The 57,671-nt window shown below is 49.7% G+C and carries 50 protein-coding genes (2 of these 50 only partly in view); 41 read left to right on the top strand and 9 right to left on the bottom strand.

The window, feature by feature from the left end:
- The 3 genes from HMPREF9469_RS11045 to HMPREF9469_RS11035 form a co-directional block, all read left to right on the top strand.
- A protein-coding gene (locus tag HMPREF9469_RS11045; protein WP_007861945.1) for an ATP-binding protein crosses the window boundary here: on the top strand, positions 1 to 781 show its 3' portion. The gene continues 497 nt to the left of window position 1, outside the view; 781 of the gene's 1,278 nt are visible here — the last part of the coding sequence; its start codon lies off the left edge, out of view; its stop codon occupies positions 779 to 781.
- Between the two features lie 95 nt (positions 782 to 876).
- Positions 877 to 2,442: a Ppx/GppA phosphatase family protein gene (locus HMPREF9469_RS11040; protein WP_007861944.1), complete on the top strand. Its 1,566-nt coding sequence runs from the start codon at positions 877 to 879 to the stop codon at positions 2,440 to 2,442.
- A 2-nt stretch (positions 2,443 to 2,444) separates the two neighbouring features.
- Positions 2,445 to 4,709: an RNA degradosome polyphosphate kinase gene (locus tag HMPREF9469_RS11035; RefSeq protein ID WP_007861942.1), complete on the top strand. Its 2,265-nt coding sequence runs from the start codon at positions 2,445 to 2,447 to the stop codon at positions 4,707 to 4,709.
- 152 nt (positions 4,710 to 4,861) lie between these two features.
- On the opposite strand, the gene HMPREF9469_RS11030 is transcribed toward HMPREF9469_RS11035, so the two are convergent.
- The 4 genes from HMPREF9469_RS11030 to HMPREF9469_RS11015 form a co-directional block, all read right to left on the bottom strand.
- Positions 4,862 to 5,827: an NAD(P)H-dependent flavin oxidoreductase gene (locus tag HMPREF9469_RS11030; protein ID WP_007861940.1), complete on the bottom strand. Its 966-nt coding sequence runs from the start codon at positions 5,825 to 5,827 to the stop codon at positions 4,862 to 4,864.
- A gap of 169 nt (positions 5,828 to 5,996) precedes the next feature.
- Positions 5,997 to 6,320 carry a NifU family protein gene (locus HMPREF9469_RS11025; RefSeq protein WP_007861938.1) on the bottom strand — a complete coding sequence of 108 codons (324 nt, stop codon included), beginning with the start codon at positions 6,318 to 6,320 and terminating at the stop codon, positions 5,997 to 5,999.
- A gap of 60 nt (positions 6,321 to 6,380) precedes the next feature.
- A complete protein-coding gene (locus tag HMPREF9469_RS11020) occupies positions 6,381 to 8,000 on the bottom strand; it encodes a 4-hydroxyphenylacetate 3-hydroxylase family protein (protein ID WP_007861937.1) in 1,620 nt (539 codons plus the stop codon).
- A gap of 35 nt (positions 8,001 to 8,035) precedes the next feature.
- The gene (locus HMPREF9469_RS11015; RefSeq protein ID WP_007861935.1) at positions 8,036 to 9,652 is read right to left on the bottom strand and encodes a 4-hydroxyphenylacetate 3-hydroxylase N-terminal domain-containing protein; all 1,617 of its coding nucleotides are present in this window, start codon (positions 9,650 to 9,652) and stop codon (positions 8,036 to 8,038) included.
- Between the two features lie 277 nt (positions 9,653 to 9,929).
- Between HMPREF9469_RS11015 and HMPREF9469_RS11010 the strand changes: the two genes are divergently transcribed.
- The 11 genes from HMPREF9469_RS11010 (at position 9,930) to HMPREF9469_RS10960 (ending at position 21,391) form a co-directional block, all read left to right on the top strand.
- Complete coding sequence (locus HMPREF9469_RS11010; protein WP_007861933.1) at positions 9,930 to 10,574, top strand: YczE/YyaS/YitT family protein; 645 nt, start codon at positions 9,930 to 9,932, stop codon at positions 10,572 to 10,574.
- Between the two features lie 245 nt (positions 10,575 to 10,819).
- Positions 10,820 to 12,109 (top strand): CoA transferase, encoded by a 1,290-nt coding sequence (locus tag HMPREF9469_RS11005; protein WP_007861931.1) that lies wholly within the window; start codon positions 10,820 to 10,822, stop codon positions 12,107 to 12,109.
- Between the two features lie 59 nt (positions 12,110 to 12,168).
- Positions 12,169 to 12,909 carry a DUF5058 family protein gene (locus HMPREF9469_RS11000; RefSeq protein WP_007861929.1) on the top strand — a complete coding sequence of 247 codons (741 nt, stop codon included), beginning with the start codon at positions 12,169 to 12,171 and terminating at the stop codon, positions 12,907 to 12,909.
- A 10-nt stretch (positions 12,910 to 12,919) separates the two neighbouring features.
- The gene (locus HMPREF9469_RS10995) at positions 12,920 to 13,630 is read left to right on the top strand and encodes a hypothetical protein (RefSeq protein WP_007861928.1); all 711 of its coding nucleotides are present in this window, start codon (positions 12,920 to 12,922) and stop codon (positions 13,628 to 13,630) included.
- Positions 13,631 to 13,645: 15 nt separating this feature from the next.
- A complete protein-coding gene (locus tag HMPREF9469_RS10990) occupies positions 13,646 to 14,482 on the top strand; it encodes an SDR family NAD(P)-dependent oxidoreductase (protein ID WP_007861926.1) in 837 nt (278 codons plus the stop codon).
- 213 nt (positions 14,483 to 14,695) lie between these two features.
- Complete coding sequence (locus tag HMPREF9469_RS10985) at positions 14,696 to 16,117, top strand: sigma-54 interaction domain-containing protein (protein WP_007861924.1); 1,422 nt, start codon at positions 14,696 to 14,698, stop codon at positions 16,115 to 16,117.
- Between the two features lie 222 nt (positions 16,118 to 16,339).
- Positions 16,340 to 16,885, top strand: coding sequence for a hypothetical protein (locus tag HMPREF9469_RS32615; protein ID WP_007861922.1), 546 nt, complete (start codon positions 16,340 to 16,342; stop codon positions 16,883 to 16,885).
- Positions 16,886 to 16,919: 34 nt separating this feature from the next.
- A complete protein-coding gene (locus HMPREF9469_RS10975; protein ID WP_007861920.1) occupies positions 16,920 to 18,053 on the top strand; it encodes an acyl-CoA dehydrogenase family protein in 1,134 nt (377 codons plus the stop codon).
- A 19-nt stretch (positions 18,054 to 18,072) separates the two neighbouring features.
- Positions 18,073 to 18,858 carry an electron transfer flavoprotein subunit beta gene (gene etfB / locus HMPREF9469_RS10970; protein WP_007861918.1) on the top strand — a complete coding sequence of 262 codons (786 nt, stop codon included), beginning with the start codon at positions 18,073 to 18,075 and terminating at the stop codon, positions 18,856 to 18,858.
- A gap of 21 nt (positions 18,859 to 18,879) precedes the next feature.
- Positions 18,880 to 19,890 (top strand): electron transfer flavoprotein subunit alpha/FixB family protein, encoded by a 1,011-nt coding sequence (locus HMPREF9469_RS10965; protein ID WP_007861916.1) that lies wholly within the window; start codon positions 18,880 to 18,882, stop codon positions 19,888 to 19,890.
- Positions 19,871 to 21,391, top strand: coding sequence for an amino acid adenylation domain-containing protein (locus tag HMPREF9469_RS10960; protein ID WP_007861914.1), 1,521 nt, complete (start codon positions 19,871 to 19,873; stop codon positions 21,389 to 21,391). The genes HMPREF9469_RS10965 and HMPREF9469_RS10960 overlap by 20 nt, the downstream gene beginning before the upstream one ends.
- A gap of 105 nt (positions 21,392 to 21,496) precedes the next feature.
- On the opposite strand, the gene HMPREF9469_RS10955 is transcribed toward HMPREF9469_RS10960, so the two are convergent.
- Entirely contained in the window at positions 21,497 to 22,291 is a 795-nt protein-coding gene (locus HMPREF9469_RS10955; RefSeq protein WP_007861912.1) for an MBL fold metallo-hydrolase, read from the bottom strand.
- Between the two features lie 345 nt (positions 22,292 to 22,636).
- Between HMPREF9469_RS10955 and HMPREF9469_RS10950 the strand changes: the two genes are divergently transcribed.
- From HMPREF9469_RS10950 to HMPREF9469_RS10910, 9 genes are all read left to right on the top strand, one after another.
- Positions 22,637 to 23,341, top strand: a complete 705-nt coding sequence (locus HMPREF9469_RS10950; protein WP_007861910.1) for a response regulator transcription factor — start codon at positions 22,637 to 22,639, stop codon at positions 23,339 to 23,341.
- Positions 23,331 to 24,467, top strand: coding sequence for a sensor histidine kinase (locus tag HMPREF9469_RS10945; protein WP_007861908.1), 1,137 nt, complete (start codon positions 23,331 to 23,333; stop codon positions 24,465 to 24,467). Before HMPREF9469_RS10950 ends, HMPREF9469_RS10945 begins: the two co-directional genes overlap by 11 nt.
- Positions 24,468 to 24,538: 71 nt before the next feature.
- Positions 24,539 to 27,115: a DUF4350 domain-containing protein gene (locus tag HMPREF9469_RS10940; RefSeq protein WP_040416009.1), complete on the top strand. Its 2,577-nt coding sequence runs from the start codon at positions 24,539 to 24,541 to the stop codon at positions 27,113 to 27,115.
- Positions 27,115 to 28,077: an ABC transporter ATP-binding protein gene (locus HMPREF9469_RS10935; protein ID WP_007861904.1), complete on the top strand. Its 963-nt coding sequence runs from the start codon at positions 27,115 to 27,117 to the stop codon at positions 28,075 to 28,077. The genes HMPREF9469_RS10940 and HMPREF9469_RS10935 overlap by 1 nt, the downstream gene beginning before the upstream one ends.
- Positions 28,055 to 28,993 (top strand): ABC transporter permease, encoded by a 939-nt coding sequence (locus tag HMPREF9469_RS10930; RefSeq protein ID WP_007861902.1) that lies wholly within the window; start codon positions 28,055 to 28,057, stop codon positions 28,991 to 28,993. The genes HMPREF9469_RS10935 and HMPREF9469_RS10930 overlap by 23 nt, the downstream gene beginning before the upstream one ends.
- Positions 28,980 to 30,266 (top strand): SPFH domain-containing protein, encoded by a 1,287-nt coding sequence (locus HMPREF9469_RS10925; RefSeq protein WP_007861900.1) that lies wholly within the window; start codon positions 28,980 to 28,982, stop codon positions 30,264 to 30,266. Before HMPREF9469_RS10930 ends, HMPREF9469_RS10925 begins: the two co-directional genes overlap by 14 nt.
- A gap of 44 nt (positions 30,267 to 30,310) precedes the next feature.
- Positions 30,311 to 31,393 (top strand): TFIIB-type zinc ribbon-containing protein, encoded by a 1,083-nt coding sequence (locus HMPREF9469_RS10920; RefSeq protein ID WP_007861899.1) that lies wholly within the window; start codon positions 30,311 to 30,313, stop codon positions 31,391 to 31,393.
- Positions 31,390 to 32,304 carry a TPM domain-containing protein gene (locus tag HMPREF9469_RS10915; protein ID WP_007861898.1) on the top strand — a complete coding sequence of 305 codons (915 nt, stop codon included), beginning with the start codon at positions 31,390 to 31,392 and terminating at the stop codon, positions 32,302 to 32,304. Before HMPREF9469_RS10920 ends, HMPREF9469_RS10915 begins: the two co-directional genes overlap by 4 nt.
- Before the next feature lie 255 nt (positions 32,305 to 32,559).
- Positions 32,560 to 32,829 carry a GIY-YIG nuclease family protein gene (locus HMPREF9469_RS10910; RefSeq protein ID WP_040416006.1) on the top strand — a complete coding sequence of 90 codons (270 nt, stop codon included), beginning with the start codon at positions 32,560 to 32,562 and terminating at the stop codon, positions 32,827 to 32,829.
- Positions 32,830 to 33,014: 185 nt separating this feature from the next.
- On the opposite strand, the gene trhA is transcribed toward HMPREF9469_RS10910, so the two are convergent.
- Positions 33,015 to 33,686 carry a PAQR family membrane homeostasis protein TrhA gene (trhA, locus tag HMPREF9469_RS10905; RefSeq protein ID WP_007861896.1) on the bottom strand — a complete coding sequence of 224 codons (672 nt, stop codon included), beginning with the start codon at positions 33,684 to 33,686 and terminating at the stop codon, positions 33,015 to 33,017.
- A 469-nt stretch (positions 33,687 to 34,155) separates the two neighbouring features.
- Between trhA and HMPREF9469_RS10900 the strand changes: the two genes are divergently transcribed.
- Genes HMPREF9469_RS10900 through HMPREF9469_RS10865 form a run of 8 tightly spaced genes read left to right on the top strand, consistent with a single transcriptional unit; the run spans position 34,156 to position 43,405 of the window.
- Positions 34,156 to 35,586 (top strand): ABC transporter substrate-binding protein, encoded by a 1,431-nt coding sequence (locus tag HMPREF9469_RS10900; protein ID WP_007861894.1) that lies wholly within the window; start codon positions 34,156 to 34,158, stop codon positions 35,584 to 35,586.
- 23 nt (positions 35,587 to 35,609) lie between these two features.
- Positions 35,610 to 36,563, top strand: coding sequence for a uroporphyrinogen decarboxylase family protein (locus tag HMPREF9469_RS10895; RefSeq protein ID WP_007861892.1), 954 nt, complete (start codon positions 35,610 to 35,612; stop codon positions 36,561 to 36,563).
- A gap of 30 nt (positions 36,564 to 36,593) precedes the next feature.
- Complete coding sequence (locus HMPREF9469_RS10890) at positions 36,594 to 37,598, top strand: aldo/keto reductase (protein WP_007861890.1); 1,005 nt, start codon at positions 36,594 to 36,596, stop codon at positions 37,596 to 37,598.
- A 23-nt stretch (positions 37,599 to 37,621) separates the two neighbouring features.
- Positions 37,622 to 38,491 carry a carbohydrate ABC transporter permease gene (locus HMPREF9469_RS10885; protein ID WP_007861889.1) on the top strand — a complete coding sequence of 290 codons (870 nt, stop codon included), beginning with the start codon at positions 37,622 to 37,624 and terminating at the stop codon, positions 38,489 to 38,491.
- The gene (locus HMPREF9469_RS10880; RefSeq protein WP_007861888.1) at positions 38,488 to 39,339 is read left to right on the top strand and encodes a carbohydrate ABC transporter permease; all 852 of its coding nucleotides are present in this window, start codon (positions 38,488 to 38,490) and stop codon (positions 39,337 to 39,339) included. Before HMPREF9469_RS10885 ends, HMPREF9469_RS10880 begins: the two co-directional genes overlap by 4 nt.
- Positions 39,340 to 39,368: 29 nt before the next feature.
- Entirely contained in the window at positions 39,369 to 40,835 is a 1,467-nt protein-coding gene (locus HMPREF9469_RS10875; protein ID WP_007861887.1) for a response regulator transcription factor, read from the top strand.
- A 2-nt stretch (positions 40,836 to 40,837) separates the two neighbouring features.
- On the top strand, positions 40,838 to 42,604 hold the full coding sequence (locus tag HMPREF9469_RS10870) for a sensor histidine kinase (protein ID WP_007861886.1): 1,767 nt from the start codon (positions 40,838 to 40,840) through the stop codon (positions 42,602 to 42,604).
- Positions 42,605 to 42,640: 36 nt separating this feature from the next.
- A complete protein-coding gene (locus HMPREF9469_RS10865) occupies positions 42,641 to 43,405 on the top strand; it encodes an RluA family pseudouridine synthase (protein WP_007861885.1) in 765 nt (254 codons plus the stop codon).
- A gap of 26 nt (positions 43,406 to 43,431) precedes the next feature.
- Here HMPREF9469_RS10865 and HMPREF9469_RS10860 read toward each other — a convergent pair whose 3' ends face one another.
- A complete protein-coding gene (locus HMPREF9469_RS10860; protein ID WP_007861884.1) occupies positions 43,432 to 44,196 on the bottom strand; it encodes a helix-turn-helix domain-containing protein in 765 nt (254 codons plus the stop codon).
- Complete coding sequence (locus tag HMPREF9469_RS10855) at positions 44,174 to 45,898, bottom strand: sensor histidine kinase (protein ID WP_007861883.1); 1,725 nt, start codon at positions 45,896 to 45,898, stop codon at positions 44,174 to 44,176. The genes HMPREF9469_RS10860 and HMPREF9469_RS10855 overlap by 23 nt, the downstream gene beginning before the upstream one ends.
- 237 nt (positions 45,899 to 46,135) lie before the next feature.
- Between HMPREF9469_RS10855 and HMPREF9469_RS10850 the strand changes: the two genes are divergently transcribed.
- From HMPREF9469_RS10850 to HMPREF9469_RS10820, 7 genes are all read left to right on the top strand, one after another.
- Positions 46,136 to 47,692: an ABC transporter substrate-binding protein gene (locus HMPREF9469_RS10850; RefSeq protein WP_007861882.1), complete on the top strand. Its 1,557-nt coding sequence runs from the start codon at positions 46,136 to 46,138 to the stop codon at positions 47,690 to 47,692.
- A 33-nt stretch (positions 47,693 to 47,725) separates the two neighbouring features.
- Positions 47,726 to 48,667: an ABC transporter permease gene (locus HMPREF9469_RS10845; protein WP_007861880.1), complete on the top strand. Its 942-nt coding sequence runs from the start codon at positions 47,726 to 47,728 to the stop codon at positions 48,665 to 48,667.
- Between the two features lie 18 nt (positions 48,668 to 48,685).
- Complete coding sequence (locus HMPREF9469_RS10840) at positions 48,686 to 49,573, top strand: carbohydrate ABC transporter permease (protein ID WP_007861877.1); 888 nt, start codon at positions 48,686 to 48,688, stop codon at positions 49,571 to 49,573.
- 19 nt (positions 49,574 to 49,592) lie between these two features.
- On the top strand, positions 49,593 to 50,429 hold the full coding sequence (locus tag HMPREF9469_RS10835) for a sugar phosphate isomerase/epimerase family protein (protein WP_007861875.1): 837 nt from the start codon (positions 49,593 to 49,595) through the stop codon (positions 50,427 to 50,429).
- 10 nt (positions 50,430 to 50,439) lie between these two features.
- The gene (locus tag HMPREF9469_RS10830) at positions 50,440 to 51,411 is read left to right on the top strand and encodes a sugar phosphate isomerase/epimerase family protein (RefSeq protein ID WP_007861873.1); all 972 of its coding nucleotides are present in this window, start codon (positions 50,440 to 50,442) and stop codon (positions 51,409 to 51,411) included.
- Positions 51,412 to 51,440: 29 nt separating this feature from the next.
- Complete coding sequence (locus tag HMPREF9469_RS10825; RefSeq protein WP_007861871.1) at positions 51,441 to 52,487, top strand: Gfo/Idh/MocA family protein; 1,047 nt, start codon at positions 51,441 to 51,443, stop codon at positions 52,485 to 52,487.
- Between the two features lie 74 nt (positions 52,488 to 52,561).
- Positions 52,562 to 53,641, top strand: coding sequence for a Gfo/Idh/MocA family protein (locus HMPREF9469_RS10820; protein WP_157140292.1), 1,080 nt, complete (start codon positions 52,562 to 52,564; stop codon positions 53,639 to 53,641).
- 201 nt (positions 53,642 to 53,842) lie between these two features.
- On the opposite strand, the gene HMPREF9469_RS10815 is transcribed toward HMPREF9469_RS10820, so the two are convergent.
- The gene (locus HMPREF9469_RS10815) at positions 53,843 to 55,399 is read right to left on the bottom strand and encodes an ABC-F family ATP-binding cassette domain-containing protein (protein ID WP_007861867.1); all 1,557 of its coding nucleotides are present in this window, start codon (positions 55,397 to 55,399) and stop codon (positions 53,843 to 53,845) included.
- Between the two features lie 141 nt (positions 55,400 to 55,540).
- On the opposite strand from HMPREF9469_RS10815, the gene HMPREF9469_RS10810 reads away from it, so the two are divergent.
- The 3 genes from HMPREF9469_RS10810 to HMPREF9469_RS10800 all read left to right on the top strand — a co-directional run.
- Entirely contained in the window at positions 55,541 to 56,152 is a 612-nt protein-coding gene (locus HMPREF9469_RS10810) for a hypothetical protein (protein WP_007861866.1), read from the top strand.
- Between the two features lie 67 nt (positions 56,153 to 56,219).
- Positions 56,220 to 57,329 (top strand): 16S rRNA (cytosine(1402)-N(4))-methyltransferase RsmH, encoded by a 1,110-nt coding sequence (gene rsmH, locus HMPREF9469_RS10805; RefSeq protein WP_007861864.1) that lies wholly within the window; start codon positions 56,220 to 56,222, stop codon positions 57,327 to 57,329.
- 112 nt (positions 57,330 to 57,441) lie between these two features.
- Positions 57,442 to 57,671, top strand: partial view of an arsenate reductase family protein gene (locus HMPREF9469_RS10800; protein WP_007861858.1) — the 5' portion only. 112 nt of this gene lie beyond the right edge of the window; the window shows 230 of its 342 coding nt (coding positions 1–230); it begins with the start codon at positions 57,442 to 57,444; its stop codon lies off the right edge, out of view.

The raw sequence follows: 57,671 nt of genomic DNA, 5'->3' as shown, positions 1-57,671 counted from the left end.
CGTGGGGAAATTCGGACTGAACAAGGCGTTCCGCATTGTGGAAAAGGATGAGGGGCAGACCGTACTGATCGACCCTATCATCAATGTGGAACATGTATATTTTAAAGACATTGTGGGGTACGAACTCCAGAAACAAAAGCTGATCGAGAACACGGAGGCATTTGTGGAGGGAAGGGAAGCCAACAATGTGCTCCTGTTCGGAGACGCAGGCACGGGCAAGTCTTCCAGCGTCAAGGCAGTGCTCAATGAATATTACTCCAGAGGACTGCGTATCATTGAGGTATACAAGCACCAGTTTAAGGCGTTGTCAGATGTGCTGGAGCAGATCAAGGACAGAAACTATAAGTTCATTATCTATATGGACGACCTCTCTTTTGAGGATTATGAGCTGGAATACAAGTATCTGAAGGCCATTCTGGAGGGAGGGCTTGGAAAGCGGCCAGACAATGTGCTGATATACGCTACCTCCAACCGGCGCCATCTGATCCGGGAAAAATTCAGCGATAAGAGGGAGCTGGATGATGAGCTGCACAACAATGACACGGTGCAGGAAAAGCTGTCCCTTGCATCCCGGTTTGGGGTAACTATTTACTTTGGTTCACCGGACAAGCGGCAGTTTGAGACAATTGTGAAAGCGCTGGCAGACCGCTGCCATCTGGATATGCCGGAGGATGAGCTGTACAGGGAAGCCAACAAGTGGGAACTGAGCCACGGCGGTCTGTCGGGACGCACGGCCTCTCAGTTCATAACCCATCTTTTGGGGCGGCAGCGTATGGATTAGTACTGACTTTACAGGGATTTTACATGGGATTTACTGAAATTACATGTAAAAGCAGGCGGACCCGTTTATAATAGCGGTCAAAAGGAGTGATAAAGGTGGCTATTCGGACATTTGCAGCAATTGATGTGGGCTCGTTTGAGCTGGAGATGGGTATTTACGAGATGTCGTACAAGACGGGAATCCGGCGTGTTGACCACATCCGGCACGTAATTGCTTTGGGAAAGGATACGTACAGCGAAGGCAAGATCAGCTATGGCCTGGTGGAGGAGATGTGCCAGGTCCTGGGAGAGTTTGTCCAGATCATGAAGACCTATCGGGTAAAGGATTACAGGGCTTATGCGACCAGCGCCATGAGGGAGGCCCGCAACAATCAGATCATACTGGAACAGATCAGGGTCAGGACAGGGCTGAATGTGCGCATCATCAGCAATTCAGAGCAGCGCTTCATCAGTTACAAGGCCATTGCCGCCATGGCAGGTGAATTTAATAAAGTGATCCAAAAGGGGACGGCCATTGTGGACGTTGGCTTTGGCAGCGCCCAGCTGTCCCTGTTTGACAAAGACGCCCTTGTCACCACCCAGAACCTGCCCCTGGGCACCCTGCGCGTCCGAAGCCTTCTGGCTAAGATCCCTGCCACTGTCAGCGAACACCGGGAGCAGATAGAGGAGATTGTGGACAATGAGCTCTTTACCTTCCGCAAAATGTACCTGAAGGACAGGGAGATCAATAATCTGATCGGAATCGGAGAGAATATCCTCTATATTATCAACCGTATGGACTTGAAGGCATATGGGGATAAGATTGATGCTGCCGCCATGAACCGGTTTTATGACAGGCTGTGCCAGCTGACCACGGATCAGATAGAGGAAAAGTTCGGTGTAAACAGTGAGTATGCCTCCCTTCTTCTTCCAAGTGTGGTAGTGTACAAACGCATTCTGGAACTGACCGGAGCCGAGATGTTCTGGGTGCCAGGTATCCGCCTGTGTGACGGGATTGCGGCGGAATATGCCCAGGACAACAAGCTGGTGAAGTTCAGCCATAATTTTGAAAATGATATCCTGGCAGCGTCCAGGAACATGGCCAAGCGCTACAAGTGCCACACCAGCCATAACCAGGTGCTGGAACAATATGCCCTTGGAATCTTTGACAGCATGAAAAAATACCATGGCCTTGGCAGCCGTGAGCGTCTGCTCCTTCAGATCGCGGTCCTGCTTCACGCATGCGGCAAATTCATCAGTATCAGAAATTCCAATGAGTGTTCCTATAATATTATCATGTCCACGGAGATCATCGGCCTCAGCCATCTGGAGCGGGAGATCATTGCCAATGTGGTCCGTTACAATATCAGGGACTTTGACTATGACAAGGTTCAGCTGGAGACACAGCTCCTTCAGGAAAATGTTCCGGGCTACAGCCGCAGCTCCATCACCATCCTGATCGCCAAGCTTACAGCCATCCTGCGGCTGGCCAATTCCATGGACAGAAGCCACAGGGCAAAGCTGGCGGACTGCCGCATGGCTGTAAGGGACAATGAACTGGTGATTACAACGGGATATACGGGGGATATGGCACTGGAGACATCCTCCTTTGACCAGAAAGCAGATTTCTTTGAAGAGATATTCGGCGTAAGACCTGTGTTAAAGCAGAAGAGGAGGATGTAATTATGGCAGAATCAGTTGGAAAACAGCAGAGTGGAAAGCAGTCTGCCGGAAAACAGCAGACCGGAAAGCCAAAGGCAGCCAAAACAAAAACAGCCGTACCTGAGACCGCTGCGGTGGATTTTGCGGCGGATTCCAATAATTATGTAAACCGTGAACTGAGCTGGCTGGAGTTTAACTACAGGGTGCTCAGCGAGGCCAGGGATAAGACACTGCCTTTGTTCGAGCGCCTTAAATTCCTGAGTATCACAGCCTCGAACCTGGACGAATTCTATATGGTCCGGGTGGCTTCCTTAAAGGACATGGTCCATGCAAAATACACAAAACCGGACATTGCGGGCCTGACTCCCCAGGAACAGCTGGACCAGATCAGCGAAAAGACACATCAGCTGGTGGATATGCAATATTCTACCTACAACCGTTCCCTGCTTCCCACTCTCAAGGCCAACGGCCTCCGGGTGATTACAGAGCATGAGGAACTCTCAGAGGATGAGGCTGCATTTGCAGACGAATACTTTAAAAAGAATGTGTACCCGGTACTGACTCCCATGGCGTTTGATTCGTCCAGGCCGTTTCCCCTGATCCGCAACAAGACCCTTAACATCGCGGCGCTTCTGAGAAAGAAAAAAGCGGAACAGACAGAAGAGGAACTGGAGTTTGCAATGGTCCAGGTGCCTTCCGTTATCCCACGGATCGTGGAACTTCCGCGAAAGGTGGATGGGGACGGAAAGGAGCAGCGGGTGGTCATTCTTCTGGAGGAGATTATTGAGCGGAACATGCCCGCCCTTTTCCTCAATTACGGCATTGTGGTATCCCATCCATTCCGTATTATGAGGAATGCGGATCTCACCATTGACGAGGAAGAGGCGGTGGACCTTTTGGAGGAGATCCAGAAACAGCTGAAAAAGCGCCAATGGGGCGAAGCGATCCGTCTGGAGATAGAGGACAATGTGGATAAAAGGCTTCTGAAGATCCTCAAAAAGGAACTGTCCATCAGCAATCAGGATATATTTGGAATCAACGGCCCCCTGGATCTCACCTTCCTTATGAAAATGTACGGGCTGGATGGTTTTGAGCATTTTAAAGCCCCCAGATATATTCCCCAGCCGGTTCCTGCGCTGATGAATGATGACGATATATTTACCAACATAAGAAAAGGAGATATCCTCCTTCACCATCCATATCAGAGTTTTGACCCGGTGGTGGGCTTTGTGCGAAGCGCTGCCAGGGATCCCGAGGTTCTGGCCATCAAGCAGACCCTGTACCGTGTCAGCGGCAATTCGCCCATTATTGCCGCCCTTGCAGAGGCGGCGGATAATGGAAAGCAGGTTTCGGTCCTGGTGGAGCTGAAGGCGCGTTTTGATGAGGAGAACAACATTAACTGGGCCAAGATGCTGGAGAAAGCAGGCTGTCATGTGATCTACGGGCTGGTGGGCCTTAAGACCCACAGCAAGATAACCCTGGTGGTCAGGATGGAAGATGAGGGGATCCGGCGCTACGTCCATCTGGGTACGGGGAATTACAATGACTCCACAGCCAAGCTGTATACTGACTGCGGTATCCTCACCTGCGACCCGCAGATCGGGGAGGATGCAACCGCTGTGTTTAACATGCTGTCAGGTTATTCTGAGCCATTGGCCTGGAATAAGCTTTCGGTGGCCCCCCTGTGGCTTCGGGCACGGTTCCTGCGAATGATACGCAGGGAGGCCGACCATGCCAGGGAGGGACGTCCGGCCCACATCATGGCAAAGATGAACTCCCTTTGCGACAAGGAGATCATAACCGCATTGTACGAGGCATCCTGCGCCGGCGTCAAGATCGAGATGATCATCAGGGGCATCTGCTGTCTGAAAGCAGGCGTACCGGGCTTAAGTGAGAATATATCGGTCCGCTCCATTGTGGGCAACTTCCTGGAACACAGCAGGATCTTCTATTTCCTTAACGATGGAAGCCCTGAGGTATACATGGGCAGCGCCGACTGGATGCCCAGGAACCTGGACCGCCGTGTGGAGATCATGTTCCCGGTGGAAAACGAGGAATTACGTGAAAATGTTATCCATATCCTGGAACTGGAGCTGGAGGACAATGTAAAAGCGCATATCCTGCAGCCTGACGGTACCTATGAAAAAGAGGACAAACGCGGCAAAGTGCTGGTCAACTCCCAGGAGCAGTTCTGCCGGGAGGCCATGGCAGCGGCAAAAGCGTCCATGGAGGAGGAAGATCCGGCCAGGGCCAGGGTGTTTAAGCCCATAGAGAGCAGCGGAGTCTGATAGAACCGAGAAGACGGTTTGCATTTGCAGGGACTGAGAATTTTAGGCTGCCGGGATTTTGCGTTAAGGTGAAACGTGCCATTGTTTGAGCAAAGGGAGTTTTGGCACGTTTCGTCTTTTTAGCAAAATCCCGCGGCCTTAGATTTTCCACCCTACATCCGCTCCGCCACGGACCCGAGCGCATGCCCCATTTCTTCCACCAGTTCCTTCATTACCTCACCCACTGGTTTTATATCCCGGATCAGGCAGCATCCCATCCCTATGGGGAATATTCCGTCCTCCAGCCTGCCGGTCTTGTACGCTTCTTTGCCTTTGGCGCCGGATATCACGGACATGAGTTCCTGCAGGGAAGCACCCTGATCCTCCATGTCAAGGCATGTGCGGGCGGCGTTGTTGTCTGCGGCGCGCATCATGTTGCGGATACTTTTTTGGATCAGGATGGTGCTGGTCTCCGTGGAATGGGTAATCCATTCTTTGTGGTTTTGGCTGATGGGCGCTTCAGTGGTAGCCAGGAAACGGGTTCCCATGACAACGGCTTCAGCCCCCAGGGCAAGGGCGGCTGCAATGCCCCGCCCGTCCACGATCCCGCCGCCCGCGATCACGGGAATATGCAGGCTCCGGGAGGCTTCGTTGGCCAGGACCATAGTTCCAATGCCGTCCATGCCGGGATGGCCGCCGCATTCATAGCCCACCGCGGTTACGGCATCCACTCCGCAGGATTGGGCGCTGACTCCGTAGCGGGCCGCGGGAACCTTATGGATATGGATGATGCCGGCACCATGGATGAGGGGGACCAGTTTGTCCGGCTTTGTGCCGGCTGTCTCGATTGCCGCTACCTGTTCCATGCCGCAGATGTGGATGAACTGCCGCACATGATCCCCGGCATCCAGGTCAGGCAGAATGCTTATGTTGACACAGAAGGGTTTGTCCGTGAGCTGCTTCATCTCCCGGATGGCCTTATGGAAGGAATCCGGGGTCTTGTAATTGGTGGCGTTGATGGTGCCCAGGCCTCCTGCGTTGGAGACGGCCGCGGCAAGGACGGGATATGCGATATTTTGCATTCCGCCCTGGATGATGGGGTGTTTAATGTGAAGCATCTCTGTTATTTTTGTTTTCATCAAATTGTCCTCCAGGAATCTTTTCTCCGGGAAATTCTCATCAAAGAAACGTTCCCTTAAGAGATGACAAAACCCCTTGTCCTGTGGAATCAGGATACAGGGGTTTTGCCGGTTTTAAAACAAAACGGTTCTTAAGTGATAATGAAGAAATCACATCATTGTAATTGTTTTAACTTTTATGGTTCTTATTTGTACGGCCGTCTGTGCCATGGGTGAAAAGCTTCATGGCCTCCTCAATGATCTCACCGCTGATCCCGGAGTCGATTTCCACTCCCCGGATCTGTGGAATGCGGGTTACCAGTTCCTTTTGAACCAGGCTCTTGGCAGTTTCATCGGCTGACGGGCATCCCGCGCATTCGCCCTGCATTTCGATCCATAGTATGCCGTCCTGGTCCAGGTCAATGACCTCCAGTCCGCCGCCGTGATTAGATAGCTGGGGCCGTACAAACAAGTTTAAAACAGCTTCTATGTCTTTTTTTAGTTCTTCATCCATGGTTTATCCCCTACTCAGTTTCTATTGCCTAGCTTCCTCTGCTGCGTTTTGTTCGGATTTTTACTTTGTTTCTTTTTTCGCGGCAGCCATAGCATCGAATTTTGCCAGCATGGCCCGCGGAGTGGCTGTGTGGGCGCTTCGCTCATATCTCGGGCACTCCTCGTATCCCGGGATGCCTGCCAGGTATTTTGCGATCTTTTTTAACTCTTCCAGGTCGTAACGGCTCATCATGGTGATGGTCTCCATCAGCGGGGATCCACCGCCGTGAACCCCGGCCACGGCCTGTGCGGCCTCGTAGGAATCGCAGAGCTTATTTTCCATCATACGCATAACGCGGTGGGTGTCCTCTGCGCTGTAGGCAGGATTGCGGCGGATGTATTTGTTGCACAGCTCGGCTGTCTCCGGTGCAAAGAAGCTTTCCTCGGTGGGCAGGGATGCGCAGACGCCTCCGGTCAGGTCGGCCAGTGTCTCATACTCATGGTAAATGTTGTGTCCCGCCAGTCGGCGCCCCGCATTGGTCAGAACCTCATCCGGCACCCACTGTCCGGAGGGGAACCGGGTCGCGTGGTAAGCGGAGGCTTCTCCTGCGGCAAATACCAGCTCTGCTGTCTGGATGATATCGCAGAGTTTTTCGCGTACGTGGGATTCTCTTGCAATGTCGTTCACATCGGCTACAAGAGCTGCCTGGGAAGCGATCACTTCGGAAACAGCAGTCTTGCATCCGGTGTAGGAATGGCGGTGGTAGTGTGCAAACATCAGCGCCAGATAGCCTGCGTAGCGCGGTACTCCCTCATTGTCGCGGCCGCACATAAATACGCGGTCATAGGGTACAAAGCAGTCATCAAAGATGGTAAGGCTTTCCACATCGCCGATCTTTGCAAAGGGAGCTTCCAGGTGGGTGCGTTTGTGGTGAAGTCCCGGAAGGGCCATAAGCTTCACGCCGTCCCAGTCTCCGGGAAGGGCAAATGCAACCGCATAGTCCGCATCATCCGGTCCCATGAATTTGGTCGGGTTAACAATGATCTCATCCACGTAGGGGGCATTGGAGTTACAGATCTTTGCGCCGCGGACGATAATACCCTTACAAGGTTTTCCGTCCACTCCAATGCCGTCCACATCCGTATCCACCACATGTACAAAGGAATCAGGATCCGGCTGCATGTAGGCGCGTTTGTATTTTGGATTGCGGGAGCCCTTTACATCGGTCTGGGCACAGTTGCAGATCAGGTCGTATTTCTGGCAGTATTCAATATAGTTTAACAGTCGTTGATGGTACTCGGTGCCGCATGCCTGGTCACAGTCATAGGTGACGGAGAACAGGGCGTTCATGGCGTCCGTTCCCATACAGCGCTGCATGCATCCGCCCACGCGGTGGCAGATCAGACGCGTCATCAGCTGCTTTTTTAACAGATCCTCCTGGCTGTGGTGGATATGGGTGCATCGGTTGATCTTTTCCCCGGTTATGTGGGAGGTGGTGATGCATACATCCGCATAGTCGGGATCATTGGCCACATCATAACACTGCTTCATTACATAGGTGCCGCCCTTGATCCAGTCGGCCAGATCACGTTCCGGACCTTCCTTTCCATTGGAACGGTCCACGCATGTTCCGTTGAGATATACATTGGGTTTCATTTTCAGGAGACGCTCTTTATACTGTTCATATGTACCGATTGCCATGGCTTATACCTTCCTTTTCTTTTTATTTCCTTTTTTTATTTATTTACTTTTTTAGACGAAATGGCGTCAAATTTGGCAAGCATTGCCCTTGGTGTTGCCGTGTGGGCGCTGCGCTCGTAGCGCGGACATTTCTCATAACCGGGAATACCGGCCAGGTATTTTGCGATCTTTTTCAATTCCTCCAGGTCATAACGGCTCATGAGTGTGATGGTTTCCATTAATGGGGAACCGCCTCCGTGTACGCCTGCCACGGCCTGGGCGGCTTCGTAGGAATCGCACAGCTTATTTTCCATCATGCGCATGACTCGGTGGGTGTCCTCTGCGCTGTAGGCCGGGTTGCGGCGGATGTATTTGTTGCACAGCTCGGCTGTCTCCGGGGCAAAGAAGCTCTCCTCGGTGGGCAGGGATGCGCAGACTCCGCCGGTCAGGTCAGCCAGTGTCTCATACTCATGGTACATGTTGTGTCCTGCCAGACGGCGCCCGGCATTGGTCAGAACCTCATCGGGAACCCACTGACCGGACGGAAATTCCATTGCGTGGTGGGCGGCGGCCTCGCCTGCGGCAAATACCAGCTCTGCTGTCTGGATGATATCGCAGATCTTCTCACGTACATGGGATTCCCTTGCAATGTCGTTCACATCGGCCACAAGGGCTGCCTGGGAAGCGATCACCTCGGATACGGCGGTTTTACATCCGGTGTAGGAATGGCGGTGATAGTGTGCAAACATCAGAGCCAGATAGCCTGCGTAGCGGGCAACGCCCTCGTGGTCGCGGCCGCACATAAATACGCGGTCATAGGGTACAAAACAGTCGTCAAAAATGGTAAGGCTTTCCACATCTCCGATCTGCGCATAGGGCGCGTCCAGGTGGGTGCGTTTGTGGTGCAGTCCCGGAAGGGCCATCAGCTTTACGCCGTCCCAGTCGGCCGGAAGGGCAAATGCAACCGCGTAGTCGCTGTCATCCTGGCTCATGAACTTGGTTGGGTTTACAATGATCTCATCTACGTAAGGCGCGCAGGAGTTACAGATCTTTGCACCCCGCACGATAATGCCCTTGCACGGTTTGCCGTCCACACCGGTGCCGTCCACGTCTGTCTCCACCACATGTACAAAGGAGTCGGGATCAGGCTGCATGTGGGCGCGTTTGTATTTTGGATTGCGGGAACCCTTTACATCGGTCTGGGCACAGTTGCAGATCAGGTCATATTTCTGGCAGTACTCAATATAGGCAAGCAGGCGCTTGTGGTACTCGGTGCCGCAGGCTTCATCACAGTCATATGTCACGGAGTACAGGGCGTTCATGGCGTCCGTTCCCATACAGCGCTGCATACATCCGCCCACATGCTGGCAGATCAGGCGTGTCATCAGCTGTTTCTTCAGCAGGTCATCCATGCTGTGGTGGATATGGGTGCAGCGGTTGATCCTTTCACCATTGATATGAGATGTGGTCACACAGACATCCTCATACTTGGGGTTGTTGGCCACGTCATAGCACTGCTTCATGACATAGGTGCCTCCCTTGATCCAGTCCGCCAGGTCTCTCTCCTCGCCCTCTTTGCCATTGGAACGGTCCACACATTTCCCGTTCAGGTAGACATTGGGTTTCATTTTGAGAAGCCGTTCCTTATATTGTTCATAAGTTCCAATTGCCATAAAGTAAATCCTCCTTAAAATTTATTTGCTTGTTAAAAAATTACCATTTATGGGGCGGAATAACCGTATCCCCTTTTCAATGCATTTAAAGAGCAAGAACTGTGCCAGTTATTTAAAACGTGAAATATGGGGGATCATGAAAAGATGATTGTATAGATATGGAATGATTATAAAAATTAATGTATAGAAAACATACAGTAAAATCCATTGGCATTTAAATTGCTGATAATAATTCCCGGGCAGAAATTTAAATGTACAAATAAAGAGGAGGTATCCGATGGAGAAGAATTTATTTAAAAAAATGTCCATATGTTTTGCAGGTTCTTTTGTATACGCTTCAGGTATAACCGTAGTAAAGGTATGTAATCTGGGAATTTCACCTATCACATCCGCGCCTTATGCATTTTCCTTTGTAGTAGGACAATCGCTGGGGGCATGTACCATGTACTTTAATGTAATCTTTTATATCATGCAGAAGCTGGTAATGAAAAAGGAATATACGCTGTCCAGGTTTTTGACCCAGTTTATTTTAAGCTCGGTGTTTGCAGTACTCATTGACCTTACCGGTTTCATGTTTGGGGGGTTTGTTCCACAAAGCTATTTGTTCAGGATGTTGTACCTGATATTTGGCTGTTTTGTACTGGCAGCCGGGGTCTGTGGCGTGGTAATGTCTGAATTTGGGATGCTGCCCGGAGAAGGGGTGGCAGTCTGTATCCAAAGGCTTACCCGCCTGGAATTTGGCATATGCAAAATCTTGTTTGACAGCTCTATGGTGGTCCTGGCTTTAATCATTTCCCTGATATGCCTGGGTAGGATTGAGGGTGTAAGGGAAGGGACATTGATATCCGCCTTTATGATCGGATGGTTTTCAAGGTACATAGGACGGTTTCTGGGGCTGTGGCTGAAAGGGTTTTTAATTTAGGAATTTTGGTAACAGTTCAGGACATCCGATGTGAAAATGGGCGCCCTGAACTGTTGCCAAATTTGTATAATAAAGATATATGACAGTTTGGGAAGTGTATAAAAAGTAAATAGTTAAAAAACAAGAGACTAACCAAAAGCATGAGTTTTGGGCTTAAAATAGAATAAATGGGTTAACCGTAAGTTGGCAGAGAAATTGCTCTATATTATATTGTCAAATTAATGTCAATTAAAAGGAGTGAAAACATGAACAGATGGGAAACGCTTAAGAAGAAACCGGCGCCAATGTTTGTTCCGGAGTTTGGTCCGTTATCCGGGATACGGGTATTGCTGAATGGATCCGTGGTGGCGGCTCCCTTTGCCGCGACTATGATGAGTGATTTTGGTGCGGAAGTGATTGCACTGGAACGGGCAAAGGTTGGAGGCGATTCTGCACGCCACCAGAAACCACAGATTGCAGGAGAGGATGGCAGTCATATTAGTGGGGCCTGGATGCAGAATGCCAGAAATAAACTTAGCGTAATGCTGGAGACAAATCTTAATAAGGAGGAGGCAAAAGAGATTTTTCTTTCCCTTATTAAGAACTGTGATGTGTGGATTGAAAACATGGTCTGGGTAAAAAAGCTGGGAATAACGGATGAACTGCTGTTGGAAGTTAACCCCGGTCTGATCATATGCCATGTGAGCGGGTACGGAACCGAGGCTTTTGGCGGCGAGGAGAGGCAGCTGTCCAGGGCCTGTTATGATCCTCTGGCTCAGGCTGAATCCGGATGGTGCCTGCTGCAGGGATTCCCGGATAAGCCGCCATATTATGCACAGCAGTATGTGGGGGACTATCTATCAGGCCTGTTTGCAGTGAACGGCATATTAATGGCCCTTCGCAGCCGGGAAATAACGGGAAAGGGACAGGTGATCGATGCTACCCTGGTGGAGAGCTGGATGCGTGTTATGGATGATAATTATTGTCTGTGGGCGGAAAGCAGGATCCAAAAGCAGAGGCAGGGGGTTAAACAATCTACCTATCAGCCGGGAGGGATATTCCCAACCAAAGATGGAAAATTCATTAATCTGGGCGCTTATGGAAAAAATGCATTTGATAAGGTTATTCAGGCATTTGGTTTTGATGCCAATGTATATACCTACGAAGCGGCCGGGGGCAGCAAGGAAGCGTTGGAAAGCGGTCTTGGCAGGGAGTTGGACAAAAAGTTTGAGGAATTCTTTATGTCCCACACTGCAAAGGAGGCGGCAGATCTGCTGATGGAGCAGCGTGTAGGCGTTGCAGTAATCGCTGACTGTGAAGATGTTATGAGTGAACCTCATTGGCAAAAGCGCGGCGACTGGGTCAAATATGAGGATCAGACGCTTGGACGGGAGATTACGGCTTTCGGTTTTGTACCAAAATTATCAGAAACACCAGGACAGGTATGGAGGGGGGCGCCGTATCTGGGTCAGGACACAGAAGCTGTTCTGACAAAACTCCTTGATTATACCCCAGAAGATATAGCTGCTTTAAAAGGCAAGGGGATTATTGATTAAAAATACAGTCAATGAATGCTGGCTAAAACAATACACTAAAAAAGTGGGAGGGTAATAAGATGAGTTATCTTGAAGTTGCCAATAGCCCAATCGTCTGGGCGACCTGTGGAATAGCGGTAATCACGGTTTTTATACAGGCCTTTATTTTTACAAAAAAGGCATACTCAGTTGGCATTAAGATGGGAATGACGAAAAAGCAGTTTGTGGAGGTGGCAAAGGTTTCAACTATATCTTCCATAGGGCCGACTCTGTCAGTGGTAGCTGGTGTTTTGCCTTTGATACTGGCAATGGGAGGTGCTATTGCATGGCTTCGTCTGGGATTTATCGGATCAGTGGGATATGAACTTTCAACTGCTGGTTTTGGCGCTGCAGCTTATGGAACCACATTAGGAGGGGAAGGGTATGATGGCTATGCATTGGCCTGCAGCTTCTTCTGTATGTGGTTTGGAGCATCGGGCTGGCTGGTATCCACAGCATTTCTTACCGATAAATTGGATGGGATTACAAAAAAACTGGCCGGAACAGTGGAGTTGATGCCTGTTATATCTGCCGCTGCAATGTCCGGTGCGTTTGCTTTTTTATCATTTGACCATTATTTTTCCTATTTAACAGTGGATGGGGCAACTGTTTGGACAAATCCCGTTGCTGTCAAACGAGCGGTTTGTGTTGTGATGGGATTTGTGGTAATGAAGCTTTTAAATGTTCTGGAAGATAAAAAAGGTGCAGTATGGGTACGGGAGTGGGGAATCACCATAGCTATGCTGACAGGGCCGGTTATCGCGCTTATTTTCTTTAGATGAGGAGGGGGAAATGATGAAAAACGGAGAGACAAGTCTGTACAAAAAAGAATTTATCCCTTATGTTATTAAATGGGGGCGTATCACCAATCTATATGCTGTGTTGATCTCCTTTGTACCTGTGGCTGTGGTTATGTGGTATTTCGGATATGTGCCCGGGGTGACTGAACTGGGAATCGGTCTTGTTTCAACTGTCAGCGTTGTAGGCGTCATGTGGTTTTCCGATCCCATTGCGTATTTCCCGATCTTAGGAATACCGGGGATTTACATGGCCCATCTGTCAGGTAATACGGCTAATTTAAAAGTACCCGTGGCTGCAATTGCACAGGATGCGGCAGGTGTTAAACTGGGATCTGATGAGGGCGGTATTGTTGTTACGATCTCCTGCGCCGTATCCGCAACTATCTGCCTGCTGGCACTGAGCATTGCCTGTATCGGCGGAGCGGCTCTGCTTAGCTATCTGCCAAATGTCCTTATTGTAGCGCTGGGGTATGTGCTGCCTGCGCTTCATGCAGCCCTTCTGGCACGAATGACAAAGGGACAGCCGAAGATGCTCTGTTGCGGTATGTTTTTAGCCTTTATTGGCTGGGTATTGCTTAAAGTCGGTGCTTTCAGCTTTATTCCTGGCAAATCCCATACATGGGTCGTTACCCTTTTGGCTGTATTCGGCTCCATCATCTATGCACGCCTGTCATTTAAGAAGAAAACTGAAACGTCTATTTAAAGAAAGGATGATTTTATGCCAAACCGAAAGATTTCCATACCGTCTTTTGATATGACGGGCAAGACTGTAATAGTGACCGGAGGAAGCCAGGGTCTGGGATTTGGGATTGCCGCTGCCTTCTGTGCATATGGCGCCAATGTTGTGATCACTGCCCGTACTGTATCAAAAGTAGAAGATGCAGAATGCGATCTGAATGAGAATTACTGTAAGGGAGGAAAATGCCTTGGGATCCCTGCCGATTCCGGCAAGCAGGAGGAAATTGATATGGTAATCTCTAAAACCATTGATACCTTTGGCGAACTGAATGTATTTGTAAATAATGCAGGAATTTCCGGGAAAACTGCTAAAATCCTTACAGACGAATGCAATGAAGCGAATTTTGAACATGTGGTCGATATCAACCTTAAGGGCATGTTCCTGTTTGATAAAGCTGCAGCGGCCCAGATGGTAAAGCAAAATGCCGTGAACGGGAAAAAGGGGGGAAAGATCATTAATATTGCATCAGTAGGCGGTCTGGTAGGAGGTCCTGGAGTAGTGGCCTATGGGGCATCCAAGGCAGGGGCCTTATCCCTGACAAAGACCTTTGCAAATGAACTGGGCAGGGAAAATATCACTGTGACGGCTGTTTGTCCAGGGTATGTGGTAACTCCTTTAAACGAGGATGTATTTATAGATCCGGAAACAGGCGGATGGTCGAAGGTTTATGACCTGTCTGCAAAGAATACGGCTCTGCGCCGTCTGGGCACAATAGAAGAGGTTGCCGGACCGGTTTTGGCCATGGCGTCTGACAGTTTCAATTATATGACAGGATCTTACCTTGTTCTGGATGGCGGACAGACAATTGGACGCTGATCAAAGGCTGCCAAAATAGGATAAAAAACAGGATAGGAAAAGCCCCCAACTGGGGCTTTTCTTAATGCAAAGATATGGATAATGGCAAGGGGAAGGGGAGGCGGGGATTGACAAAAGATTGACATGCAGGCTTGAATTTGAAGCGGAAAAAAGCTATACTTAAATAATATATGGTGGTTCGTGGAGAGCGCCGATGGGGGAGAGGAGTTACATATGACACTGGAGGCCGGGTTATATACAACAAAATATTTTAAGTCATGGGAGCTGAGTGTTCTGCTGGATATCCTCGGAAAAGCGCAGGATGCGATCATTATAATTGACCGTGAAGGTACGATTGTATATATCAACCAGTTTTATGAAGAACGGATTGGCATCAAGGCAGAGCAGATCCTTGGAAAAAGCTTGCATGATATTGAGCCGAACACAAAGCTGTTAAAAGTAATGGAGCAGGCTGAAGGGCCGGGATGCAGTATTGAGACGGATCAGGATGTTGAGGCAGTTGAGTATATTAAATCTTTAAAAATGGATTCCATCGGTTATGCAATCCCGCTGTTTAACAGCAAAGGGGAAAAGGTGGGGGGATGCGCAATCTTTAAGGATGTGACAGAGGTGATCGAGCTTACCAGACATCTGCAAAAATCCAGAGAAATGATCCGTTATCTTTCTTCACAGCTGGAAGCCTCTGAACTTCCTATATCCTTCCAGTCTTATATCAGCCGGAACAGAGAACTGCAAAAGACATTAAGTCTGGCGGCAAAGGTGTCGCCAACTAACTGTACTGTATTGATCCAGGGTGAGAGTGGTGTGGGAAAGGAAGTAATGGCAAAATGTATTCATAATGCCAGCAACCGCAAAGATCTTCCAATGGTAAAGATCAACTGCGCCTCAATTCCAGAGAACCTGTTGGAAAGCGAACTCTTCGGATATGAGGACGGTGCGTTTACAGGGGCTAAAAAGGGCGGTAAATTAGGAAAGTTTGAGCTGGCTAATAAAAGTACGATTCTTTTGGACGAGATTGGAGACATGAGCTTGACCATGCAGGCAAAGCTTTTGCGCGTATTGCAGGAACGTGAGCTGGAACGTGTGGGAGGCACAAAGACGATCCCCATTGACGTCAGGGTAATCGCATCTACCAACAGGGATCTGGAGGAGATGATCGAGAACAAGGAATTCCGTCAGGATCTGTACTACCGGCTGCATGTGATTCCCATTATGATTCCTCCTCTTCGTCAGAGAAAAGAAGACATCATGCCGTTGATTCGCTATTTTATTAAGTATTATGGGGGAGAGGATGATACAGACCTGACACCGGGAGCTGTCTGTATCCTTTCCGAATATGACTGGCCTGGAAATGTGCGTGAACTTCAGAATGTAATAGAATATGCCATGATCATACATACCGGAAACATGATCGAAATAAAAGACCTTCCCCAATATCTTAGAGGTGATATTTACACAGAGGAGACGGCGGGATCCGATGGGCTCAAGCTGAAACCGGCGGTGGAAAACCTTGAGAAAAGGATGATAAAGGAAGCTTTGGAGCGGAACAATGGAAATAAAAGCATGGCAATCTCGGAACTGGGTCTTTCAAGACGTGCCTTTTATGAGAAGCTGGAAAAGTATCAGCTAAAATGATTGTATAAAAGATATACAACGAATAGATCTAAGTATATCCTTTCTATCCTTAAATACACAAAGAAGACATGCCGGATCAGCAGGCTGCAGAAAGAAATAAAATCTTTTTGCAGCCTGTTTTTCTGTTTTTATTTAACAGAATGCAAAATTGGCATAGTGATTGCTAGTATTATAGGTAGAGCCGTGTTTTGTATAAAATCAGCACAGAAGGGAGTCAGGCAAATGCAGAAAATATGTTTCGATGAGTTGTTGAGCATTGAAAATATAATTGCAAGAAGGGCGGCAATGGAGCTGACAGAGGAAAGCGCTGTAAGAATGAATGTATTTCAGATTGATTCTTATGGAAATGTTAATATAAAGACAGATAAAGAAAGGATACAGGAACCAGATGTACTGCTGAAACATGCCGCCAAAGCAGGCAAGGCGGTATTTACCGCTACTTTTACCAGTGGACTCCATCCGGGGGAGGAGCCCATATATGAAATAGGCGAAGGCCATATCAAGGTTTTAAAAGAAGGAAACCTGAGACGGTTTGTAGGTCAGGTAGACAGCATTTCCTTTAACGGGAGAATATTGTTGGAACAGGGCGGACAAATCATCTATGTGACAGAGCGGTGTGTGTTTGAACTGACAGGGGAAGGCCTTTTGCTTACGGAGATCGCTCCGGGCGCTGATATCCAGAAGGATATTCTGGATCAGATGGAATTTACCCCGCTGTTCAGTGAAAACCTGAAACAAATGCCAACCCATATATTTAAAGAAAATTAATATCAATATATTCATTGTACAAGGAGGAAACAAGATGCTTAGCAAAAAACATGAATTGATCAGAAAGCTGGCAAAAGAGTTTGCGGAGAACGAACTTGCGCCTTTTGCGGCGCAGGTGGACGAGACAGGGGAATATCCAAAAGAACTGGTTGAGAAGGTGATACGGGCGGGATTCCATGCCATTACAATTCCAAAGGAGTATGGGGGATGCGGCGGGGACACCTTGTCATCTACCATAGTGACTGAGGAGTTTACAAAAGTGGATGCCAGCTCCTCGTCTTTACTGATGCCCAATTCTTTGTCCGGCGGAGCGCTGATGATGTTCGGCAATGAGGACCAGAAACAAAAATATCTCCGGGCAATGGCGGAGGGAACCAAAGTGGGTGCATTCGCCGTTACAGAGCCGGGAGCAGGCTCGGATACGTCAGCCATATCCACGACAGCAGAAAAGGATGGTGATACCTATATACTGAATGGGCGCAAATGCTTTATAACCCAGGGGCCGAACTGTGATTTTGTAACGGTATTTGCAAAGACGGACCTGAACGCCAAAGGCGTAAAGGGAATCAGTGCATTTATTGTGGAATCCGGCTGGGAAGGTTTTTCCGTTGGAGCCATTGAAAAAAAGATGGGCATGCATGGTTCGCCAACCTGTGACTTGATCTTTGAAAATGTACGTGTGCCTAAAGAAAACCTGCTTGGCGGGGAGGGGCAGGGATTTAAGATATGTATGAAGACACTGGACTCAGGCCGCATTACGGTTGCCACACAGGGCCTGGGGATTGCACAGGGGGCATTGGATGAGGCGGTTAAATATGTAAAAGAGAGGGTGCAGTTTGGAAAGCCGATCGCGCGTTTGCAGAATACGCAGTTTGAGATTGCGGATATGGCAACAAAAGTTGAGTGTGGAAGACAGCTTGTCTATCATGCGGCAGAACTAAAGGACGCCGGGCAGCCCTATTCTTTAAATGCCGCAATGGCCAAGTATTATTGCGGAGATCTCTGTAACGATATCACCTACCGGGCATTGCAGCTTCATGGAGGCTATGGGTACATGAAGGATTATCCTATCGAGAGAATGTACAGGGACGCACGGCTTGTCGCTATTTACGAAGGTACATCCGAGATACAGAGAGTTGTAATTGCAAATCATATAATTGGTAAGTAAATAAGGACAGGAGGATCATATGAAAGTATTAGTTTGTGCAAAACAGGTTCCCAATACGAATGAAGTTAAGATAGACCCTGTTAAGGGGACATTAATCCGTGATGGGGTGGAGAGTATTTTAAATCCGGATGATGCCAATGCCTTGGAAGAGGCGTTAAAATTGAAAGATAAATTTGAAAATGTGACGGTTACTGTTATTTCCATGGGACCACAGCAGGCAGAGGATATGCTGAGGGAATGTCTGGCAATGGGAGCAGATGAGGCGGTTCTTGTAAGCGGAAGGGAGTTCGGTGGGTCTGATACATGGGCAACCTCCAATGCCATCTCATCAGCTTTAAGGAAGGTGGGGGATTTTGATCTTATTTTTGCAGGACGCCAGGCAATTGATGGAGACACTGCGCAGGTAGGTCCGCAGATATCCGAAAAACTTGGGATTCCTCAGGTTACATACGTACAGGGGTTTGAGATCAAAGACAATGAGGTGATCGTGCAGCGGCAGCTTGAAGATGGATATGAAGTTGTCAGCGTAAAAATGCCGTGCCTGCTTACTGCTGTAAAGGAATTAAATAAACCCAGATATATGACTATGAAGGGAATTTATAATGCCTTTGAAAAGGATATCAAGGTATGGGGATTTAGCGATCTGGATGTACCCCAGGAGAAAGTAGGACTTAAGGCATCACCCACAAGGGTATTCCGCTCATTTACACCGGAACCAAAGGGAGCCGGAGTTATGCTGAATGGGACTTCCAAGGACCAGGTTGCTCAATTAATAGGCAGTTTAAAAGAAAGACATGTCATCTAAAACGAAAACAGGAGGTAAACCATGGATTTGAGTCAATATAAAAATGTATGGGTATATGCGGAGCAGAGACAGGGGGTTATTACACCTGTGGTGAGGGAACTGCTGGGAGAAGGAAAACGGCTGGCGGGAGAAATAGGATGTGAATTGTGTGCAGTTCTGCTGGGGGGAAATGTCAGCGGGCTGGAAAAGGAATTGATCCGTTACGGTGCTGATAAGGTGTATATCGCAGAACACCCCCTTCTTGAAAATTATACCACGGACGGCTATACTAAGGTTATTACCGATGCTATTGAACAGTATAAGCCTGAAATCCTGCTGTATGGCGCCACCCATATTGGGAGAGACCTGGCACCAAGGATTGCCGCAAGGGTGAATACGGGATTGACGGCGGACTGCACAAAGCTGGAGATCGACCCGGCAGACAAGAAAATCATGCAGACAAGGCCGGCCTTTGGAGGAAACCTGATGGCAACGATCGTGTGTCCGGAGCACCGTCCACAAATGTCTACGGTGCGTCCGGGTGTAATGCAGAAGCTGGAGCCGGATGATACTAAAGCAGGCGAAGTGATCCGAATGGAGGTAAGTCTGAGCGAATCAGATGTAAGAACTAAAATTTTGGAGATCGTCAAAAGCACAAAGGAAATTGTTTCTCTGACAGATGCGGATGTTATTGTATCTGGAGGCAGAGGACTTGGAAATGCAGACGGTTTTAAGGTGATCCAAAAGCTGGCAGATGCCATGGGCGGCGTAGTGGGCGCTTCCAGAGCGGCAGTTGATGCAGGATGGATCGATCATTCCCACCAGGTTGGTCAGACCGGCACCACGGTTAAACCTAAGATTTATATCGCTTGCGGCATATCCGGAGCAATCCAGCACCTGGCCGGTATGCAGTCTTCCAATATGATCATAGCAGTTAATAAAAACCCAAGGGCACCGATTTTTGAGATAGCGGATTATGGTTTGGTGGGGGATCTCTTTGAAATCGTTCCAATGTTGACGGAAGCATTTGAAAATGAGAAAAATAACGAATGAAGCCAGCCGGGCTGAATATTTGGCGGAACATAAGGATGAGGTGATGCGGGAAACATTTTGCCGCGCTTTTTGTGATACGTGCCATGCATATCCCGATCAGGCTGCTGTATGTTCCGAAGGACAGACAGTGACCTATGGAGAGCTTCTGAGATGGTCGGAGGCTGTGGCGCATAAGCTTGCTTCGCAGGGGATCCGTGAGGAGGAAGTTGTGGCAATCCGCACCGGCAGGACCATTGAAACCGTTGCAGGAATGATCGGTATATGGAAAGCAGGAGGGGCTTACGTATACCTCGACAGGGCATATCCCAAAGCGCGGGAAGAGAGCATACTGCATGAGTGTGAATGCAGGATCATACTGGATCCAGCATGGTGGGAGGATATTGACAAAGAAAACGATCTTCCGGAGATAGACTATTCAAAGGCAGAGGGGTTAGCATTGATTGTCTATACATCCGGTTCCACATCCAAGCCCAAGGGCGTTATGCTGGAACACAAGAATGTAGTTGCCGCAATGTACAACTTCCAGGTGTTTGAATTGAAAAAGGGGGAGCATTTTGGGGTATTTCCGGGTTTTAGCTTTGTGGCGTCTGTCAGCGATCTGTATTCAACACTGGCCGCCGGCTCGGTGATCGATATTATTCCGAGTGGCATACGCAGAAATATAAATGCTCTTGTGGAATATTATATAAGGCATAATATTAAGATTACGTTTCTGCCTCCTCATATGGCCAGGAAGTTATTAAACATGGACCTGTCGGAGATACCGCTGCGTCTTCTTCTGGTGGGAAGTGAAACAGTACGGAATCTGGGAAATGCCCCTTTCAAGGTCTTAAATGTATACGGAGCATCAGAGACGTGTTCTATGATTTCCCATTATGAAATAACAGATGCGATTTCCGGTGAGGTCTGTCCGGTTGGAAAACTGAAGGCAGGGCTGAAGGGGTATCTGGTTTCGGATGACGGGAAGCTGGTGCGGCGGGGAGAAGAAGGTGAACTATGGCTGGCCGGTGCCCAGGTAAGCAGGGGATATTATAAACTTCCGGAGATTACAAAAACCCATTACATCAAAAATCCGTTTTCAGATGAAACAGGATATGAACGTGTTTTTAAAACAAATGATATTCTCAGAGAATTGGAAGATGGCAATTACCAGTTTGTCTGTCGTAAGGACAATGTTTTTAAAATACGGGGATTCCGCGTGGAAAATACAGCAATAGAGCAGGCAATTATGGAATGCGCACCTGTTAAGGAGGTGGTGGCAAAGGTGTTTATGGACAAGGGCGGATGCAATATCCTCTGCGGATATTTTACCGCGGATAAGAAACTGGATGTGAAGGCCATAAAAGAACGGATGAAAGAGAAGATCCCGTACTACATGGTCCCCACCTGCCTGATCCAGTTAGATGCATTTCCTTTGAATATAAATTCAAAAATAGACAGAAAGGCAATCATGCCGCCAAAGGAATTAAACAACCACAAATTACTGGAAAAACTATATTAAGGTAACACACCTATTAAAAGCCATTGGAAGCGCTGTTTGTGCTATGCTTCCAATGGCTTTTAAAATAACAGGAAACATCAGTCTCCTTGTCCACTGAGGGTATCCCTACGTCAGGAACAGGCAGTCGCCAGCCCCCAGATACACGGTGGAGAGAGTCTCCTCCTGTTCCATCATGTTTCTGAAGAGTTCTCCGGAGCAGTGGTTGAATCCCAGAAGACGGATCCCCATGTCCTTCATTATCTCCACTGTCTGACGGATCCGTGCTTCGTCCGCTTCCATGAGGTGGGTTCCCCCGATCACCGCCTTGATGGGCTGTGAAAAATGTTCCTTTACCGTGGTAAGGATGTTCAGGATTCCCGGGTGGCTGCAGCCCACGATCACCACCAGCTCCCCCTGTTCCTCAATGATCAGGCAGATCTCATCACAAAACTTGTCCTGTACCCAGGCGTCCTGCTCCCGGAGCACGAACCTGCCGGGGACGGACTCAAACTCATAGGTGCGCCGTATATCACCCATGACCCAGCAGCCGGGTGCAAGGGGGGTAAGGCCATGGCATTCCATATGAGTAATGTGGTTTTCCGTGAGGAACTCCTGGTCAAATCCGGGTCCCAGATAGGATGACTTGATGCCGCTGACAGCATACTTTTCTGTAAAAAATCCTTTTCCCGTCACCAAAGGGCATTGAAGTCCGTTTTTAACAAATTCCCTGTACCCTCCTCCATGGTCGTAATGTCCATGGCTGCACACGGCAAAATCGATCCTGTCTGGCCGTATTTTTATTTTTTGTCCATTCTCAAATGTGTGCGCGCCTGCTCCAAAGTCAAATAGGATGCGCGTATGTCCTGTTTCTACGTAGAGGGATAACCCGTGCTCCGCCGTAAAGTCCTTGCGTCCGCCCATGAGATTATCCATTAATGTTGTGATCTTAATGGCTTCCACCTCCTGCCAGTTTCGTGTACTCCCGGAGTTTTCCCGTCACCTGTCTTTGCGGCTGGTTTTTTGTCAGCCGAACACAAATGTGTACACTTTACTGAAATATTTATGATACCGGTATTATACCACAGTATCCTGCTTTTGGTATATGAGGAAAGAACCATGCATTGTAACAGAAATTCCCACAATATTTCAAGAAAAAAGTAAGGAAAACCTTGATGTATTATGTTAGAATAGGTATTAAGGTTCAATGCGGCATAAAATAAGCGCTGCATGGCATACATATAAGTTAACGTAAGAGGAGGGGATATCATGCCCGATATTAATATCTTGGTTGTAGATGATGAAAAAGAGATTGCGGATCTGATTGAAATTTATCTTGTCAGCGATGGCTATAAAGTGTTTAAGGCGGAAAATGCTGCCAAGGGACTGGAGATCCTTACAAAGGAGGACATCCATCTGGTGCTTTTGGATATCATGATGCCGGGAATGAACGGACTTGAGATGTGCAAGAAGATCAGGGAGACCAATAATATTCCCATCATCATGCTCAGCGCCAAGTCCACGGATCTGGATAAGATACTGGGACTGGGAACAGGGGCGGACGATTATGTGGTGAAGCCTTTTAATCCCCTGGAGCTGACCGCCAGGGTCAAATCCCATCTGCGCCGCTATACACAGCTAAATCCCAACAGCGCGGCCCAGGACAAGACCAATAATGAGATCACCATCAAGGGAATGATCATCAACAAGGACAATCACAAGGTGGTGGTGGATGATGAGGAGATTAAGCTCACTCCCATTGAATTTGATATTCTGTACCTTCTGGCATCCAATCCCGGAAAGGTATTCAGTACGGATGAGATCTTTGAGCGTGTTTGGAATGAGAAGGTATATGAAGCCAACAACACGGTAATGGTACATATCAGACGCCTGAGGGGCAAGATGAAGGAAGACACCAGACAGAATAAGATCATTACCACTGTATGGGGAGTAGGATACAAAATTGAAAAGTGACATGAGCAGGCGATATCACACGCGGGTCATTACCAATATCATATACAGTGCCATTATTTCCTGTCTGGTGGAAATATTTCTGGTGACCAATGTTTCCATGATCGCCAGGTACATGGAGGAATCAGGGCGGATGAACGGCCTGATTCAGGCAGTACTGGACTATCATGTGGCTGTGGTGCTGGTCTATGTGATCTTTGGCCTGGCGCTGTTTGCCGTAACATTTATGATCCTTCAGGAACCCTATATACGGTATATCAGTAAGATTTCAGATGCGGTGCAGAGCATTTCCGAAGGGAATTTAAACACCACCATTGATGTGATCGGAGATGATGAGTTTTCCAGCATGGCAGCTAACCTGAACAAGATGGTGGAAGATATCAAGGGACTTATGGATAAGGAGAGGGAGTCGGAGAGGACCAAGAATGAGCTGATCACCAATGTGGCCCATGATCTCAGGACTCCGCTGACCTCCATTATCGGATACCTGGAACTGCTGGCCGGCAATACCAGGATACCGGCGGACATGCAGCACAAATACATAGAGATCGCATACGGCAAGGCAAGGCGCCTGGAAAAACTGATCGAGGACCTGTTCGGATTCACAAAGCTGAACTATGGGAAGATTTCCATGCATGTGGCTCAGCTGGACGTGGTGAAGCTGCTGGGACAGCTTTTGGAGGAGGCTTATCCTAACTTTGTGGAAAAGAACCTTTCCTATGACCTTCAGAGCAATGTTCCGGCCAAAATCATCACCGCGGACGGAAATCTGCTGGCCAGGCTGTTTGACAACCTGATCGGCAATGCCATTAAGTATGGGGCGGACGGAAAGCGCGTGCTGGTAAAGCTGCATGCGGATGATGAATTGGTGACCGTGTCCGTTACTAATTACGGCTATGTGATCCCGCCGGATGAGCTGCCCCTTATATTTAACAAATTTTACCGGGTGGAGCAGTCCCGTTCCAGCACCACGGGAGGTACGGGCCTGGGCCTTGCCATTGCAAAGGAGATCGTGGACATGCACGGCGGCACCATCCAGGTGGCCAGTGATCTTAACGGAACCGTGTTCACTGTGAAGCTGCAGGTACATTTTGATATTAACAAAGAGAACTTTGGAACGATTAACTGATATTCGGGCGTAAGGATTGTGGGAATAAATGATGAGACACGCCCCGGGAGAGTACAATGAGGACTTGTAACATGAGGATATTTCCAAGGAATATAAAAAGGGTGCTGAAAAGCTCCCTTTTTGGCTTAATTCTGGCAGCGGCCATGACCGTACAGGCTTTTGGGGCCGCAGGGGAAACGGCTCAGGACATGGGCCGGGACACGGCCAAGGACACGGCCCGGGAAGCGGACCGGGAAGCGCCCCAGGATACGCTGCCGGAGGAGGGGCTTACAGCCTCCCCCATTACCATGGATGTGGTGTACGGGTATAAGAACATTGCTAAGAGCGGACGTTTCCTGCCCCTTAGGGTGGACCTTAAAAATACTGCGGACCGGGCATTTACGGGAACCCTGTGTGTACTGGCCATGGAAAGCGATCTTCAGGGATACAGTATGGATCTGGACTATGATGTATACCGGTATGAGTATCCGGTGGAGATACCTGCCTCGGGCAGCGTCACGGAGATGCTCAGCGTCTCCCTGGGGGCCAGGGTGGATCAGATGTATGTCCGCCTGCTGGATGAGAGCGGGAACCAGGTGGGGCAGAAACGGCTGAAGCTGAACCTGAACATGGATACGGCGGAGCTTTTTATCGGTGTTCTCAGCGATGATCCTGAAAAGCTTCTGTATCTCAATGGGGTGGGGATCAATTACAGTACCCTGCGCACCAGGTCCATTGAAATGACTGCCGCCACCCTGCCTTCCAGCGAACTGGGGCTGGACCAGCTGGACGTGCTTCTTATATCTGACTTTGATACAGGCAGGCTTTCCGGCCAGCAGATCCAGGCCGTATGGGACTGGGTGCAGAAGGGGGGCGTACTGCTCATAGGAACAGGGGCCAGGGGAAGTGAGACTCTTAGGGCCTTTGCAGGCGATATACTGGAGGAGCCGGTGCCGCAGCCCGACCAGTATGTGATCAATATGGGGGTGGAGTATGCGGTGGATGGGCCGGAAGGCGCTTCCATTCCCCTCACTTGTACGGATGTGCTGTTAAAGGGCGGCAGCGAGGTGCTTTCCAGCGATGAACTGTCCGTGCTCTCCTCCGTTTCTGCGGGAAAGGGGATCGTTGCCGTATCCATGTATGACTTCGCGGATATCGGGGAGTTTTGCCAGCAGAATATCTCCTATATAGACAATCTCTTTGCCACCCTGCTGGGAGAGAGCCGGATCAACAGCCTGAGCAGCGCCATGGACGGGGGCAACTATAACCAGTACTGGTCTGTACAGTCCCTGATCAATACAGGAAACCTTACCAAACTTCCAAAGGTGGGGCTGTATGTGACCCTGGCAGTGGCCTATGTGGTCCTGGCCGGGCCGGGCCTCTACTTTTTCATGAAACACCGGGGAATGCTGCGCTATTACATGCCTTCCGTGGGGATCCTCTCCCTGTGCTGTACGGGAATGGTCCTTCTCATGGGAATGACCACCAGGTTCACGGGCCCGTTTTTCACCTATGCCTCCATTCAGGACGCGGACAGTGAGGGCGTGTCGGAGACCACCTTTATCAATATGAGGGCGCCTTATAATAAGCCGTATTTTGTCAATCTGAACCAGGATTACACCCTTTATCCCCTTACGGGAAATGTCTACTACAACATGACGCCTGTCCCCAAGTTCACAGGGGAGGAGCCGCCCGCCATCACCATCCATTACGGCAAGGACGGGACCAGCATCAAAGCCGATAATGTAGGGGCGTTCAACTCCAAATTCTTTATGATGGAAAAGCACACCTCCAATCAGGAGGGAGTGGGGTTCACAGGGGATATCAACTGCTTTGACGGCAAGGTGACAGGTACCCTTACTAATAATTACAGCAAGGAAGTGGAAAATGTAGCCATCCTCCTGTACAACCAGATGATGTATGTGGGCCATATGGATCCGGGTGAGACCCTGGACCTGGATGATATGAAGATGGTATATGGGGCCACCAATTTCGGTTATGCCATGGCGGAGCAGATCACCGGGGCTTCCAGGTATAAAGAGGATAAGGATATTGGGGATGCCGCCTATGTGGGGGCGCTGGAAAGGACCAACCTGCTCTCCTTCTATATGAGCAACTATCTGTCCGGATATCATTCCGAGGCCAGGGTGGTGGCGTTCAGCAAGGATAAGGACGAGACTGGATTTTTAAAATCATCAGGGTATGAGACATATGGTTCCACCCTGCTCACCTCATCCATTGATGTGAATTATGAGAAGGATGGGATGATCTACCAGTCCGCCATGCAGAAGCAGCCCAATGTGCTGTCCGGAGAATACTACGCGCAGAATAATACCATGTATGGAATGTCGCCTGTTATGCTGGAATACTATCTGGGGAATAATATAGAGGTGGAAAAACTGAACTTCTATCATCTCAGTGATGAGGTTGCCAAGAGCATGCGGTATTATTACACGGTGCCCTTCAGCGGAAACATGTATTTCTATAATTACAACACGGGAAGCTATGATTCCTTTGATACCAATGTCACAGAATATGTCAGGGAGGATCTGGAGCCCTATTTATCACCAGGCAATACGCTGACTGTAAAATATGTATATGACGCGACCGGTGACTATACCTGGAATATCATGCTGCCCGTGCTGACCGTTACAGGGAGGAGTAAATAATGCTGGAGATCAAAGGATTACATAAGATATACGGTAAGTACCATGCCCTAAGCGGCCTGGACATGAATGTATCCTCAGGTGCCCTGTACGGATTTGTGGGGCCCAATGGTGCCGGAAAGACCACTACCATTAAGATCATGGCAGGCCTGCTCACGGCAGATGAGGGCAAGATCACCATAGACGGGATCAATGCCTTAAGGGACCTTAAGGACCTGAAGGCCAGGATCGGATATGTGCCGGATTTTTTCGGGGTCTACGACAACCTTACAGTGTCGGAATACATGGAATTTTTTGCCTCCTGCCACCACCTGGACGGGCTTGTGGCCAGAAAACGGTATACGGCCCTGCTGGAGCAGGTGGGCCTGGAGGATAAGCTGGATTTTTATGTGGACGGTCTTTCGCGGGGCATGAAGCAGAGGCTGTGCCTGGCAAGGGCCCTGATCCACGATCCGTCCATACTGATACTGGACGAGCCTACCTCGGGTCTGGACCCAAGGACCAGGTTTGAATTCAAGGAAATATTAAAGGAGCTGCAGGAGTCCGGCAAGACCATTGTCATCAGCTCCCACGTGCTGTCGGAATTGTCGGAGCTGTGTACGGATATTGGGATCATAGACCAGGGCAGGATGGTGCTGGAGGGGAACATTGACGATATCCTTTCCAGGGTCAACACATCCAACCCGCTGGTGATAACGGTTTTCAGCAACCTGGAAAAGGCCCTGTCCATTCTCAAGAGCCATCCCTGCGTACAGACCATTTCCCTCCGGGAACAGGATATCTGTGTGCGCTTTAGCGGGGATGCCCAGGATGAGGCCCTGCTGCTCCAGCAGCTCATTGACAGTGATGTGCTGGTCAATGGGTTTACCAGGGAAAAGGGCAGCCTGGAGTCAGTGTTCATGCAGCTGACAGAACATGAAGAAGAAAAGGTGGTGGTGTCATATGATGCGGAATCCGGTTTTTAGCCGTGAGATGAAGGTGAATTCCAGAAGCGTGAGGCTTCCTGTGATCATCCTTTTGTTTAACGGTATCCTGTCCCTGGTAACACTTCTTAATATGTATTCTGCCGTGGCCCAGGTCAGGACAACGGCTGCCATTCAGTACAGCAGCTTTATGGATATGTATGAGTTTGTGACCACCATTGAATTTATACTGCTGATGTTCATTGTGCCGGCCGTGACCGCCTCCAGTATCAGCGGGGAGCGGGAACGCCAGACCCTGGAGCTGATGCTGACCACCCAGATGACTGCGTTCCAGGTGGTGATAGGAAAACTGATGAGTGCACTCAGCACCCTTCTGCTCCTGATCGTATCCAGCTTCCCGGCAGTGGCCATGGTGTTTGTGTACGGGGGCATCACCTGGGGAGATGCGGTTTCCCTGCTTTTGTGCTACATCACAGTGGCCTTTTTTGCAGGCAGCGTGGGGCTGTGTTTCTCAGCGCTGTTTAAGCGCTCCACCATATCCACGGTGGTGACCTACGGGGTACTGGTAGCCGTGGTGGCCGGGACTTACTTTATCAACAAATTCACCCTGTCCCTTTCCTCCATGAATATCAATAACTCCGTGGCGGCATACGGATTTGGGGAAAACGCGGTAAAGGCCACTTCCGGCGGAGCATTTTATCTTTTGCTTCTGAACCCGGCGGCCACCTTTTTGGCCATTCTCAACGGCCAGGTGGGGGGAAGCGCGCCGCTGACCAAAATAAGAAGCTATTTTGGCATGACGACCACAAATTTTATAACGGACAATTGGATTATGGTGAGTATCCTGATCCAGCTGGCGCTGGCGATCCTGATGATCTATATAGCGGTCAGGTGCGTAGAGCCTGTAAAGCGCAGGCGTAAGAATGGCAAGAAAGGGGTAAATCATGGGAATTATTAAAGCAGTTACATCCGCAATAGGGGGAGCTCTGGCAGACCAATGGCTGGAGGCCGTGGAACCTGATGATATGGGAGACAAGACCGTCTTTGTGCGCGGGGTACAGGTGCGCAGGGGAAAGGGATCCAACACAAAGGGATCCTCCGACCTTGTGTCCAACGGATCCGTGATCCACGTGTATCCGAACCAGTTTATGATGCTGGTGGACGGAGGCAAGGTGGTGGACTATACTGCGGAGGAGGGTTACTACACCATTGACCACTCATCCGCGCCCTCCATGTTTAACGGCCAGTTTGGGGAGGCATTAAAGGAATCCTTTAACAGGATCCGGTTTGGCGGCATAACACCCGGGGCTCAGAAGGTTTATTATATCAATCTCCAGGAGATCAAGGGGATCAAGTTCGGCACCCGCAATCCGATCAATTATTTTGACAACTTCTACAATGCGGAGCTGTTTTTGCGGGCTCATGGGACTTATTCCATCAAGGTGACGGACCCGCTTAAGTTTTACGCTGAGGTGATCCCCAAGAATGCGGACAAGGTGGAGATCGATTCCGTGAATGAGCAGTATCTGTCCGAGTTCCTGGAGGCATTCCAGACATCGGTAAACCAGATGTCCGCGGACGGCACCAGAATTTCCTTTGTGACCTCCAAGAGCAGGGAGCTGGGACGGTATATGGCGGACACCCTGGATGAGGAGTGGAACAAGCTCAGGGGCATGGAGATTCAGGCCGTGGGCATTGCCAGCATCACCTATGATGAGGAGTCCCAGAACCTGATCAACTTAAGGAACAAGGGCGCCATGATGGGGGACCCGGGCATCCGCGAGGGATATGTGCAGAGCACCATTGCTGAGGGGCTAAAGAACGCGGGAGGCAATTCCGCAGGTTCCCTGGCAGGCTTCATGGGCATGGGATTTGGCATGCAGACCGGAGGCGGCTTTATGGGAGCTGTATCCAACACCAATATGCAGCAGATGCAGATGAACCAGGCCGGGCAGATGCAGGGAAATGGCGGCGGCCAGTCCATGGGAAACCAGGGAGCGGGAGCCCAGGCCATGGGAACTCCGGCCGCGGGAGCACAGCCCATGGGAAGCACGGCTTCAGGCGCTCACAGTGGGCCGGACAGCTGGTACTGCACCAACTGCGGCACTGCCAATACAGGCAAATTCTGCGGCGAGTGCGGAAGTCCAAGACCGGCGGGGGGATGGACCTGCAGCTGCGGCACCACCAATACGGGCAAGTTCTGCAGTGAATGCGGGAAGCCAAGACCATAGGCTGATCCGGCTGCATCACATATCATGCTTACAGGAGATAACAGATGGGAGTTATAACATATAAATGCCCAAACTGCGATGGAGGTCTGGTCTTCGACCCTTCGTCCCAGAAATACCACTGCGAATTTTGTCTCTCCAACTTTACCCAGGAGGAACTGGAGGAGTTGGATCAGGAATACAGCCAGGGGCCGGATCACGGCCGGGAGCCGGAGTACAGCCAGGATCAGGAACACAGCCAGAATCAGGAACACAGTCAGGCCGTGCTGTATAATTGTCCCAGCTGCGGGGCGCAGATCGTGACGGATGAGACCACGGCGGCCACATTCTGCTATTACTGCCACAATCCCGTGGTACTGTCAGGGCGGCTGTCCGGGGAATTCGCCCCTGATCATGTGATCCCCTTTCAGATCGACAGAGACAAGGCGAAGGAGATATTTGCCCAGTGGATCAAGAAGAAAAAGTATGTCGTGGATGAATTTTATTCCAGTAAACAGGTGGAGAGCATGACAGGGGTATATTTCCCTTACTGGCTCTACGGCTGCAAGGTGGACGGCGTGCTGGACGCCCAGGGGAAAAAGCTGAGGACGTGGGATACCGGCAATATGCGTTACACGGAGACCCAAGTCTATGACATCCAGCGCCAGGGGACCATGGATGTGGATAATGTGGCCAGAAACGGACTGAGAAAGGCAAACAGGCAGCTTATAGACGGGGTGCTGCCCTTTCGGATGGAGGAAAAGAAGCCGTTTTCCATGGGATATCTGTCAGGCTTTATGGCAGAGAACAGGGATATGGAAAAGGACCAGTTTGTCACGGATGTGAAGACCGAGGTCAAGACATTTGCCCTTCAAAGCCTCCAGTCCCAGGCAGGTTCTTATAATTCCCTGCAGATCCGGCGAAAGGATGCCCAATTCAGGGAAGAAGAATGGAGTTATGCCTTGCTTCCGGTGTGGACTCTGACCTATAATGACAAGGCAAGAGGCAAGATCTATTACTTTGCCCTCAATGGCCAGACCGGCAAAGTCTGCGGTCAGCTGCCTGTGGACAACAGGAAGCTGGCTAGACTGTTCCTGTCCATTTTCCTGCCGCTGTGCATTCTGTTTCTGATAGGAGGGTATCTGCTGTGATAATGGGATATAATAGGAAAATGCGTCTGGCCGCTCTTGTGACAGTGTTCATGGTATTCTGGACTTTTGTCTGCGGTATGACGGCCTTTGGAGCGCAGGCTGAGAGCGGCAGCGCTGCAGATCAGCGGGTCTTTGACATGGCCGGACTTTTATCAGATGAGGAAAAGGACAAGGTGGAGGAATCCATTGCCTCCAGCCGTAAAAAGACCGGTATGGATGTGGTGGCCGTGACTGCGTTTCATGACGGAAAACGTTCGGCCATGGAGTATGCGGATGATTTCTATGACCAGAACGGGTATGGGACAGGCAGCAAGAAAAGCGGCGTCCTGGTCCTGCTCTACATGGACGCGCCGGGCCAGCGGGGCGGGGAGAGCTGGATATCCACCAGCGGTAATATGATCCGTATCCTTACGGACAGCCGCATTGAAGCCATTCAGGATGATATGGCCGAGTATCTCAGATATATGGATTACAGCGGCGCCTTCATGCGGTTTGCTGAGGACATTGAATATTATGTGGACCAGGGGATCCAGCGGGGCCAGTACAATTATGATACGGAAACAGGAGAGATCAGTGTGTACAAAAGCATACGGTGGTATGAAGCTGCGTTTGCCCTCATTGTACCGGCCATGATCGCAGGCAGTGTATGCCTGGGGGTAAAGGGACGTTACTCCATGAAACAGTCGCAGAGGGACCGCTCCAATGCCCTGCTGGCATACCGCGCTGATACAAGATTCATGTTCCGTAATTGTAATGACTTGCTGTTAAATAAATTTGTGACCAGTGTGCCGATTCCAAGGAACACCGGGGGATCAGGCGGTTCGGGAGGCGGGCACAGCTCATCAGGCCGTAGCTCCACCCATACCTCCAGCGGCGGCCACAGCCATGGCGGAGGAGGCCGTAGATTCTGATTCTACATGGAATTGGGTATGTCTGGGAATATAAATCAGGTTTTATGCACATTTTAAGGGTATGTGCGATATAATAGAGTATAGATATGATTCAGATATATCTTCTCTGGCTTATGCAATGGCCTGATCGTTGTGTCGCGCATCCAGCTGGTGCTTTATAATAGATTACAGGGCAACCTGGGCGGTGATAACGCAGTGAAAGCGTTGTTGCCGTTTACATAGCCAGCTATCTTTGATACAGAGGAAGTTATGAAAATGAATTACACGTATATCCTAACCTGTGCGGACGGAACCCTGTACTGCGGCTGGACCAATAATCTGGACAAGCGTCTGAAAGCCCATAACTCAGGCAGGGGAGCCAAGTATACCAGGCCCAGAAGACCGGTGGTGCTTTCCTATTATGAGGCATTTGAGACAAAGGCAGAGGCCATGAAACGGGAATACGCCATCAAACATCTGACCAGAAAGCAGAAGGAGATGCTGATGCGCAGGGACGGCGGCTTAGGGCAGGGTATGGGAGGCTGATATTGGAGCGATCCTGCCATCATACATAAAACAGATATATAGCCACATATAAAGTAACAAATAAAGTTATATATAAAAACATCTGCCCCGGAGCATATTGATCCAGTTCCGGGACAGATGTTTTTTGTTATTAGCATTCAGTTATTTTACATTTCAGGCGCCATTCAGGCTGCATTACAATGCCTCTAGGCCACAAAACGGTACATCATCACATAATGGCAGATACTCCCTCCCATGACAAACAGGTGGAAGATCTCATGGGAGCCAAAGTTTTTATGCCTGGAGTTGAAGATGGGCAGCTTCAGTGCGTAGATAATGCCGCCTACGGTATAGATGATGCCTCCGGCCAGCATCCACATAAACCCGGCTTTGGGCATGGAGCTGAGGATCTTTGTAATGGCAAGCACGCACACCCAGCCCATGGCAATGTATATGAGGGAAGAAAACCACTTGGGACAGGTGATCCACAGCGCGTTTATAAGGATCCCGGCAGCGGCGATTCCCCAGACCAGGGTCAGGAGAGACCAGCCGGTCTTGTCACCCAGGACGATCATACAAACCGGGGTATAAGTTCCGGCAATGAGGATAAAGATCATCATATGGTCAATCTTCCTCAGCATCTGGTTGATCTTAGGGGAAATGTCCAGGGTGTGGTAGATGGTGCTGGCCGCATACAGCCCTATCATACTCAGTATGAAGATGGTCAGTGCGCTTACGTGGAGATAGCCGGAGTCACGGGCGGCCTTTAAAAGCAGGGGCATGGCCGCTATGATGGCCATTACCATGGCGATAAAGTGTGTCAGGGCACTGCCCGGATCTTTCACCTTTGTAAGATTTCGTTTCAGTTTTGCTGTCATATATACCAGCCTCCTTCTATTAAAAAACTGACAATAACTTACTGTTACTTTGATATGTAGTTTCCATTACTACATCTGTTTGTATTATATACTATACACCTATCCTTAAAATTATGCAACACTTTTTGAAAAAACCTTAGATTCAAATGTGTATCTCTGTTACAGTCCAGACGGCGCAGCTTCCTGACCGGAAAAGACGGTCAAGAAGCTGCGGATGTCCATCCGATGTGAAAACTGGTGCAGAATCAGTCTTATAAGCCAGCATAGCGCCCGCCTCTGCACCAATTTTCCCGCCGTCTGAACTGTTACGTATATCTTCTTAGACCTTTAATAAGAAATATGAAAGCAAAGAAATAAAACAGTAACTTTTGTTAATGATTTAGTAAGTTTCGTTAATTGTGGAGAACTGCTATAAAAACTATAATATGAGTACGAAGCGTAAATAGACTCTGGAGAGGGAGGGAACGTTATGTATTTGAGAAAACACGTGGCAATAGGAATCAGTCTGATCATGGCGATGGCCAGTATCAGCGGGTGCGGCGGCGCCAAGGGGGGAAACGGGGCACCTCAGAACAAGGAGACGCAGGGAAAAGAGACCCAGGATAAAGGGGCTCAGGATAAGGGGGGCCAGGACAAGGCGGCCCAGGGTAAAGATGATCAGGCGGGGACGTCCGCAGCCCAGGCGCAGTCGGGGGAAAGCAAGGTGATCACCGTATTCCACTACATGGGGCAGTCCGTAAAGCAGGATTCCCTGGTTAAGCTGGAGGAGGCGTACATGGAGGCGCATCCTGAAATTACCTTTGAAAACGTATTCTACAACCAGGGCACGGATTATTTTCCGCAGCTGTCAACCGCTCTGGCTTCCGGGGAACAGCCTGACATTATTATGGGAAATCCGGCCATGTACCCGGACCTCATTGAAAACGGTTATGCAATGGACCTGTCGGATAATGAGGTCATCAGGAATATGGGGCTTGACCAGTATGATCTAAACGATGTGTCCGCAGACGGAAAGGTATATGCTGTTCCCATTGACTTTAAGACATCAGGTATCTTTTATAACAAAAAGATATTTGAGGAGCAGGGAATAGAAGTGCCGAAGACAAGGACCCAGTTTAAGGAAGTGATACAAAAGCTTCATGATGCAGGGATCGATCCTTTTATCGATGTGTACGGGGAAGGCTCCACCGGCGATCTGGAAACACGTTCCACCATATGGCCCAGGGCAATTGCAGCAGGGGATCTGGATATCTTTGATCAATGGATGAGCGGGAAGGCAGGGGTAGCGGATTATCCGTATGTGGAGGAGGCGCTGTCTGTGTGGGACGACAGGATGCTGTATCCGCGCACGGACGCCATGGCCAATAACCAGGACAAGGCCCTGGAATTATTCATAGCAGGGGAAGGCGCCATGATCTTTACAGGTAACTGGAATATCGGCGAGATCGAAGCCAGGGGAAAGGACCAGGGATTTGAGTTTGATTTCTTTGTACCGCCCATTGATGATACGGAAAACTCAGGAAAGATGGGAGTGCTGGTGGACCAGTGCTTTATGGTGAATCCTAACGCCGATGCCCTGGATGAGTCTTTGGGATTTCTGGAGTATTGGGTTACGGACGGCGCTTTAACCTGGTCTGAGGGCACACTGATGCCGCTGATCACAGGCGAAAGCTCCGACAAGCTCCTGCCCGTTGTCCAGACCATTGCCGAGGTGAAAAAATCAGGCAATTACGTATCTCAGGGCGCATTTACCAAACCTATGAACACTGAGTTTACCAATGCCTGGAGAAAAGCGCTTATAAGCTATGCGGAAAGTGTGGTCACAGGAAAGCCCATGACCCATGAAGAGTGCATTGCAAATATCCAGTCCATGTTTGACGATATTATTGCCACAAATTAAAAAGGTAAAAGGAGCAGAATCATATGACGAAAAGAGAACGGGTTAGGGCCGCGTTCCATGGTCTGGAGACAGACCATGTGCCGGTCTGCTTCTGGAAGCATGTACCCCAGGAGTTATGGCAGGAAGACAAATTTATTGAGGCACAGGTTGACTTTTACAAAAAGACGGATGTGGATTTTGTAAAGCTGTCAGCAGACGGGTATTTCGGCTGGCCGGCCCCGGCGCTTGGAAAACTGGAACAGGCAAAAGACCTGTATCAAATGAAAGCCTTTGGGCCGGATCATCCGTTTATCAGGGAGCAGATCCACCGCACCAAAAAAATCGTTTCAACCCTTAAGGATGAATGCTGCTGCCTGTATCTGATATTCTGCCCCCTTTCCTATCTGAGGCTGGAGATCGGTTATCCCAGGATGATGGAACTGATCAGGGAGGATCCGGAAGCGGTAAAACATGCCTGCCGCGTGATTGCAGGGGATGTAAAGCTCCTAGTCAGGGGGATCATAGAGGAAGCCGGATGTGATGGGATCTTTTACAGTGTACAGAATGGGGAAGTAAACCGTTTTACATATGAGGAGTACAGGGAATGGGTAACGCCCAGCGACAAGGAAGTCCTGGATTATGCCAATACCCTCAGCGACATGAATGCCCTGCACTGCTGCGCATGGGAGGAGATCAATAACAGGCTGGAAGACTGGTCTGACTATGACTCGGCGGTGGTGAGCTGGTCATGTTATATTGACGGCCTGGGCGTCAGCCAGGCAAAGGATACATTTAAACGCACGGTGTGGGGCGGGTTTGACAACCGCCTGGGAAGCCTTTTGTACAGCGGCACAAAGGAAGAGATCCAGGCGGAGACAAAAGCCCTTATAGAGGAAGGGGGAAAACGGGGGTTCATTATAGGGCCGGACTGCAGCATCCATGACGAACTGCCCCTTGAGAGGATCCGGTGGGTGGTGGAGACAGCAAGGTCTGTTTAGCAGAGTGGCTCTGCTGGAAGGAGAGATTTTATGTACGTAGCAAATGAATACCAGGCAGACAAGGAAAGATATGAACATATGGAATACGGCCGCTGCGGAAAAAGCGGCCTGAAGCTTCCGTGCGTTTCCCTGGGCCTGTGGCATAACTTTGGAAGCAAGGATAATTATGATACCATGAAGGCCATGTGCTTTACCGCGTTTGACCATGGTGTCACCCACTTTGATCTGGCAAATAACTATGGCCCTGTATATGGCAGCGCGGAAGAGAACTTCGGGCGGATCATGGAGAACTGCCTTAAGCCCTACAGGGAAGAACTGCTGATCAGCACAAAAGCAGGCTATGATATGTGGCCCGGGCCATATGGGGATGGAGGAAGCCGCAAATACCTGATCTCAAGCCTGGACGCATCTCTTAAAAGGATGAAACTGGATTATGTGGATATTTTCTATCACCACCGCATGGATCCTGATACCCCGGTGGAGGAGACCGTCCTGGCCCTGGAGCAGATTGTAAGAAGCGGCAAGGCACTTTACGCAGGAATCTCCAACTATGACGGGGAGCATGCCCGGGAGGCAATGAGGATTGCCCGGGAAGTCCGCCTCCCCCTTGTGATCAATCAGAACAGCTATAGTATTTTTAACAGGACCATTGAAGAAAACGGACTAAAGGAATATGCGGCCCGGGACGGTATGGGGATCATTGCATTCAGCCCTCTGGCCCAGGGAATGCTGACGGACAAGTATATAAACGGTATTCCTGCGGACAGCCGCATTGCAAGGGACGGAAGGTTCCTCCACGCGTCCGATCTCACAACGGAGCGGGTGGAACAGATACGCAGACTGGATGCAATAGCCAGGGAGAGGGGGCAGACATTGGCTCAGATGGCGTTATCCTGGGTATTAAAGGACGGGGTCGTGACCAGTGTCCTGATCGGGGCATCCAGGCCGGAACAGATCATTGAAAATCTGGGGATTGTCGGCAATACCCATTTTTCCCAGGCAGAGCTGGATGAAATAGACAGGATCAGCAAATAAAGCGGCAGAAGGGAGCTGTTCAGATGAAACCACCTAAGATATCCATGAAGCAGGCCAGGATACATGGTACAAACCTGTTATTCCTGCTTCCTGCATTTGCCCTGTTTGCATTTGTTGTGATATTGCCTTTCCTACAGGGGATCCCCTATTCCTTTACCAACTGGAAGAGCGTCATCAGCACAAACTATGACTACGTGGGATTTAGCAATTACATTACTTTGATCAGGAACAGGTATTTTCAGCAGGCATTTTTACATACCTTCCAGTTTACTGTGATCTATGTGACTGGCGCCAATGTCCTGGGGCTTGGCCTGGCTCTGCTGCTGAACAGATCCAAATGGTACACAAATATTGCAAGGACCGTGGTATTCATCCCCTTTACAGTGGCCCTCACAAGCGGCGCCATTGTATGGAGCTATGTGTATACGGATATCATTTCCCCGCTGTTTAACATTGTAAGCCCTCTTGGAGTCTCCAGCCAGGTCATTCCGGCAATGGCAGTGATCGCCATATGGAGGGATATGGGATACTGTATGATGATCTACATTGCCGCCCTGCAGTCCATTCCCGATGATTACTACGATGCGGCCAAGGTGGACGGGGCCAACTGGTGGCAGAGGGTAAAGGGGATCACATTTCCCCTGATCGTCCCGGCCATCATATCCAATGTGACCCTTCTGGTGGCATGGGGGCTGAAATGTTTTGATTATCCCATGGCGGTTGCAAGAAACATGGAAGCGGCCCAGACAGCGGCCATGTATGTGTATGACAATATCTTCGGATTCAATAAAGCAGGACTGGGGCAGGCTGCTGCGATCATCATAACCGTGGTGCTGGTGATCCTGACATATGCCATAACGGCTGTCTGCAACAGGCTGGAGGTGGAGGAATGACAGGCATGATTGACAGAAGATACCGGCAGAAGATCCTAACCTGTATTAAGATCATCACGATCTTCCTGGTAATGACAGCAGTGATCGCGCCGTTTTACGTCAGCGTCATATACGCGTTAAAGGACAGCTCTGATATATCCGTAAACCGCCTGGCCTGGCCGCAGCATCCCACCATTAACAACTTTGTAAAGGTGATCACGGAAAATGAGCAGTTTATCACTGGGTATAAGAACAGCATCCTTACCACCATACCAGCGGTCCTGATCCTGATGACGGCAACCTCTATGGCAGCTTATGTCCTGGCAAGGTTTAACGGCAGGTTTTACAGAAGCGTTTATATGATATTTGTGTCCGGGATCCTGATCCCCATCCAGTGTATCATGCTGCCGCTGTACCTTAACTTCTTCCGCCTGGGACTTACCAATTCCAACCTTGGTTTTGTCATTGCCAGGACAGGGCTTCAGATACCCATCAGCATATTGGTAGTGACCGGGTTTGTAAAAACAGTGCCCCTTGATCTGGAGGAAGCGGCCAGGATAGACGGATGCAACCGTTTTACCATGTTCTGGAAGATCGTTTTTCCGCTTATGAAGCCGGTGAACGCAACACAGCTTGTACTGAATACCTTGTTTATATGGAATGATTACACCACTGCGGTCATTCTTCTGCGCAAGGTGGAATCCAGGACGCTTCTCCTGGCCCAGATGGCATATTTTAACGAATACACATCAGAACTTAACCTGGCATTTGCCTTTTTTATCCTGGCAATGCTGCCTATCCTGATCCTTTACTTCTGTATGCAGAAGTATGTGGTCAGTGGTATAATGATGGGAGCGGTCAAGGGGTAGGCGGGTACAGACAGGCACAGGGGGAAGATATGGCATATAAAGTAATTATTGTGGATGATAACCATAACACAGTGAAGTCGCTGTTATATGGTGTTGACTGGGGAGCGCTGAATCTGGAGGTGGCGGGAACCGCCTATGACGGAGAGCAGGGGAAGCGGCTGATGGAAGAAAAAAAGCCGGACATTGTAATTACGGACATCAACATGCCCTATATGGACGGACTCAGCATGGTGGAGACCTCCCTGGACCAGGATCTGGGCAGCAAGGTGATCGTGATCACCGGATACGACAAATTTCAATATGCAAGCCGTGCCATCAAGCTGTCCGTATTTGACTATATACTGAAACCAATTGATGATGACGAACTTTTAACCGCTCTGGAAAGAGCGGTTAAAAGCATTCAAAAAGACAGAAATGTTAACCGGCAGGTGACAGGCGTATTAAAGGGCAGGCTGATACTGGCCTTGATGTCCGGCCGGGACCTGCCTGTGTGGTCCCTGGTGAGCGACATACAGATCTGTAAAGGCAGCTGTGCCATGCTTGTTGCCTATGCCAATGACGGATTTTCCCAGCCCCTTCTCCAGAGGGTGGAATATTCAGAACAGCGGATCACCGGCAGAACCATATCCACCCTGTTGGAGGAAAAGCTTGTGATCTTGTGCACTTCAGAGGAAGAGGACATATCCTGGGAGATACAGTTAAAAGAAATCAGCGCTGTTTTATGTGAAAGCGACAGAACGGTCCGGATCGGGACGAGCCGGGTCTATGGGTTGAAGGATTCGGTGAAGGATCTGTATCTGGAGGCATATGAGAATATGCTGGAGGGGTATGGGGTTACAAGACCGGGAGAAATGGCAAAGACAGACATCCGCTATGGGAAAGCGGCCGACCTGCAGGCCGAGGCGGCCATGCTGGCCCAGGATATCAGGGGGACCGAGGATTACGAAAAGACATATGCCGCCTTTGAGCGGTGCACCGGGGGCAGTATCATTTCCCTTCAGGTAATGTCGGTGATCTATTGCACCAAGGTGATCCAAAAGCACAAGCAATGGGCTGTATACCTGGATTCCGCCATCTACAGCGCGATCCAGAACACGTCCATTGAGATGTTTGGAAAATGGCTGAAGTCATTTCTAAAGGCCGTGGACCAGGCCAGGGACCAGGGAAAAGGAAAGTCGGAGCTGGTACTGAACGTGCTCCGCTATATGGAGATCCATACATTGGAGAATATCAAGCTGGAGCAGGTGGCCTCGGAGTTTTATGTCAGTCCCAATTACCTGTCTTCGCTGATCAGCAAGGAGACAGGCATCACCTTTCAGCAGCATATGATGAAAAATAAAATGGCAGTGTCCAAGCAGATGCTGGACGACACAAGGATGAGGGTGGAGGAGATCGCCTACGCGGTGGGATATGAAAACTATGTGAGCTTTTATAATGCGTTCAAACGCCTGGAAGGGATCACGCCCAGTGAATACAGAATGAGGAAAAGGGAGTAGATATGCTGGATTCCGTAAAGAAATTTGACAATCTTAAATTCAAACAAAAGCTGATCCTGGTATATTGCATTTCCCTTATTACAAGCCTGTTCTTATCCATCTGCCTGCTAGTGGTATTCTGTATCAACATATTAAAAAAGAATTATATCAACAACCTGGATGTGGTCACAAAACAGGTGGCTGATAATTTTGAGCGCAGGGTATCGGACACGGAAATGCAGCTGTTTAACACCATAAGCATGTTCCAGATCCCGGACTACATGTCCAAAATGGACGGGGACAAAAGCAGCTATGCAGGCCAGGAATTGGGATACATGGCCAACCAGCTGGTGTCCACCGTATTACCCTTTGATTTTGTATATGTTGAGACCAATAAAGGATATACCGCCGATACATCCCAGAAAATGGCGTCCGGGGGAGATGAGGCAGTGGAATTTGCAGGAAGGTTTGTTGAGGAGTCCAAGGACGCTGTGTTAAAGCAGGGTTATATGTGGGCATCGGATGAGCGGAACCACGTCTATATCCTCCATGCAGTGAGAAAGATCACATCCCTGAAGCATGTGGGGTATGCGGTGGCGCGGGTAAAGAGACAGTCAGTGGAAATGCTTAAGGATGACAAACATGACATAGCCCTGCTGTTTTACAACAGGGGAAGGAAATGCATCTATACGGAAGGCATGGAGGAACCGCTGCAGGCAGCTGTCCTGGAGCAGCTGGAGGCCGGGGGACACATGGAGGGCGGCCAGAGTTGGGATCGCAAGGCGTATTATGCCATAGAAAAGGAGAGCGCCGGGGGATGGCATATTGCGGGTATCATTCCCATGGTCAGCATTACGGGAATGGGGCGCAGCGTGGTGGTAAGCGGGATCCTGCTGGGACTCATATCTATGGTTCTGGGAAGCGGGCTGATGCACTACCTGACCCGCAAGGTAAGCCTTCAGCTGGAGGCGCTGACAAACTCCATGGCTTATGTGTCCGAGGGCAGTGTGGGGGTGGTGACCCCTGTTTACTGCCATGACGATATCGGACAGCTGACAGAGTGCTTCAACAATATGAACCAGAGGATTTCTAAGCTGCTGGACCGGATCGTGGCAGAGGAGCGCCTGAAAAACAAGGCGGAGCTGGAAGCCCTGGAGTACCGGTATCGTTTTCTGCAGACCCAGATCAACCCACATTTTATATACAATGCTTTAGAGACAGTGAATGCGGTTGCCAAGATCAATAAAGCGCCCCAGATCAGCAAGGCCATCCAGCTCATCGGCAAGTATTTCAGGAGCATAACCGCCTATTCGGACCAGCAGTTTATCACCCTGAAGGAAGCGTTCAGTTCACTGGAAATATACATGGAGATCTATCATTATATCCAGGAGAATAATCTAAAGGTGGAGATCGATTATCCCCAGGAGCTGAAAGATGTAAAGATCCCCACCATGATCCTCCAGCCCATTGTGGAAAATTGTTTTGTCCACGGGATGCGTTCCGTTGAGGAGCTGTTTGTGATCCGCCTGAAGGCAGGACAGGCTGGGGATCATGTCCGAATCACCATAGAGGATAACGGAAATGGGATCAGGGAGGAGGTATGCGGAAGCCTCAGTGAATCCAGGCAGGGAAAGGGGGCCCATTCCGGGATCGGGCTGGCCAACATCACGGAGCGCCTTTTCCTGCTCTATGGGGATGAGGGCAGGCTGTCTATTGAAAGCAGCGGATCCGGGACAATTGTGACGATCACAGTGCCACCCCATTGTGTATCCCACGGACCTGGTTTATAATGGATAAACAGGAAAAAAGATAAGAGAGGATAGACCATGATTTCTATATTATATGAAGATCAGGATATTATCGTAGTACAAAAACCCCCGGGCGTGGAATCCCAGTCAGCCCGCGGATTTGCCCCGGATATGGTCAGTGAGATACGCCGCCATCTCCACAATCCACAGGATATCCACAAGCTAACCACAGCTAATTCCGGGTCCCAGCCCCCGTATGTGGGAGTTATCCACAGACTGGACAAGCCCGTGGGCGGTATTATGGTATATGCCAAAAACCAGAAGTCGGCAGCATCCTTAAGCGCCGCTTTACAGGACAAAAAAGTGGAAAAGTCATACATGGCGGTGGTATGTGGAAAACTTGTGGATAAACAGGGGGCATATGTGGATTATCTACGGCAGGACAAGAAAAACAACACTTCGTCTATTGTGGATAAGTCGGTGAAAGACAGCCGGAAAGCGGTCCTTAACTACAGGGAGATGGAAGTTATCCACAACCCTGGGGACGGAGAAAAATTCCTCTCATTAATAGATATTGAGCTCCTTACAGGGAGGCACCACCAGATAAGGGTGCAGTTTGCCGGTCATGGCACCCCCCTCTACGGGGATGGGCGGTATGGTATACACATATCCACAAAGGTTGACATAAAGGAGAAACCTTCAGGGAGGATATCCGGCCAATCTCCGGCCCTTGCCCTGTGCGCATACCGCCTGGCATTTCCCCACCCCGCTGCAGGGGAGAGGATGTGCTTTGAGATCAAGCCTTCCGGCGGTGCATTTGACTTGTTTTCAGTGCTGAAATAAGCGGGAAGATATGCAGCATAGAAATTTCAGCAATCATTCATCCTACGGTATTCCAGGGGGGATAATCCTGTGTATCGCTTGAACACCTGAGAAAAATAGGAAAAATTAGTGTATCCGGTTTTCTGCGCAATGAGGCCAATGGGAATATCCGTGCTTTTTAGCATTTCCTTTGCTAATTCCATTTTCTCCCAGGTTATATATTCCGACAGAGTACCGCCGGTCTCCAGCTTAAAAAGCCGGGACAGGTACTCGGGATTGAGGAAGACAGCCTCCGCGATCTCTATACGGTTTAAGTCCCTGCTGATATTCTGCTGGATGTATTCAATGGCCCGTGCCACGGAATTACTGGAACCGGCGTAGTGGGCGGGGTGTTCTGTGGAATCCTTTGGCGGTCTGGCCGGAGGATCCGCATGGCTTTTTTCATGGATATCCATAATAGCCCTTGCCACAGCCGACTCAATATCGCTGTAGGGAGCGGGCTGAAGGATGTAGTCAAAGCCGCCCAATCGCACAGCTTCCTGGGCATAGGAAAATTCAGCATGTGCGGAGAGAAAGATACAGCGGGTAGAAAGCTTTTTTTCCTGGATCAGGGAGCAGAGCTCCAGCCCGCTGCGGGGCGGCATCTCAATATCACATAGCAGGATATCCACAGATTCCTCCAGCAGCAGTGTTTCGGCGTCCCCCACACTGTACGCCGTGAGAATCCGTTGAATCCCCAAATTCTTCCAATCTATACTGTTCTGTTCGCCCCATACAACATCGGGCTGATCATCCACAATTAACACTGTCACCTGTAATATCTCCTTCCTTTACCGGGATAAATATTTCCGACACAGGCCCCTGAGGGGTATTATAAAATGCAAACATCACTGAATCCCCATAGATCAGGCGGAAACGCTGCTGGATATTGTGAATGCCTACATGGCTGTCGGTGTATATCTTCTGGTTATTTTTCAGATTAATCTCACTGAGTACCTTTTTGGAAAATCCATCACCGTTGTCCTGTACGGTAAGAGCGATATATTTCTCCTCGCAGCTGTCCAGGTATGCTGCTTTGACCTGGATTACAGTGGTCTGGGGGCGGTCGGTCCGGTGCTTACAGGAGTTCTCCACAAAGGTGGACAGGGTCAAAGGAGGAATCATAAAGTCCATAAGCATTTCCGGCACATCAACAATACATTCCGTACCGCGGGCCAGTGTCAGCTGCTGAATGGAGATGTAGTGGTGGATATGCTCCAGCTCCTGGCGCAGGGGAACCAGCTCGGACTGGTCCCGGAAAATATACCGCAGGTGCTGCGAAATATTCAGGATAAATTTCTGTATTTTTTTGATATCTTTCTGTTCCGCTACCGCATAGAGCTCCTTCAGGCAGTTCAGATAAAAATGGGGGCGTATCTGCAGCTGGAGATACTGCTGCTGGGCCTTTTGGGTTACCAGCTCCCGCTCATAGGCCTGCAGCTGAAGGGTCCGGATCTGTCGCATCATTTCGTTAAATGTGGTTCCCACATTCTGAAATTCCAGCACATCAAACTCCGGGACAATGGCGGTCAGATTACCGGAGCGGATCTCAATAATGGTGTTCTCCAGACGGTCCAGCGGGCGCACCACCGCATGGCGTACCCAGCGCAGCAGCAGCGGGATCAGGATCACGGAATAGAGGGAGATAACAAAAAATGATACCTGCAGGGCGGACATGCTGGTAAGAAACCCTCCCTGCTCTACCAGCAGGAGCAGATTGACGTCAGATTCTCTTATGGGAGTGTGCAGGATCATCCAGGCCGGTTTTCCCGCAATGGTGTAGCTGCCCGCCCCTAAGACTGAGGAAAAGTCAATATCCGGATGGGTACCGTAGACCTCAGTGCCGTTTCCCAGACAGAAGGCGATCTCAGCCTGCTGGTCTGAGTAGAGGACAATGTCGCTGAGGGACTGAAAGGATATGAGGGCGGCAAGATAGGTCCCCCGATACCCATAAAAGCGTACCAGGTAATTGCTGCCGTCAATGGTGCGGGTGTTCCATCCGTTGCTGTAGCTGATGTGGGAACTCCGGATCGTATCCTTGACCCAGCCTGCGATCGTCTGCTTTTGGCTGTATGTATAGTCCTGTTTAAAGATATCCCGATAGACAAAGCTGTCTTCACTATAAACAAAAAAACCATCACAGAACGAGTAGATCCGCTGGTATTCCGACAGCTGGGAGATCAGGCCTTGGGAAGAAACATGAGCCTGAAGGGTATTTGTTTTGCCGGATAAAAGGTGGAAGTCCGTATTGGAAGCCACCAGGCCCAGCATGGCCACATCCACCTTGTCCAGGTTGCTGTTGATCTGGTTTGCACAGTATTCGATGGTGCGCTTGTTGGAATCGGCAATCTTGCGGTTGGAGTATATGATGTAAAGAAAAATGGTGAACAGGATCAGTCCTACCAGAAAACTGAGGGAGCCGGCCAGCAGTGCTATCATGCGTTTTTTAAGTGAGTACCTATGTTTTTCAGTCATGATCCCCTCCTTACATCCAGTGAATAAATATTTTTAATAATGTATAATATCAGGATATCATTATATCAATAAAATATGGGTTTGATAATTGCCATTGCGTATAAAAGTCATATTATCAACAATTTGTGTCACAATATTTATAGATAATGTCCAAAGGTTTGGCTAAAATAAAATGCATAGATTTGCAACATAACCAGAAGATTATGAGAGTACACGAAAACAAGGAGGAAAATGATTATGAAAAAACGGACACTTGCCTTTGTTCTTGCCGCAATGCTGACGGCCGGCGCCGCCCTATCCGGCTGTGGGAAAACTGAAAATAATGCCGCTGCCGTTTCCGGCGAGGCTGTCTCTTCAGATACCGCGGAGGAGGGCGGTTTAAAGGAAAAAGAACTGGTAACCCTGGATGTGGTCATGATGTCCTCCGGAAAGAATGAACCGGATATTACCGCGGTTGAGGATAGGATGAACGAGATTCTGGAGGAGAAGCTGAACTGCCATGTAAACCTGACATTTATTGCTTATGCCAACTATGCGGAACAGACTTCCCTGATGCTCTCCTCCGGTGAGGACGCCGATCTGATGGCCGTTTACCTGACACCGCTTCCCACCTGTGCAAATGCAGGGCAGATCATTCCTCTCGATGACCTGCTGGAACAGTATGGGCAGGGCATTAAGGAGCAGATCGGAGAATACATCGAGTGCGGCCGCGTGGGCGACAGCATTTATGGCATCACCACCAACAGGGACCTGGCCAATTCCCAGGGATTTGCTTTTGTGAAATCCGTGGCGGACCAGGCGGGATTTGACTATGAGAACATCCAGACACTGGACGACCTGGAGCGGGAACTGTTAAAGGTTAAGGAAGCGTATCCGGACATGTGGCCGGTGGCTGTTACCGCAGGTGAGAATATCCGAAACTGGGGATGGGATCCATTAGGGGATGATACCGTAAACCTGGGAGTGCTATCCGATATGGCCCAGGAGCCCACGGTGGTGAATCTCTATGAGACGGATCAGTATAGGGAACTGGCACAGGAGATGTATGACTGGATGCAGGAAGGACTGATCCAGGCGGATGCGGTCAATACCACTGAATCCTCCACCACTTTGCTAAGCGCCGGTACTGCCTTTGGATATTTTACAAATTTAAAGCCGGGATTTGCGGAAGAAAATTCATCCTCATTGGGTTTTGAACTTGCAACCATTGAGATCATTCCCGCTCTGGGCGCAACGAATAATGTTTCCCGTGCCACCTGGACCATCTCCAGCGGATGCAAAAATCCGGAGGCAGCCATGAAGCTTTTAAACGAACTTTATACAAATCCGGAGTTGGCGAATCTCTACATATACGGCATAGAGGACACTCATTACAAGGTACTGGAAAGAAGCGGCGCCTCCAATGGAGAGGACATTATTACCTGGGCAGACGGCGTGGATGCCACAACCTCTAATTACCGCAAGTCCGCCACCTGGCTTGCGCCCAACCAGTTTATTGGCGATGTGTGGGAGGGGAGCGCCTCTGATATCTGGGATCAGCAGAGATCCTTTAACAACAATGCCCTGAAGTCGGTGGCATTTGGATTTACTTATGATTCAGCCGGTGTTACAAATGAGGTGGCAGCCTGCACCAATGTTGTCTCCAAATACCACAATGCTCTGATCTGCGGAGCACTGGAGCCGGAATCCACCCTGAAGCGGTTTAACGAGGAACTGTATGCGGCAGGATTGCAGAATATCATTGACGAGAAGCAGAAACAGCTGGATGAGTGGCTTACGGTTTATGGAAAGTGATGCAATCCTTAGAAAATAGATAGGAGAAATTACATGAAGGATATCTCTAATGTCCGCCGGGCGTCCGTCAGATCGCGTTTAAAGCGCAGTCTTCCCCTCTATCTGATGTTCCTTCCAGGGGCGCTCTATCTGATCCTTAATAACTATATTCCCATGGCAGGGCTGATCATCGCCTTTAAACAGGTCAACTGGAGTAAGGGGATCTTAAATAGCGATTGGGTGGGATTTGCCAACTTTGAATATTTGTTCAAGACAAAGGAAGCCTGGATCATTACACGAAATACGCTGTTGTATAATGCGGTGTTTATTATCTTGGGAACCATGCTTGCCATTACGGTTGCTATCCTTTTGAATGAGATCCGCTCCAATCGGTTGAAGAAAATGTACCAGACCGTTATCCTGCTGCCATACCTGATCTCCATGGTGGTAGTCAGTTACCTGGTCTACGCCCTTCTTTCCAGTGAAAACGGTTTTATTAATCTAAGTATTTTAAGACCTATGAACGCTCAGGAGATCAGCTGGTATACGGAGCCGAAATATTGGCCGGCTATTTTGGTGATCGTACATTTGTGGAAGACATTCGGCTATAATTGTGTCCTGTATTATGCGGTCCTGGTGGGTATTGACCGTGGGTATTACGAGGCGGCAGCCATAGACGGCGCGGGAAGATGGCAGCAAATTGTTAAGATCACGCTGCCTTCCCTGGTTCCGACTATTATTGTGCTGACACTGATGAGTATCGGAAAGATTTTTTATTCGGATTTCGGCCTGTTCTATCAGGTGCCCATGGACTCAGGTCCGCTTTATGACGTGACAAATACCATTGATACATATGTGTACCGAGGTCTGATCCGCTTGAACAATATCGGAATGTCCTCAGCAGCCGGATTCTATCAAAGTGTTGTGGGTTTTGTTCTGGTATTATTTGCCAATTACACGGTGCGCCGGATTGACAAAGAGAACGCGCTGTTTTAAGAGAAGGGAGAGACCGCAATGGTAGACAAGAAAAAAGGGTTTCAGATTTTTGCAAACCTGATCATGATCGCATTAACAATTTGCTGCCTGTTTCCCTTCCTGCTTTTGATCATGTCCTCGCTGACGGACGAGACTACGCTGATCCGTGAAGGCTATTCCATATTTCCCAGCAAATTCGGCCTGGACTCCTACGCATATTTGCTGAGGAACATTGGTAAAATCGGACGGGCTTATGGAATTACGATCCTGGTAACAGTGGCGGGTACTGCAAGCAGCATGTTTATAACCATTCTTATGGCATATCCCCTGTCCAGAAAAGAATTATATGGTCGGAACATATTGGCGTTTTTTGTATTTTTCACCATGCTGTTTAACGGCGGCCTGGTTCCCACCTATATTATGTACACCCGTTATCTGCATATAAAAAATACGCTGTGGGCGCTTTTGATCCCCTCCCTTTTGGTCAGTGCGTTTTATGTGATCATGATGCGGACATATTTTGTTACCAACATTCCGGATGCCATTATCGAGGCGGCCAGGATCGATGGCGCCGGGGAGTGGAGGACGTTGTTTACCGTGGTCCTTCCACTGGCCGGCCCAATGATCGCCACCCTGGCTCTGCTCATCGGGCTGGGATATTGGAACGACTGGAAGAACGGATTCTATTATCTGACGGATTCCAGACTTTATTCCATCCAGAACATGCTGAACCAGATGCTAAAGGATGTGCAGTTCCTAAAGTCCGGCGCAGACGCCTCCGCGGCCGCGGAGCTGACCCAGGATATGCCGAGTGTGGGGATCAAGATGGCCATAGCTGTGATTGGAGCATTGCCTGTTATGGTGATTTATCCTTTTTTCCAGAAGTATTTTGTTAAAGGTATTACAATAGGGGCTGTAAAAGGCTGACAAGGAGGAGATGACGAGGATGAAAGTCGGAGCAACAATTTATTCGTTAATGGGTATGCTGAGGGAAGATTATTTTGGGACACTTGAGAAGCTGGCGGCCACGGGCTGCAAGTACATTGAATATGTGACAACGCCTTTGGATGAAAATGGGGTGGCAATGGCATCTCCCGGTGAGATCGGAAGGCGTGTAAAGGAAATGGGATTGACACCCATCTCCAGCCATGTACATTTGACCGCGGATCCTGAAGTGATGAAGCAGGTGATCCAGGATAATATCCAAATGGGCGCCCCGCGTCTGGTGCTGCCCTTTGAACTGATGAATACAGCGGATCAGGTAAAAGCAGTTGCCGATCTGTGCAATGAGATGGGACGCCGTTGTAAGGAAAATGGCCTGGAGTTTTACTACCATAATCATTTTCAGGAATTTGTTGCAATTGATGGACAACTGGCATTGGATCTGTTCCTGGAGGAGACAGACCCGGCGCTGGTCCGGTTTCAGCTGGATACATACTGGGCCAAGCGGGCCGGCCATGATCCCATACAACTGCTGGAGCACCTGGGAAGCCGCTGCACCATGATCCACCAAAAGGACCTGGCAAAACAGGCGGATCCGGTCAATCTTTATGAAGTCATCACACCCCCTGTGACCGATCTTGTTTTTAAAGAACTGAGGGCGAAAGGAGCCATAAAAAACGGCGATTTCGTAACCGTAGGACGTGGGATCCTGGATATAAAGGGCATTGTGGATAAGGCCAGGGAACTGGGACACGCCAACTATATCATAGTGGAACTGGACAATATCAATGATGTGGAGGCTGTTAAGGAAAGCATCCGCTGCCTGGAAAAATTGGTGTAGGAGGAAAAGCATGAAATTAGGAGTATTAACAGTGGCGCTCAACAATCTGAGCCTGGAGGAAGCGTGCAAGTTTCTTGCAAAAAGGGGTGTCCAGATGGTGGAGATCGGCTGCGGCGGATTTCCCGGCAAGGTACATTGCGATGCCGCCGAGCTTCTGGCGGACAGTAAAAAGCGGGAAACTTTTCTAAAGACCATACATAGTTACGGGCTGGAGATCAGTGCTCTCAGCAGCCACGGAAATATGATCCATCCGGACCCCGGGACAGCAAAAGGGTATGAGGAGGATTTTACAAATGCGATCCTGTTGGCTGAAAAGCTGGGTGTTTCAGTGGTAAACACGTTCTCCGGGTGCCCGGGGGGAAGTGAGGATGACAGGACTCCTAACTGGGTAACCTGCCCCTGGCCCGATGATTTTGAACACATTCTTGAGTACCAGTGGGATCAGGTGCTGGTTCCCTACTGGAAGAAAAAGGCGGCCTTTGCCAGGGAGCATGGCGTGGGTAAAATCGCGTTGGAGCTTCACCCGGGATTCTGTGTGTACAATACCGCAAGTCTGCTTAAACTGCGTGAGGCGGTTGGACCGGAAATTGGAGCCAATTTGGACCCCAGCCATCTGATCTGGCAGGGAATGGATCCATGCGCTGCCATCCGTCAGATCGGCGAAGCCGGGGCATTGTTCCATTTCCATGCAAAGGATACCAAAATTGATGCCAGGAACACGCAAGTCAACGGTGTGCTGGACACGCAGCATTACTCCAGGGAAATGGACCGGTCCTGGATCTTCAGGACGGTGGGCTATGGAAATGGCGAGGATTATTGGAAAAATATTATCTCTGAGCTGCGTATGGCTGGATATGACTATGCGGTCAGCATTGAACATGAGGATGGGATGATGTCCGGCAGGGAAGGGCTTGAGAAGGCAATCCGGTTTCTTCAGAATATTTTGATCTACGAAGACCGTGGCGCGATGTATTGGGCATAAAATGCGGGACAGAAGGAGAAAACAGCATCATGGAACATAAAATTGCATTTGTAGGTTTTGGCGGTATGGCCGGCTGGCATTACCGGAAACTTCAGACCATTGAGCATATTACAGTGGCCGGTATCTGGGATATCAAGAAAGAGAGAAGAGATGCCGCATCGGAGCTGGGAATTCATGTGTATCAGAGCATGGAGGACCTTCTGGCTGATCCGTCCACGGATCTGGTGCTGCTGGCGGCTCCAAATGATGTACATAAGCCAGCAGCGATTGCAGCCATGGAGGCCGGAAAGAACGTAATCAGTGAAAAGCCGGTAACCTTAAATTCCGCAGAACTCCGGGAGATCATTCATGTGTCGCAGCGGACAGGACGGTTTTTTACAGTCCATCAGAACCGGCGCTGGGATGAGGATTACCTGACCATTAAAAAAATCTTAGATGAGGGCCGTCTGGGAGAAGTATTCCGGCTGGAGTCCAGGGTCCATGGATCCCGTGGGATACCCGGGGATTGGCGTCAGGAAAAAATACACGGCGGAGGGATGATTCTGGACTGGGGCGTCCATCTTCTGGATCAGCTGCTGCTTTTGTTTCCTGATGTGGCAGTTGAGTCGGTCTGCGCCTCGGTCACCCATGTGACAAACCAGATGGTAGATGACGGCTTCACGGCAGAAATAGGCTTTGCCAACGGGGTACGGTCATTGGTAGAGGTTGGGACCAGCCATTTCATTTCCCTTCCCAGGTGGTTTGCGCTGGGAGCGGACGGGACCGCGGTCATTGAGGACTGGAACTTAAAGGGCAGGATCGTTAAAGCTGTTGGCGTGAATGAGAAGGACGTGGTTCCGGTCATCACAGCGGCAGGTCTTACAAAGACCATGGCGCCAAGGAGAGCGGACACTATCTACACGGAGGAACTTCCAAAGGTGGCGAGCGATGTGCGTGACTTTTACCGGAATGTAATGGCTGTTCTGGAGGGAAGGGAAGAGAGCCTGATCAGGCTTACGCAAGTGATGCGGGTCATGAAACTGATGGAAGCCATCATAGAGTCTGCCGAGACGGGCAGGGTTGTGAAATTTGAGTAAAGCATGCGTTCGGAGCCCTTTGGCATCTATCTGTTCCGAGAGCACGCTAAATATGCTGGGAGGTTTTAACTATGATGAGAAAATTGAAAGTAGGAGTGATCGGCTGCGGCGGGATCGCCAACAGAAAGCATTTGCCGGCCATGGAAAAAAATGGGAATTTTGAGATCGTGGCATTCTGCGATATTATCCGGGAAAGGGCTGAAAAGGCCAAGGCAGAGTTTGGGGAGCAGGGTGCCGCGGTGTATACTGACTACAAAGAACTGTTAAAGGAAGATGTGGAGGCAGTGTATGTGCTGACCCCTAACAGTTCCCATGGGCCCATCAGTATTGACGCAATGGAAGCGGGAAAGCATGTCATGTGTGAAAAGCCAATGGCAAAGACCAGCGCAGAGGCAGAGGCGATGCTGGAAGCCTCTGAGCGGACAGGAAAGCTGTTGACCATCGGATATCAGAACAGGTACCGCAGTGATTCCCAGTACTTAAAGCGGGCCTGCGAGAGCGGGGACCTGGGAGAGGTATACTATGCCAAGGCCCATGCGGTCCGCAGAAGAGCGGTTCCCACCTGGGGCGTGTTCCTGGATGCTGAGAAGCAGGGAGGCGGTCCCTTGATCGATATCGGCACCCATGCATTGGACCTGACCTTGTGGATGATGGACAACTATGAACCTGAGATGGCGGTGGGCTCCGTGTACCGCAAACTGGCTGATCAGACAGAGACCGGTAATGCATGGGGAGACTGGGACCCTGATATTTTTACCGTGGAAGATTCCGCATTTGGTTTTATTAAAATGAAAAATGGGGCCACCATCAGCCTGGAATCCTCCTGGGCGTTAAACAGTCTGGATGTGAGGGAGGCTGAAACCACCCTGTGCGGTACAAAAGCCGGAGCCGATATGGTAAACGGACTTCGCATCAACCGGGTGAATTTTGGAAAGCAGTGTGTGGAAACTCCGGATCTGGGCAAGGGCGGTGTGGCTTTTTATGATGGAAATGCGGAAAAGCCCGCGGATGTGGAGCAGCGCGTATTTTATGATGCTGTTGTAAACGGAAAAACCCTGGTGGTAAAACCGTACCAGGCACTGGTGGTGACCCGGATCCTGGAAGCCATCTATGAATCAGGGAGAACCGGACAGCCGGTATACTTTGACCGGTAAGGCTGGCCGGTCAGACCTTTTGCCCGGGCGGACCTTTTTGCCCGGGCGGACTTTTTTACCCGGGCAGACTTTTTTGCCCGGGCAGACTTTTTTGCCCGGGCAGACTTTTTTGCCCGGACAGACTTTTTTGCCCGGACAGATCTTTTTCGTTCAGGCAGACCTTTTCACTGGGACAGACCCTCTTCCGGTCCGGTCTGCTGATCAGGACAACCTCAAGGCCCATTCCTTGCAATCCCACACGTCCGTGGCCAGCCCTTCATAGAACTCCGGTTCGTGGCAGATGAGCAGAATGCTTCCCTTGTATTCCTTCAGGGCCCGTTTCAGCTCCTCCTTTGCATCCACATCCAGATGGTTTGTTGGCTCGTCCAGAAGAAGGACATTGGACTCCCTGTTGATCAGTTTACATAATCTAACCTTGGCCTGTTCGCCGCCGCTTAGGACACGCACCTGGCTTTCGATGTGCTTGGTAGTCAGTCCGCATTTTGCAAGGGCGGAGCGCACCTGGTACTGGGTGTAGGATGGAAACTCCTTCCAGATCTCTTCCAGGCATGTGCTGGTATTGCCGGGAGCCATCTCCTGTTCAAAGTAGCCGATGGACAGGTAATCACCCAGCTCCACGCTTCCGCTCAGGGCAGGGGTGATACCAAGAATACTCTTTAACAGGGTGGTCTTTCCAATACCGTTGGCGCCCACCAGCACTACCTTCTGACCGCGTTCCATCACCAGGTTCAGGGGGCGTGAAAGGGGTTCGTCATAGCCAATGATCAGGTCGGTGGTCTCAAAGATATATTTGCCTGCCGTGCGTGCGTTGAGAAAATGGAATTCCGGCTTTGGTTTTTCCCTTGCAAGTTCGATCACGTCCATCTTATCCAGCTTTTTCTGGCGGGACATGGCCATGTTCCTGGTAGCCACCCTGGCCTTGTTGCGGGCCACAAAATCTTCCAACTCTGAGATCTCCTGCTGCTGGCGCTTGTAAGCTGCCTCCAGCTGCGCCTTTTTAGCTGCATATACTTCCTGGAATTTATCATAGTCCCCCACATAGCGGTCCAGACTCTGGTTCTCCATGTGATAGATCAGGTTAATTACGCTGTTGAGAAAGGGGATATCGTGGGAAATAAGGATAAATGCATTCTCATATTCCTGAAGATAGCGCTTCAGCCATTCGATATGCACCGCATCCAGGTAGTTGGTGGGCTCGTCCAGAAGGAGGATATCGGGTTTTTGGAGCAGCAGCTTTCCCAGGAGCACCTTGGTCCTCTGGCCCCCGGAAAGTTCGGTCACATCCTTGTCCATGCCAATGTCGTTCAGGCCCAGGGCGCGGCCCACTTCCTCCACCTTGGAGTCAATGATATAAAAATCATGTGCCATCAGCAGGTCCTGGATCGTACCCAGCTCCTCCATCATGGCATTCATCTCATCTTCACTGGCATTCCCCATGTTGTCGCAGATATGGTTCATCTGCTCCTCCATCTCAAAAAGAAAAGCAAAGGCGCTTTTTAACACATCTCTGACCGTCATTCCCTTTTCCAGCGCCGTGTGCTGGTCCAGGTATCCTACGCGGACGTTCTTAGCCCACTCCACCTTGCCTTCGTCCGGCATGAGTTTATCCGTAATAATGTTCATAAACGTAGATTTTCCCTCGCCGTTAGCTCCAATGAGGCCAATGTGCTCACCCTTTAACAGGCGGAAGGAAACATCATGGAAAATTGCGCGGTCCCCAAAGCCGTGGCTTAAATGTTCAACATTTAAAATACTCATTTGTCTTAAAACTCCTTTGATTAATGGTATTATTCTACATGACATTGGGGATTCTGACAAGCTTAAAACGGAAATACCCTTATCATTTTATCTTCCCTGTGTTATACTCATAGGCAAAGAATGAGATCAGGAGCTGACAGGATGGATAAACAGAAGATCCGCATTATTAAAAAGAATGATGAATACTCCATGGAATACCAGCCCGGTGATATTTTTACCGTGGACAGCACCTGGTATGGCGGAGTGAATGTGACCAGTGTGTCGGGAATCCCTCTGTCCCTGGACAGGGATGAATATGAAGTGCTGAAGGATGAGGGACAGTCCCCACATCCCATTGACGCCTACTCCTATGAGGTGGGCGTGATGGATTGTTTCTGCGAAATGGTGTCCAGCGGACTTAAGAAGCTTGCCATGAGCCACCCCTGTGATACAAGGGCGGAGCGCGATTCCTATCTTGGCCAGGTGCAAAGGCTCTGCACCGAGTATGGGATCAGGTATTACCCCGAGGACCAGGCATTGATAACAGACCTGTTCCCGGAACGGGCGAATAAGGACAAGTTTAATTACCTGTTCTTCCGAACAGAGGATGTATTGGAACAGTATATGGCATTAAAGGAAAGGCAGAGATGCCTTATCAGGGATAATGGGTACACGGCACAGGCGCGTTATGAACTGGCCGTGGAATTTGGACTCCTTTTGTCCTACCCGGAGGATGGGATCGCCAGGCTGATCCAAAAGGCAACCGGGAAATAGCAGACAGAGAATTACAACGGTGTACTCTCGGAATCAGAGAGTACATAACCATGATCAGGAGGAAATTGTGGAACATCAAGGGCAGGAGAATCAAAAGCAGGAGAACCAAAAGCAGGAGAATCAAAAGCAGGGATACCAGGAGCAGGGACATAAGAGGCGGGTCCGCTATAAAGGCACCCATCCAAAGAAATATAATGAGAAATACAAAGAACTGCAGCCGGAAAAATATCCGGAGACAGTGGCAAAGGTGATCAGTAAGGGGAGTACTCCCGTAGGTATGCACATTTCCATCATGGTAAAGGAGATACTGGAGTTTCTTCAGATCCAGCCGGGACAGAAAGGCTTGGACGCCACTCTGGGATACGGCGGGCATACCCAGGAAATGTTAAAGTGCCTGCAGTCAAAGGGGCATCTGTACGCCCTGGATGTGGATACCATCGAGATGGCCAAAACCAGAGAGCGCCTTTTCAAGCTGGGATATGGGCCGGAGATCCTTACCGTCAGGCAGCTGAACTTTGCCCATATTGACCAGGTGGCCGCGGAGGCGGGACCCTTTGATTTTATATTGGCGGACCTGGGCGTTTCATCCATGCAGATCGATAACCCGGAGAGAGGATTTTCTTTTAAAAAGGACGGGCCGTTGGACCTGCGCCTGGACTCTGAAAAAGGGATCCCAGCATCCCAGCGCCTCATGACCATTTCACGTGAGGAGCTTCAGGGAATGTTAATTGAGAATTCAGATGAACCCTACGCGGAGGAGATTGCAAAGGCTATTGTGAATGAGATCAAAAGGGGAAATGAGATAACCACTACCACCAGGCTGAGGGAGGTCATTGAGACTGCCCTTTCCTTTATCCCTGAGGCGGACCGGAAAGAGGCTGTTAAGAAATCCTGCCAGAGAACGTTCCAGGCCCTGCGTATTGACATCAACAGCGAATTTGAGGTTTTATACCAGTTTCTGGAAAAACTGCCGGATGTCCTGGCACCGGGGGGACGTGTTGCCATTCTCACCTTTCATTCCGGGGAGGACAGAATTGTTAAGAAATCTTTTAAGCAGCTGCACAAGGCGGGGATCTACAGCGAGATCGCCTCAGATGTGGTGCGTCCTTCCGCGGAGGAGTGCGGCATCAACAGCCGCGCCAGGTCAACAAAGATGAGATGGGCTGTGAAGGCGTAGAAGGTCCCCGTCATTTGCCGGGTACGCCTGCTTTTGGTATAATAAAACGGAACAAGTGAAACAGGGCATATATGAATCGGAACATATATGACAGGAACAGGGAGACACAGCCATGAATATACAGATATTTGGAAGAAGCAAGTGCTTTGAAACAAAGAAGGCGGAGCGGTATTTTAAAGAGCGAGGGATTAGATTCCAGTCCATAAACCTGAATGAGAAAGAGATGAGCAGGGGAGAATTTACCCGTGTGAAGCAGGCGGTGGGCGGCCTGGAGAACATGATCGACCAGGCATGCAGGGACCGGGATCTGCTGGCTTTGATACAGTACATTGCCCAGGAAGA

The sequence above is a fragment of the [Clostridium] citroniae WAL-17108 genome, assembly GCF_000233455.1.
In the GTDB taxonomy this organism is placed as follows: domain Bacteria; phylum Bacillota; class Clostridia; order Lachnospirales; family Lachnospiraceae; genus Enterocloster; species Enterocloster citroniae.
The sequence above is the reverse complement of the archived record's forward strand: the minus strand, read 5'-3'. Positions and strand labels throughout refer to the sequence as shown.

Bases quoted from the DNA above. Each gene is read 5' to 3' on its own strand.
- HMPREF9469_RS11035 (WP_007861942.1), top strand. From the start codon at position 2,445: ATGGCAGAATCAGTTGGAAAACAGCAGAGTGGAAAGCAGTCTGCCGGA.
- HMPREF9469_RS11030 (WP_007861940.1), bottom strand. From the start codon at position 5,827: ATGAAAACAAAAATAACAGAGATGCTTCACATTAAACACCCCATCATC.
- HMPREF9469_RS11025 (WP_007861938.1), bottom strand. From the start codon at position 6,320: ATGGATGAAGAACTAAAAAAAGACATAGAAGCTGTTTTAAACTTGTTT.
- HMPREF9469_RS11020 (WP_007861937.1), bottom strand. From the start codon at position 8,000: ATGGCAATCGGTACATATGAACAGTATAAAGAGCGTCTCCTGAAAATG.
- HMPREF9469_RS11015 (WP_007861935.1), bottom strand. From the start codon at position 9,652: ATGGCAATTGGAACTTATGAACAATATAAGGAACGGCTTCTCAAAATG.
- HMPREF9469_RS11010 (WP_007861933.1), top strand. From the start codon at position 9,930: ATGGAGAAGAATTTATTTAAAAAAATGTCCATATGTTTTGCAGGTTCT.
- HMPREF9469_RS11005 (WP_007861931.1), top strand. From the start codon at position 10,820: ATGAACAGATGGGAAACGCTTAAGAAGAAACCGGCGCCAATGTTTGTT.
- HMPREF9469_RS11000 (WP_007861929.1), top strand. From the start codon at position 12,169: ATGAGTTATCTTGAAGTTGCCAATAGCCCAATCGTCTGGGCGACCTGT.
- HMPREF9469_RS10995 (WP_007861928.1), top strand. From the start codon at position 12,920: ATGATGAAAAACGGAGAGACAAGTCTGTACAAAAAAGAATTTATCCCT.
- HMPREF9469_RS10990 (WP_007861926.1), top strand. From the start codon at position 13,646: ATGCCAAACCGAAAGATTTCCATACCGTCTTTTGATATGACGGGCAAG.
- HMPREF9469_RS10985 (WP_007861924.1), top strand. From the start codon at position 14,696: ATGACACTGGAGGCCGGGTTATATACAACAAAATATTTTAAGTCATGG.
- HMPREF9469_RS32615 (WP_007861922.1), top strand. From the start codon at position 16,340: ATGCAGAAAATATGTTTCGATGAGTTGTTGAGCATTGAAAATATAATT.
- HMPREF9469_RS10975 (WP_007861920.1), top strand. From the start codon at position 16,920: ATGCTTAGCAAAAAACATGAATTGATCAGAAAGCTGGCAAAAGAGTTT.
- etfB (WP_007861918.1), top strand. From the start codon at position 18,073: ATGAAAGTATTAGTTTGTGCAAAACAGGTTCCCAATACGAATGAAGTT.
- HMPREF9469_RS10965 (WP_007861916.1), top strand. From the start codon at position 18,880: ATGGATTTGAGTCAATATAAAAATGTATGGGTATATGCGGAGCAGAGA.
- HMPREF9469_RS10960 (WP_007861914.1), top strand. From the start codon at position 19,871: ATGAGAAAAATAACGAATGAAGCCAGCCGGGCTGAATATTTGGCGGAA.
- HMPREF9469_RS10955 (WP_007861912.1), bottom strand. From the start codon at position 22,291: ATGGGCGGACGCAAGGACTTTACGGCGGAGCACGGGTTATCCCTCTAC.
- HMPREF9469_RS10950 (WP_007861910.1), top strand. From the start codon at position 22,637: ATGCCCGATATTAATATCTTGGTTGTAGATGATGAAAAAGAGATTGCG.
- HMPREF9469_RS10940 (WP_040416009.1), top strand. From the start codon at position 24,539: ATGAGGATATTTCCAAGGAATATAAAAAGGGTGCTGAAAAGCTCCCTT.
- HMPREF9469_RS10935 (WP_007861904.1), top strand. From the start codon at position 27,115: ATGCTGGAGATCAAAGGATTACATAAGATATACGGTAAGTACCATGCC.
- HMPREF9469_RS10930 (WP_007861902.1), top strand. From the start codon at position 28,055: ATGATGCGGAATCCGGTTTTTAGCCGTGAGATGAAGGTGAATTCCAGA.
- HMPREF9469_RS10925 (WP_007861900.1), top strand. From the start codon at position 28,980: ATGGGAATTATTAAAGCAGTTACATCCGCAATAGGGGGAGCTCTGGCA.
- HMPREF9469_RS10920 (WP_007861899.1), top strand. From the start codon at position 30,311: ATGGGAGTTATAACATATAAATGCCCAAACTGCGATGGAGGTCTGGTC.
- HMPREF9469_RS10910 (WP_040416006.1), top strand. From the start codon at position 32,560: ATGAATTACACGTATATCCTAACCTGTGCGGACGGAACCCTGTACTGC.
- trhA (WP_007861896.1), bottom strand. From the start codon at position 33,686: ATGACAGCAAAACTGAAACGAAATCTTACAAAGGTGAAAGATCCGGGC.
- HMPREF9469_RS10900 (WP_007861894.1), top strand. From the start codon at position 34,156: ATGTATTTGAGAAAACACGTGGCAATAGGAATCAGTCTGATCATGGCG.
- HMPREF9469_RS10895 (WP_007861892.1), top strand. From the start codon at position 35,610: ATGACGAAAAGAGAACGGGTTAGGGCCGCGTTCCATGGTCTGGAGACA.
- HMPREF9469_RS10890 (WP_007861890.1), top strand. From the start codon at position 36,594: ATGTACGTAGCAAATGAATACCAGGCAGACAAGGAAAGATATGAACAT.
- HMPREF9469_RS10885 (WP_007861889.1), top strand. From the start codon at position 37,622: ATGAAACCACCTAAGATATCCATGAAGCAGGCCAGGATACATGGTACA.
- HMPREF9469_RS10880 (WP_007861888.1), top strand. From the start codon at position 38,488: ATGACAGGCATGATTGACAGAAGATACCGGCAGAAGATCCTAACCTGT.
- HMPREF9469_RS10875 (WP_007861887.1), top strand. From the start codon at position 39,369: ATGGCATATAAAGTAATTATTGTGGATGATAACCATAACACAGTGAAG.
- HMPREF9469_RS10870 (WP_007861886.1), top strand. From the start codon at position 40,838: ATGCTGGATTCCGTAAAGAAATTTGACAATCTTAAATTCAAACAAAAG.
- HMPREF9469_RS10865 (WP_007861885.1), top strand. From the start codon at position 42,641: ATGATTTCTATATTATATGAAGATCAGGATATTATCGTAGTACAAAAA.
- HMPREF9469_RS10855 (WP_007861883.1), bottom strand. From the start codon at position 45,898: ATGACTGAAAAACATAGGTACTCACTTAAAAAACGCATGATAGCACTG.
- HMPREF9469_RS10850 (WP_007861882.1), top strand. From the start codon at position 46,136: ATGAAAAAACGGACACTTGCCTTTGTTCTTGCCGCAATGCTGACGGCC.
- HMPREF9469_RS10845 (WP_007861880.1), top strand. From the start codon at position 47,726: ATGAAGGATATCTCTAATGTCCGCCGGGCGTCCGTCAGATCGCGTTTA.
- HMPREF9469_RS10840 (WP_007861877.1), top strand. From the start codon at position 48,686: ATGGTAGACAAGAAAAAAGGGTTTCAGATTTTTGCAAACCTGATCATG.
- HMPREF9469_RS10835 (WP_007861875.1), top strand. From the start codon at position 49,593: ATGAAAGTCGGAGCAACAATTTATTCGTTAATGGGTATGCTGAGGGAA.
- HMPREF9469_RS10830 (WP_007861873.1), top strand. From the start codon at position 50,440: ATGAAATTAGGAGTATTAACAGTGGCGCTCAACAATCTGAGCCTGGAG.
- HMPREF9469_RS10825 (WP_007861871.1), top strand. From the start codon at position 51,441: ATGGAACATAAAATTGCATTTGTAGGTTTTGGCGGTATGGCCGGCTGG.
- HMPREF9469_RS10820 (WP_157140292.1), top strand. From the start codon at position 52,562: ATGAGAAAATTGAAAGTAGGAGTGATCGGCTGCGGCGGGATCGCCAAC.
- HMPREF9469_RS10815 (WP_007861867.1), bottom strand. From the start codon at position 55,399: ATGAGTATTTTAAATGTTGAACATTTAAGCCACGGCTTTGGGGACCGC.
- HMPREF9469_RS10810 (WP_007861866.1), top strand. From the start codon at position 55,541: ATGGATAAACAGAAGATCCGCATTATTAAAAAGAATGATGAATACTCC.